49 protein-coding genes and 1 pseudogene (1 of these 50 running past the window's edge) are annotated in these 57325 nt (G+C 65.8%); 19 read left to right on the forward strand and 31 right to left on the reverse strand.

Annotation, left to right across the window (positions count from 1 at the left end; translation table 11 throughout):
• Positions 1-12 precede the first annotated feature (12 nt).
• On the forward strand, positions 13-1992 hold the full coding sequence (thrS, locus tag IEW24_RS25440; RefSeq protein ID WP_188583715.1) for a threonine--tRNA ligase: 1980 nt from the start codon (positions 13-15) through the stop codon (positions 1990-1992).
• A 186-nt stretch (positions 1993-2178) separates the two neighbouring features.
• Complete coding sequence (locus tag IEW24_RS25445) at positions 2179-3060, forward strand: outer membrane protein (RefSeq protein WP_188583716.1); 882 nt, start codon at positions 2179-2181, stop codon at positions 3058-3060.
• A 63-nt stretch (positions 3061-3123) separates the two neighbouring features.
• On the opposite strand, the gene IEW24_RS25450 is transcribed toward IEW24_RS25445, so the two are convergent.
• Positions 3124-3597 (reverse strand): DMT family transporter, encoded by a 474-nt coding sequence (locus tag IEW24_RS25450; protein ID WP_188583717.1) that lies wholly within the window; start codon positions 3595-3597, stop codon positions 3124-3126.
• A 292-nt stretch (positions 3598-3889) separates the two neighbouring features.
• Positions 3890-4981, reverse strand: a complete 1092-nt coding sequence (locus IEW24_RS25455) for an RgsD C-terminal domain-containing protein (protein ID WP_188583718.1) — start codon at positions 4979-4981, stop codon at positions 3890-3892.
• A gap of 219 nt (positions 4982-5200) precedes the next feature.
• Here IEW24_RS25455 and IEW24_RS25460 point away from each other — a divergent pair, with 219 nt between their 5' ends.
• On the forward strand, positions 5201-5764 hold the full coding sequence (locus IEW24_RS25460; RefSeq protein WP_188583719.1) for a nitroreductase family protein: 564 nt from the start codon (positions 5201-5203) through the stop codon (positions 5762-5764).
• Between the two features lie 13 nt (positions 5765-5777).
• Here the strand turns inward: IEW24_RS25460 and IEW24_RS25465 are convergent, their stop codons facing one another.
• From IEW24_RS25465 to IEW24_RS25475, 3 genes are read right to left on the reverse strand one after another with little or no spacing between them, the layout of a single operon-like run.
• The gene (locus IEW24_RS25465) at positions 5778-6899 is read right to left on the reverse strand and encodes an alginate O-acetyltransferase AlgX-related protein (protein ID WP_188583720.1); all 1122 of its coding nucleotides are present in this window, start codon (positions 6897-6899) and stop codon (positions 5778-5780) included.
• A gap of 3 nt (positions 6900-6902) precedes the next feature.
• Entirely contained in the window at positions 6903-8321 is a 1419-nt protein-coding gene (locus tag IEW24_RS25470; RefSeq protein WP_188583721.1) for an MBOAT family O-acyltransferase, read from the reverse strand.
• Between the two features lie 31 nt (positions 8322-8352).
• Positions 8353-9135 carry an NAD kinase gene (locus IEW24_RS25475; RefSeq protein ID WP_188583722.1) on the reverse strand — a complete coding sequence of 261 codons (783 nt, stop codon included), beginning with the start codon at positions 9133-9135 and terminating at the stop codon, positions 8353-8355.
• Positions 9136-9419: 284 nt separating this feature from the next.
• On the opposite strand from IEW24_RS25475, the gene cutA reads away from it, so the two are divergent.
• Positions 9420-9746: a divalent-cation tolerance protein CutA gene (cutA, locus tag IEW24_RS25480; RefSeq protein WP_188583723.1), complete on the forward strand. Its 327-nt coding sequence runs from the start codon at positions 9420-9422 to the stop codon at positions 9744-9746.
• A 4-nt stretch (positions 9747-9750) separates the two neighbouring features.
• Here the strand turns inward: cutA and IEW24_RS25485 are convergent, their stop codons facing one another.
• The 3 genes from IEW24_RS25485 to IEW24_RS25495 all read right to left on the reverse strand — a co-directional run bounded on the left by IEW24_RS25485 (position 9751) and on the right by IEW24_RS25495 (position 12599).
• The gene (locus IEW24_RS25485; RefSeq protein WP_188583724.1) at positions 9751-10635 is read right to left on the reverse strand and encodes an MBL fold metallo-hydrolase; all 885 of its coding nucleotides are present in this window, start codon (positions 10633-10635) and stop codon (positions 9751-9753) included.
• A 192-nt stretch (positions 10636-10827) separates the two neighbouring features.
• Positions 10828-11835, reverse strand: coding sequence for an amino acid ABC transporter substrate-binding protein (locus IEW24_RS25490; RefSeq protein ID WP_188583782.1), 1008 nt, complete (start codon positions 11833-11835; stop codon positions 10828-10830).
• A 71-nt stretch (positions 11836-11906) separates the two neighbouring features.
• The gene (locus tag IEW24_RS25495; protein ID WP_244644663.1) at positions 11907-12599 is read right to left on the reverse strand and encodes a L,D-transpeptidase; all 693 of its coding nucleotides are present in this window, start codon (positions 12597-12599) and stop codon (positions 11907-11909) included.
• A gap of 360 nt (positions 12600-12959) precedes the next feature.
• Between IEW24_RS25495 and IEW24_RS25500 the strand changes: the two genes are divergently transcribed.
• Positions 12960-13778, forward strand: a complete 819-nt coding sequence (locus IEW24_RS25500; protein WP_244644664.1) for an SDR family NAD(P)-dependent oxidoreductase — start codon at positions 12960-12962, stop codon at positions 13776-13778.
• 9 nt (positions 13779-13787) lie between these two features.
• Here IEW24_RS25500 and IEW24_RS25505 read toward each other — a convergent pair whose 3' ends face one another.
• Both IEW24_RS25505 and IEW24_RS25510 read right to left on the reverse strand, forming a co-directional pair.
• Positions 13788-14309: a GNAT family N-acetyltransferase gene (locus tag IEW24_RS25505; protein ID WP_188583725.1), complete on the reverse strand. Its 522-nt coding sequence runs from the start codon at positions 14307-14309 to the stop codon at positions 13788-13790.
• A 155-nt stretch (positions 14310-14464) separates the two neighbouring features.
• Entirely contained in the window at positions 14465-15250 is a 786-nt protein-coding gene (locus tag IEW24_RS25510; RefSeq protein ID WP_188583726.1) for a Bax inhibitor-1/YccA family protein, read from the reverse strand.
• A gap of 206 nt (positions 15251-15456) precedes the next feature.
• Here IEW24_RS25510 and IEW24_RS25515 point away from each other — a divergent pair, with 206 nt between their 5' ends.
• Both IEW24_RS25515 and IEW24_RS25520 read left to right on the forward strand, forming a co-directional pair.
• Complete coding sequence (locus IEW24_RS25515; RefSeq protein WP_188583727.1) at positions 15457-15618, forward strand: hypothetical protein; 162 nt, start codon at positions 15457-15459, stop codon at positions 15616-15618.
• 65 nt (positions 15619-15683) lie between these two features.
• Entirely contained in the window at positions 15684-16466 is a 783-nt protein-coding gene (locus tag IEW24_RS25520; RefSeq protein ID WP_188583728.1) for a hypothetical protein, read from the forward strand.
• Positions 16467-16645: 179 nt separating this feature from the next.
• Here IEW24_RS25520 and IEW24_RS25525 read toward each other — a convergent pair.
• Positions 16646-17416 (reverse strand): annotated as a pseudogene (locus tag IEW24_RS25525) (PAS domain-containing protein); the annotation flags it as partial.
• Between the two features lie 230 nt (positions 17417-17646).
• A complete protein-coding gene (locus tag IEW24_RS25530; RefSeq protein WP_244644665.1) occupies positions 17647-18234 on the reverse strand; it encodes an arylesterase in 588 nt (195 codons plus the stop codon).
• A gap of 178 nt (positions 18235-18412) precedes the next feature.
• On the opposite strand from IEW24_RS25530, the gene IEW24_RS25535 reads away from it, so the two are divergent.
• The gene (locus tag IEW24_RS25535) at positions 18413-19144 is read left to right on the forward strand and encodes an ABC transporter ATP-binding protein (RefSeq protein ID WP_188583731.1); all 732 of its coding nucleotides are present in this window, start codon (positions 18413-18415) and stop codon (positions 19142-19144) included.
• Positions 19141-21690 carry an ABC transporter permease gene (locus IEW24_RS25540; RefSeq protein WP_188583732.1) on the forward strand — a complete coding sequence of 850 codons (2550 nt, stop codon included), beginning with the start codon at positions 19141-19143 and terminating at the stop codon, positions 21688-21690. Before IEW24_RS25535 ends, IEW24_RS25540 begins: the two co-directional genes overlap by 4 nt.
• Before the next feature lie 529 nt (positions 21691-22219).
• Here IEW24_RS25540 and fdxB read toward each other — a convergent pair.
• The 7 genes from fdxB to nifD form a co-directional block, all read right to left on the reverse strand.
• Positions 22220-22507 (reverse strand): ferredoxin III, nif-specific, encoded by a 288-nt coding sequence (fdxB, locus tag IEW24_RS25545; protein WP_188583733.1) that lies wholly within the window; start codon positions 22505-22507, stop codon positions 22220-22222.
• Positions 22508-22778: 271 nt separating this feature from the next.
• Positions 22779-23243, reverse strand: a complete 465-nt coding sequence (locus tag IEW24_RS25550) for a NifX-associated nitrogen fixation protein (protein ID WP_188583734.1) — start codon at positions 23241-23243, stop codon at positions 22779-22781.
• A 66-nt stretch (positions 23244-23309) separates the two neighbouring features.
• A complete protein-coding gene (gene nifX / locus IEW24_RS25555) occupies positions 23310-23705 on the reverse strand; it encodes a nitrogen fixation protein NifX (RefSeq protein WP_188583735.1) in 396 nt (131 codons plus the stop codon).
• 17 nt (positions 23706-23722) lie between these two features.
• Positions 23723-25153 carry a nitrogenase iron-molybdenum cofactor biosynthesis protein NifN gene (gene nifN / locus IEW24_RS25560; RefSeq protein WP_188583736.1) on the reverse strand — a complete coding sequence of 477 codons (1431 nt, stop codon included), beginning with the start codon at positions 25151-25153 and terminating at the stop codon, positions 23723-23725.
• Between the two features lie 4 nt (positions 25154-25157).
• Positions 25158-26840 (reverse strand): nitrogenase iron-molybdenum cofactor biosynthesis protein NifE, encoded by a 1683-nt coding sequence (nifE, locus tag IEW24_RS25565; RefSeq protein WP_188583737.1) that lies wholly within the window; start codon positions 26838-26840, stop codon positions 25158-25160.
• Between the two features lie 168 nt (positions 26841-27008).
• A complete protein-coding gene (nifK, locus tag IEW24_RS25570) occupies positions 27009-28568 on the reverse strand; it encodes a nitrogenase molybdenum-iron protein subunit beta (protein ID WP_188583738.1) in 1560 nt (519 codons plus the stop codon).
• Positions 28569-28747: 179 nt separating this feature from the next.
• A complete protein-coding gene (nifD, locus tag IEW24_RS25575; RefSeq protein WP_188583739.1) occupies positions 28748-30250 on the reverse strand; it encodes a nitrogenase molybdenum-iron protein alpha chain in 1503 nt (500 codons plus the stop codon).
• A 480-nt stretch (positions 30251-30730) separates the two neighbouring features.
• On the opposite strand from nifD, the gene IEW24_RS25580 reads away from it, so the two are divergent.
• The 6 genes from IEW24_RS25580 (at position 30731) to IEW24_RS25605 (ending at position 36557) form a co-directional block, all read left to right on the forward strand.
• Positions 30731-31174, forward strand: a complete 444-nt coding sequence (locus IEW24_RS25580; RefSeq protein ID WP_188583740.1) for a SufE family protein — start codon at positions 30731-30733, stop codon at positions 31172-31174.
• Positions 31175-31357: 183 nt separating this feature from the next.
• Positions 31358-31558, forward strand: a complete 201-nt coding sequence (locus tag IEW24_RS25585) for a 4Fe-4S binding protein (protein WP_188583741.1) — start codon at positions 31358-31360, stop codon at positions 31556-31558.
• 114 nt (positions 31559-31672) lie between these two features.
• Positions 31673-33154 carry a Fe-S cluster assembly protein SufB gene (gene sufB, locus IEW24_RS25590; protein WP_188583742.1) on the forward strand — a complete coding sequence of 494 codons (1482 nt, stop codon included), beginning with the start codon at positions 31673-31675 and terminating at the stop codon, positions 33152-33154.
• A gap of 36 nt (positions 33155-33190) precedes the next feature.
• Positions 33191-33949 (forward strand): Fe-S cluster assembly ATPase SufC, encoded by a 759-nt coding sequence (gene sufC / locus IEW24_RS25595; RefSeq protein ID WP_188583743.1) that lies wholly within the window; start codon positions 33191-33193, stop codon positions 33947-33949.
• The gene (gene sufD, locus IEW24_RS25600) at positions 33949-35280 is read left to right on the forward strand and encodes a Fe-S cluster assembly protein SufD (RefSeq protein ID WP_188583744.1); all 1332 of its coding nucleotides are present in this window, start codon (positions 33949-33951) and stop codon (positions 35278-35280) included. The genes sufC and sufD overlap by 1 nt, the downstream gene beginning before the upstream one ends.
• The gene (locus IEW24_RS25605; RefSeq protein WP_188583745.1) at positions 35277-36557 is read left to right on the forward strand and encodes a cysteine desulfurase; all 1281 of its coding nucleotides are present in this window, start codon (positions 35277-35279) and stop codon (positions 36555-36557) included. Before sufD ends, IEW24_RS25605 begins: the two co-directional genes overlap by 4 nt.
• 260 nt (positions 36558-36817) lie before the next feature.
• On the opposite strand, the gene nifA is transcribed toward IEW24_RS25605, so the two are convergent.
• From nifA to IEW24_RS25620, 3 genes are all read right to left on the reverse strand, one after another.
• Complete coding sequence (gene nifA, locus IEW24_RS25610) at positions 36818-38629, reverse strand: nif-specific transcriptional activator NifA (RefSeq protein WP_188583785.1); 1812 nt, start codon at positions 38627-38629, stop codon at positions 36818-36820.
• A gap of 565 nt (positions 38630-39194) precedes the next feature.
• Complete coding sequence (gene ahpD, locus IEW24_RS25615; protein ID WP_188583746.1) at positions 39195-39740, reverse strand: alkylhydroperoxidase, AhpD family; 546 nt, start codon at positions 39738-39740, stop codon at positions 39195-39197.
• Positions 39741-39744: 4 nt separating this feature from the next.
• Entirely contained in the window at positions 39745-40299 is a 555-nt protein-coding gene (locus IEW24_RS25620) for a peroxiredoxin (protein ID WP_188583747.1), read from the reverse strand.
• Positions 40300-40766: 467 nt separating this feature from the next.
• On the opposite strand from IEW24_RS25620, the gene IEW24_RS25625 reads away from it, so the two are divergent.
• Together IEW24_RS25625 and modD are read left to right on the forward strand one after the other, a co-directional pair.
• Positions 40767-41612 carry a hypothetical protein gene (locus IEW24_RS25625; protein ID WP_188583748.1) on the forward strand — a complete coding sequence of 282 codons (846 nt, stop codon included), beginning with the start codon at positions 40767-40769 and terminating at the stop codon, positions 41610-41612.
• Positions 41613-41742: 130 nt separating this feature from the next.
• Positions 41743-42579: a ModD protein gene (gene modD, locus IEW24_RS25630; RefSeq protein ID WP_188583749.1), complete on the forward strand. Its 837-nt coding sequence runs from the start codon at positions 41743-41745 to the stop codon at positions 42577-42579.
• Positions 42580-42894: 315 nt separating this feature from the next.
• Here modD and IEW24_RS25635 read toward each other — a convergent pair whose 3' ends face one another.
• The 3 genes from IEW24_RS25635 to sppA all read right to left on the reverse strand — a co-directional run bounded on the left by IEW24_RS25635 (position 42895) and on the right by sppA (position 44649).
• Entirely contained in the window at positions 42895-43263 is a 369-nt protein-coding gene (locus IEW24_RS25635) for a LapA family protein (RefSeq protein WP_188583750.1), read from the reverse strand.
• A gap of 8 nt (positions 43264-43271) precedes the next feature.
• Complete coding sequence (locus IEW24_RS25640; RefSeq protein WP_188583751.1) at positions 43272-43556, reverse strand: integration host factor subunit beta; 285 nt, start codon at positions 43554-43556, stop codon at positions 43272-43274.
• A gap of 127 nt (positions 43557-43683) precedes the next feature.
• Positions 43684-44649: a signal peptide peptidase SppA gene (sppA, locus tag IEW24_RS25645; protein WP_188583752.1), complete on the reverse strand. Its 966-nt coding sequence runs from the start codon at positions 44647-44649 to the stop codon at positions 43684-43686.
• A 133-nt stretch (positions 44650-44782) separates the two neighbouring features.
• On the opposite strand from sppA, the gene IEW24_RS25650 reads away from it, so the two are divergent.
• Positions 44783-45043, forward strand: a complete 261-nt coding sequence (locus tag IEW24_RS25650; protein ID WP_188583753.1) for a CopG family ribbon-helix-helix protein — start codon at positions 44783-44785, stop codon at positions 45041-45043.
• Positions 45043-45423, forward strand: coding sequence for a type II toxin-antitoxin system RelE/ParE family toxin (locus IEW24_RS25655; RefSeq protein ID WP_188583754.1), 381 nt, complete (start codon positions 45043-45045; stop codon positions 45421-45423). Before IEW24_RS25650 ends, IEW24_RS25655 begins: the two co-directional genes overlap by 1 nt.
• Before the next feature lie 33 nt (positions 45424-45456).
• Here the strand turns inward: IEW24_RS25655 and IEW24_RS25660 are convergent, their stop codons facing one another.
• From IEW24_RS25660 to IEW24_RS25685, 6 genes are all read right to left on the reverse strand, one after another.
• Positions 45457-47127, reverse strand: coding sequence for a serine hydrolase (locus IEW24_RS25660; protein ID WP_188583755.1), 1671 nt, complete (start codon positions 47125-47127; stop codon positions 45457-45459).
• Positions 47128-47364: 237 nt separating this feature from the next.
• Entirely contained in the window at positions 47365-49056 is a 1692-nt protein-coding gene (gene rpsA / locus IEW24_RS25665) for a 30S ribosomal protein S1 (protein WP_188583756.1), read from the reverse strand.
• 385 nt (positions 49057-49441) lie between these two features.
• Positions 49442-50935: a M48 family metalloprotease gene (locus tag IEW24_RS25670; RefSeq protein ID WP_373870138.1), complete on the reverse strand. Its 1494-nt coding sequence runs from the start codon at positions 50933-50935 to the stop codon at positions 49442-49444.
• A gap of 1461 nt (positions 50936-52396) precedes the next feature.
• Positions 52397-53071 carry a hypothetical protein gene (locus IEW24_RS25675; protein ID WP_188583757.1) on the reverse strand — a complete coding sequence of 225 codons (675 nt, stop codon included), beginning with the start codon at positions 53069-53071 and terminating at the stop codon, positions 52397-52399.
• A 23-nt stretch (positions 53072-53094) separates the two neighbouring features.
• Positions 53095-56106 carry a VPA1269 family protein gene (locus tag IEW24_RS25680; protein ID WP_188583758.1) on the reverse strand — a complete coding sequence of 1004 codons (3012 nt, stop codon included), beginning with the start codon at positions 56104-56106 and terminating at the stop codon, positions 53095-53097.
• Positions 56107-56115: 9 nt separating this feature from the next.
• Positions 56116-57325, reverse strand: partial view of a site-specific integrase gene (locus IEW24_RS25685; protein ID WP_188583759.1) — the 3' portion only. The gene runs 305 nt beyond the window's last position; only the last 1210 of its 1515 coding nucleotides appear in the window; the start codon falls outside the window, past its right edge; the stop codon is at positions 56116-56118.

A 57325-nucleotide genomic window follows, 5' to 3' on the forward strand; every position in this document is an offset into this window, starting at 1 on the left:
AGGAGAAGAAGCATGCCGATTTTGACGTTTCCCGACGGCGCCCAGCGCGAATATCCCGAGGGATCCCGTGGCGCGGATGTCGCCGCCGCCATTTCCAAGTCGCTCCTCAAGAAGGCTGTCGCGATCACCCTCGACGGGACGCTGACGGACCTCTCCGAGCCGATCACCCAGGATGCCCGCATCGAGATCGTCACCCGCGATGATCCGCGCGCGCTCGAACTCATCCGCCACGATGCCGCCCATGTGCTGGCCGAGGCGGTGCAGGAGCTGTTCCCCGGCACGCAGGTGACGATCGGTCCCGTGATCGAGAACGGCTTCTATTACGATTTCGCCCGCAACGAGCCCTTCACCACCGACGATCTGCCGAAGATCGAGGCGAAGATGAAGGAGATCATCGCGCGGGATAAGCCCTTCACCCGCGAGGTGTGGTCGCGCGACGACGCCAAGCGCGTGTTCCGCGACAAGGGCGAGGCTTTCAAGGTCGAACTCGTGGACGCGATCCCCGAGGACCAGACCGTCAAGATCTACAAGCAGGGCGACTGGTTCGACCTCTGCCGTGGCCCGCACATGCCCTCCACGGGCAAGATCGGCACCGCCTTCAAGCTGATGAAGGTGGCCGGCGCCTATTGGCGCGGCGACAGCAACAATCCCATGCTGACCCGCATCTATGGCACGGCGTGGAAGGACCAGTCGGAACTCGACGCCTATCTGCACCGGCTGGAAGAGGCCGAGAAGCGCGACCATCGCCGCCTCGGCCGCGAGATGGACCTCTTCCACTTCCAGGAGGAAGGTCCGGGCGTGGTGTTCTGGCACCCGAAGGGCTGGAGCCTGTTCCAGGGCCTCGTGTCCTACATGCGCCGCCGCCTCAAGGCCGATTATGACGAGGTCAACGCCCCGCAGGTGCTCGACAAGAGCCTGTGGGAGACCTCCGGCCACTGGGGCTGGTACAAGGAGAACATGTTCAAGGTGCAGTCGGCGGGCGAGGAGACCGGCGACGAGCGCGTCTTCGCGCTGAAGCCCATGAACTGCCCCGGCCATGTGCAGATCTTCAAGCACGGCCTGAAGTCCTACCGCGACCTGCCGCTGCGCCTCGCCGAGTTCGGCGCGGTGCATCGCTACGAGCCCTCCGGCGCGCTGCATGGCCTGATGCGCGTGCGCGGCTTCACCCAGGACGACGCCCACGTCTTCTGCACCGAGGAGCAGATGGCGGCCGAGTGTCTGAAGATCAACGATCTGATCCTCTCCACCTATGCCGACTTCGGCTTCGCGGAGATCACGGTGAAGCTCTCCACGCGCCCCGAGAAGCGCGTGGGCTCGGACGAGGTGTGGGATCACGCCGAGGATGTCATGTCCCGCGTGCTCAAGCAGATCGAGGCGGAGTCCGGCGGGCGCATCAAGACCGGCATCCTGCCGGGCGAGGGCGCCTTCTACGGGCCGAAGTTCGAATACACGCTCTCGGACGCCATCGGTCGTGAATGGCAGTGCGGCACCACGCAGGTGGACTTCAACCTGCCGGAGCGCTTCGGCGCCTTCTACGTGGATGCCGACGGCCAGAAGAAGACGCCGGTGATGATCCACCGCGCCATCTGCGGCTCCATGGAGCGCTTCACGGGCATATTGATCGAGCACTTCGCGGGGCACTTCCCGCTGTGGCTCGCGCCCGTGCAGCTTGCGGTCTGCACCATCACCCAGGAAGCGGACGAGTATGCCGCCGAGGTGGTGGCCGCTGCCCGCGCGCTGGACCTGAAGGTGGATCTCGACACGCGCAACGAGAAGATCTCCTACAAGGTCCGCGAGCACTCGCTGGCCAAGATCCCGGTGCAGTTCGCGCTGGGCAAGAAGGAAGCCGCCGAGCGCACCGTCTCCATCCGCCGTCTCGGCAGCCAGGAGCAGAAGGTGCTTCCGCTTGAGGAAGCGCTGAAGCTGCTGGCCGAGGAAGCCGTGCCGCCGGACCAGAAGCGCCGCGCGGGCCTGCTGGCTGCGGCCGAGTAGGCCGGTTTCCGCCCCCGATCCTGACGCCCCGGCGCAACCTGCGCCGGGGCGTTTTTCGTTGTGCTACCGCAAGTTATGCTGGCCATGAGTTATGCCATGGCGAAATGTGACCGCATCACCTCGTGCACCGTACCGGCAAGCTTCGATTGTCTAGCTTGCGTTCGGTGCCTGCGGGCGAGAGGGTCAATGGCGATGATGAGCAAGTGGACGATAAGTGCAGCGGTGGGGGGACTGCTGATGATGTGCGGTGGCGCGATGGCGCAAGCCCTGCCTGCCGGATCGAGCGTGCCCGACCGTGCCTTCTTCGTCGGCGCCGGCGGCAGTCTCAACAGCTCCACCTATCCGAACCAGGACGTGTTCGGGCAGGGGCTCAGCAACATCTACAACAGCGCCGGGCTCTATGCGCAGGGCGAGGCGGGTGGCTCCACCTCGCCGTATCTGCCGGCCCAGACCGACATCTCGCCCATGCTGCAGTTCGGTTATTTCCAGCGCTTCGCCGGCAGCAACTGGCTGTGGGGCGCGAAGTTCTCCTACAATTACCTCGGCGCCTCCTCCACGCAGGACAACTTCCTCATCCCGCAGGCCGGCCGATATGTGGGCGGCGTCACCGGCGATCTGCTCGGCAATGTGTATGCGCATCAGTCGGTGCTGAAGGTGGACAACCAGATCGATCTGGTGCCCTTCCTCGGCTATGCCTTCGACAAGGGCTATGTCTATGGCGGCGCCGGCCCCTCGCTGGCGCGCATGAAGTCCGAGCTGAACGGGCTCATCGGCTTCGCCGACCTGTTCGGCCAGACCTCGGACATTACCGGCGCGCCGGACAGCTTCTCCAGCACCAACTGGGTCTGGGGCGCCACGCTGCTGGCGGGCGCGACCTATTTCATCACGCCGGACTGGTTCATCGACCTGAACTATTCCTACACGATGTACGGCACGAAGGAGAACCACTTCGCCGCGCCGTTCAGCACCGTGCATAACGGCCTGACCTTCAATGGCGTTGCGTTCGGTTACTATTCCGGAACGTCGGACGTGCAGACGCTCTCGCTGACGCTCAACAGGGCCTTCTGAGGAAACGGGCGGGGCCGTGCGCGGCCCCGCCGATCAGGTCCGCCAAGATCACGCCCTTTAGGATCACGCCCGCCAGGCGGCGAGCAGCCGATCACCGAACAGCATCATGACCACGCCGCCGAGGGTCAGCACGGCGCCCGCCACCTTCAGGAGGCTGATCCGGCGCTCCATCAGTCCCAGCAGGCCGAAATGGTCGATGGTGAGCGAGGTGAGGATCTGGCCGGCGATCACCAGTGCCAGCAGGCTGGCCAGCCCGATGCGCGGCACCAGATACACCGCCCCGAACATGTAGGCGACGCCGAGCAGGCCGCCGGAGAATTTCCACAAGGGCTGGTTCGGCACGATGGCGAGCGCGGCCGGCAGGTTGCCGCCGATCAGGGCCAGCACCAGCAGCAGCACCATGCCGACGAAGAACGAGGTCAGCGAGGCCAGCACCACATCGTTGCCGAAGGCGACGGCGAGCTGGTTGTTGACCGGCGCCTGAAAGGCGATGCAGCCGCCGATGATCAGCGCGCTGAGATACTGCAGGAGGTTCATGGGGACTCCAGGGCCATGCCGGCAGGTTTCCGCGCGCGTCGGTGCGGCTCGCGCGACAGGCTCCCTCTCCCGCTTGCGGGGGAAGGAGGGGGAGGGGGAAGGGCGCGCCGAATGGATCTCGGAACGACCTCAGGCGTGTGCATAGAGCATGTCCGGCTTTGATTGCTCCGCAATCCAAGTCGAAAAACATTCTCTATCAATAAGTTGGAGTGTTTCAGTGTTTCCATGAAACAATGAAACGCTCTGGGACGTCATCCCGCCGGGCGGAAGTCGTATGAGCCCCGCAACCGGATCAGCGGGGCGCGGAAGCCTTGCTGGCGGCACCCGCCGCATTGCCCCGGTTGGCGATCACTTCCACCTCGCGGTCCTTGCCCGCCTCCACCTTGAAGTCGCGGCTGACCACGCGGCCATCGTTGCGGGCGATGGCCATGTAGTCCCCCTCCGTCAGGATGAAGGTGGGGAAGGCGCCGATGGATTCCTTGATGGTGTCGCCGCCGGGCGTGATCACCTGCCACTGGGTGTCCGCCTGCGCCTCGCCGCCGGCCTCCTTGACCAGTTTCAGGGTGATCTGCGCCGCGCGGTGGTGGACGGTGGCATCGGTCAGCTTGCCGGCCTGCACGGTCACGTCGGCGCGCACCACGGCATTGGCGTCGCCATAGGTGGACACCACGTGATAGGTGCCCTCGGGCAGCAGGATCACCTCATTGGCCAGCGCGCCCCGGTAGTAAGGCTGGGTGGAGGTGCGGCCCTGCAGGAAGGAGCCTTCGAAGATGTCGAAGGACACCTTCTGGTTGGTGATGGCCTTGTTCTCCACGTCCGCCTGCAGGCGCAGGCCACCGGCCGGCATGACGAAGGCTTCGCGCCGCGAGGTCGCGCCGAGCACGATGCGCTGGGCCTGCGAGGCGTAGCCATAGGTGACGTGGACGATGTAGCCGCCGGGATTGAGGAAGAAGACGGGCGCCGCTTCCGTGCTCTCCGCCACCAGCGGGAAGGCGCCCGACGCCTCGGGCGTGTCGGCGAAGACGCGCCAGTTGAGGGCGCGCGGAATGGGGGCGCCATCGGTGCCGAATCTGGCGAACACGCCGAGCGTCACCTTGCCGGCGGGGGCCTGCGGCAGGACCGCGTGGGGCTCGCGCGGGGCACCCGGTGCCGCCGGGGCCGCGCCGGGGCGACCCTGCTGCTGGGTCGGCGCGATGGGCATGGGCACGGAGAAGCCGCTGGACGGGGGCGCGGTCGCGCCCGCGAAGGGCAAAGCGGAACTCTGCGCGCGCACGTCATCCGCCGTCGCCGGCAGCAGGACCAGGGCGAGCAGGATCTGGGCGAGCAGTGGAAGCAGGGTGAATCGCTTCCACGCGATCGTGAAAGCACGGTCAGGGCGGCGCATGGCGCTGAGGTGCCCTGAAATCCCGGCCGTTTCAAGTCCGCCGTGCGCCGCGTCCGGCTTTGGCCGGTCGCGCGGGCTGTGATAGATGACGCCGACGCCGCCCCTCACCGGGGCGGTCCCATCCCGAGGCGCCCGTCCGGGGGCCTTATCCGGCGCCGTGTCCGGCCATCCCGATCTGGCCCGTTCCGCGCGGCTCCGGCGCATCCAAGGGGTTTGCCCATGCCCGACGCTCTCGATCTTTTGCAGACCCGCCGCTCGTCGCGGGTCGTGGATCTGGTCCTGCCCGGTCCGTCGCCGGAGCAGCTCGACATCATGCTCACCATCGCCTCCCGCGTGCCGGACCACGGCAAGCTGGCGCCCTGGCGCTTCATCGTGTTCGAGGGCGAGGGCCGGGTGCGGGCGGGAATGGCGCTGGCGGACGTCTATGCCGAACTCAATCCCGACGCCTCGGAGAAGCGGCTGAACGAGGAGCGCGGCCGCTTCGCCCGCGTGCCGCTGGTGGTGGCGGTGGTGTCCAGCGCCGCGCCGCACGTGAAGATCCCGGAGTGGGAACAGCTGCTGTCCTCGGCGGCGGCGGCGGAAAACCTCCTGCTCGCCGCCATGGCGCTGGGCTATGGCGCCACCTGGATCACCGAATGGCCGACCTACGAGCCCAAGGCGCGGGCCGCGCTCGGGCTCGCCGAGCACGAGCGGATCACGGGCTTCCTCTATATCGGCACCGCCACGCAGGCGCTGGAGGATCGCCCCCGTCCCGCGCTGGCGGACATCGTCACCCGCTTCTGACGTCCGTTCCGGATCAGGACGCCTTGCCGGCCGCCATGTCCAGATGGGCGGGCGTGCCGGCGCAGGGCATGGAGCGCTCCACCGGAATGTATATCAGCAGGTTCGGCTTGAAGCGCTCCACCGCCGAGAAGTCGAACTTGCAGCTGCGGTGGTGCATCCAGCCGAAGGCGCTGGTGCCATGGGCCAGAAGGCCCGGCCAGAAGTGCTGGGTGAAGCTGTCGCCTACCACCAGCACGCGCGGCCCCGCGTGGCCGGTCTCATAGGCATAGGGCTCGAACGGATCGTTGGGCGGAGACGCGGGCATGACGCCGGTGATCGGCTTCAGCGTGTCCGGCTTGATCATGGCCGGCTTCCACTCATAGTCGGTGTCGCCGGTGGGGTTTGTCTCGCCGAGGAAGCGCGAGAGATCGCCCGTGGCCATCCTGAACACCGGGCCGAGGGCGTCCGCCTCCGGCACTTCCAACTGCGGATAGCCGGCCGCCGCCATCACCGCGTTGAAGCCGATCAGCGCGCCGCGGCGGTTCCAGTGGGTATCGGTGCGGAAATAGACCGCGCCCCCGGACTTGGCGGCGGTCAGCGCCGGGCGCATGTCCACGAAGGGGACGCCGGCCTTCGGCATCGCCTCGGCGATGAAGTCATATTCGGTCGGGCGCCGCCGTTCGCGCTCGGTCCAGTCCGGCAGGTCTTCCCCATAGATGGTCTGGCTGTTGGGCGGGATGGCCACCACCAGCTTGCCGCCCCATTTCGCCACTTCCTCCCGCATACGGGCGGTGACGCTCACCATCTGCTCCAGCTGCGGCTTGCGGAGCACCCGGCCCAGCGTCTGGTCCAGCGTTTGCTCGGCCGTATAGAACATGCGCTCGTGGCGGCCGATCAGCACCGGCCGGTCGCGGGAGACCTGGAACGCCCGGCCATAGGCCGCATGGCCGGTCATCAGCGTGCCGCGCAGGCCGTAATTGTCGTTGATGAAGGGGTCGAGCTTCTCCGCTGCGCGCACCCACCAGCCGTTCGGCACCACATTGTTCATGCGCGCGGGGGCCGGCAGATCGGGCGTGAACAGGCCGATGGTGGGCAGCAGCAGGAGGCCCACGAACACCACGCACCACCAGCGGCGGAAGGAGAGCAGCAGTGCCATGGCTCAGAACCGGAAATAGAGGAAGGGACTGTAGGCGGCCGCGCCCACCGTCATCACGCACAGCAGGAACAGCAGCAGCACCACCACGCTGTCGCTGAAGCCGTAGAGCATGTAGCGCACCCGCTGGGAGAGGGGGCCCTGCTTCATGATCGGCAGGCCGAACATGGCCAGCGGCCAGCCCAGCACCATCATGGCGATGGTCAGCGGCTGCAAGGCGGTCATCATGGCCGCCACCGGCGTGCCGAAGCCGTTGAGGCCGAACAGACCGGCGAACATGGCGCCCGCGTGGTGCACGTCGAGCGCCCGGAACCACACCCAGCCGGTCAGCACCACGAACAGCGTATAGGCATGGGCCACCACCAGCGGCGCGCGCTTCAGCCAGCGGCCGAAGGGCGTGCGCTCCAGCACCAGGAAGGCGCCGTGGTGGGCGCCCCAGATGATGAAGTTCCAGCTCGCCCCGTGCCACAGGCCGCACAGGATGAAGACCGTCCAGAGGTTGATGGCGGTGTGGACGTGGCCGTTCCGGTTGCCGCCCAGCGGGATGTAGACATAGTCGCGGAACCAGCTCGACAGGCTCATGTGCCAGCGGCGCCAGAAATCCGAGATGGAGCGCGCGCCATAGGGCGTGCGGAAGTTGCGCGGGAACTTCAGCCCCATGGCCAGCGCGAGGCCGATGGCCATGTTGGAATAGCCGCCGAAGTCGAAATAGATCTGCAGCGCATAGGCCAGCACGCCCAGCCACGCCTCCGCGAACACCGGCGTGCCCACCTGATCGAAGGCCACATTGGCGAGCGGGGCCACCTCGTCGGCGATCAGCACCTTCCACGAGAGGCCGATGACGAAGATGCGCAGGCCCGCCGAGACGCGCCCGAACGTGGTGCGGCGGTCGCGGATGCGGTTGGCGATGGTGGAGTAGCGGACGATGGGCCCGGCCACCAGCTGCGGGAACATGATGATGTAGACGATGATCTCGTCGAGCCGCGTGTTGGCCTTAACGCGGCGTCGGTACACGTCCACGAGGTAGGAGATGGCGTGGAAGGTGAAGAAGGAGATGCCGAGCGGCAGCGGCAGATGCACCACCGGCAGGGCAAGGCCCGTGGGCTCCAGCAGGATGTTGAAGTTCTCGGCCAGGAAGCCGGAATATTTGAACACCACCAGCCCGGCGATATTGATCGCGATGGCCAGCCCTAGCATGCGCAGCCGCGTCGGCTCCGGCCGGGCGTCGATCACCTGCGCCATGGCGTAGTTGAAGGCGATGGAGACGGCGAGCACCACCACATTGGGCAGGCCGCCCCAGCCGTAGAACACCAGCGAGAAGACGAGAAGAACGATGTTCTTCGCGCGCGTTCCCGGCACCGCGAAATAGCAGATCAGGAATGCGGGCAGGAAATAGAAGAGGAATGTGACGGAGGAGAAGATCATTCTGTATCGTTGGGCTTGGCGTGCCGGGCACTCAATAGATGAACTGTTCGCGCAGGATGCGCTCGTCCAGTCCGTGATCCGGATCGAATAGCATGTCCATGGAGGACGACTGGTCGAGCCGGGCGGTCACTTCTACGATATCGCGCACCTCCTGATGGTCCGCCACCGCGCTCACCGGCCGCTTGTCCGCCTCCAGAACGGTGATCTGGATGGTGGCGCGATCCGGGATCAGCGCCCCGCGCCAGCGGCGCGGGCGGAAGGGCGAGATGGGGGTGAGCGCCAGCAGCGCCGTGCCCAGAGGCAGGATGGGGCCGTGGGCGGAGAGGTTGTAGGCGGTGGAGCCGGCGGGGGTGGCCACCAGCACGCCGTCGCAGATCAGCTCTTCGAGGCGGACCTTGCCGTCGATGGAGATGCGCAGCTTCGCCGCCTGATAGGTCTGGCGCAGCAGCGACACCTCGTTGATGGCCAGCGCCGTACGGCGTTCACCGGCGGCGTCCACCGTCTCCATCAGCAAGGGATGGATGACCACATGGGAGGCCTGCGCGAGGCGCTCGTGCAGGTCGGCCTCGCGGAAGGTGTTCATGAGGAAGCCCACCGAGCCGCGATGCATGCCGTAGATGGGCAGGCTGCGGTCGCGGAAGCGGTGCAGGCTCTGGAGCATCAGGCCGTCGCCGCCCAGCGCCACGATCACGTCCGCATCCTCCACGTCCACGGCGCCATAGCGCTGGATCAGGCGCGCGCGGGCGGCTTCCGCCTCGCTGGTCTGACTGGCGACAAAGGCGATGCGTTCGAAACGTCTTGGGCTTTCATTCATGCGGACGGCGGCCCCCGGAGATGGCCTCACGGCCCTGCTCCATCAAAGTTCCAGAGACGGGAGCAGGGCCCGGATGAAACCGTCCGGGCCCTGCTCCCGTCTCCCGCGGCCCCTCGCACCTGAGGCAGAGGCACTTTAGATTGTCTTTCGTCTATCGGGCGGGGGGCGGGTTGTCGAGGCGCGCCCGGTCGCGGCCCGTGCTTCGCGCCGCCTTGTGGCGCCGGGGGCACGCGGCCTCCCGCCGCGATGCGGACCTCGAAGCCGAGTGGAACAGGAAGAGACCCATGGTGATGCGCGTCGTCTATGCCACCTATCCCAGCCTCGCCCAGGCCGAGGCGGCGGGGCGGCGCATCGTCGGGGCAAGGCTGGCGGCCTGCGCCAATATCCTGCCGTCGATGGTTTCCATCTACCAATGGGAAGGCGCCATGGAGCGGGCGGAAGAGGTGGTTCTGCTGCTGAAGACCACGCCTGAGCTGGCGTCCGGAGTGGTGGAGGCGGTGCGCGCGGACCATCCCTATGAGGTGCCGGCCGTGTTCATCCTGCCGGTGGAGGGCGGGAACCCCGCCTTCCTCGACTGGATCGCGGCGGAGACGGTGGCCCACTCCGCCTGACCCCTCAGGCCTGCACCCAGGGCACCGGCACGTAGCGGAAGCCGTCGCCGTCCTTCTCCAGATGCGCGGCACCGGGGAAAGGGAAGTGGAAGCCGGCCACCAGCATCCGCTCGGCGGCCACCATGCCCAGCATCTTGCGGCGGTTCTGCTCGGCTAGCTGCGGGTCCATGTCGAACATGGCGTGCCAGCCGGGATTGCGCACGAACAGGAAGGGCGTGTTGGTCAGGTCCGACTGGATGAACAGCTTCTGGCCGTCCGATTCCAGCAGGAAGGACGTGTGCCCCGGTGTATGGCCGGGCGTGCCGATGGCGGTGAGGCCCGGCACGATCTCCTTGTCCCACCCGTAACGCGCGGGCTCCCTGCCGAGCGCCCCGAACACCCTGCGGACATTGGCGAAGGCCGCCTTGAGCGGATCGGCGGCGCGGCTCGCCGCGCCTTCATCCATCCAGAAGGCCCATTCGGGCTCGGGTACCAGCACGTGCGCATTGGGGAAGGCGGCCGAGCCGTCCGCCGCCAGCAGGCCGTTGATGTGGTCGCCGTGGAAATGGGAGATCACCACCGTGTCGATGGTGGCCGCCGCGATGCCGACGCTCTCCAGCGTATGGTGCAGGCGGCCGAAGCTGGCGTGTTCTGCCTGCGGCCCATAGCCGGTGTCGATGAGCACGCGCTTGCCGGCGATCTCCAGCAGCAGCGGATTGAAATAGAGGGTCAGCGTGTCATCGGGCAGGAAGGCCTCGCGCAGCGCGGCTTTGACCGCCTCATGCGGCTGGTTGACGACGAAGCCGGCGGGCAGGGGGAAGCTGCGCGCACCATCCGGCACTGCCGTCACTGGGACAGAGCTGACGGTGTAGCGATAGGCGGCGGGAGGAAGCGGACGCAGCGGGGGCATAGGGGTGTCCCATGGGCGGGAAGGGGCGGGGGCATGCGCGGCGGAATACCCCAGGGTTAGGGATTCCAATGGTTTGCGCACCAGTTGGTGCCGTTTAACCGAGACGGTGGCGGATGCGTGTCACAGCCGCGTGAGGGATATGAAAAAGGCCGCCGGCGAAACGCGGGCGGCCTTTCATTTGATTGATGCGGTTCAGCGCACCGGTGGGGCGTACTGGATGCCGCCGAGGCTCCACAACTGGTTCACCCCGCGCGGGATGGCGAGCTTGGAGCCGGTGCCCACGTTGCGCTCGAACACCTCGCCATAATTGCCCACCGCCTTGATGATGCGCACGGCGAAATCATCCGTGAGTCCGAGGGCCGCGCCATAGCCGCCCTCGCGGCCCACGAGACGCTTCACGTCCGGCTTGTCGGACTTCAGGGCCTCGTCCAGCGAGAGCGAGGACACGCCCAGCTCCTCGCCATTGAGCATGGCGTAATGGGTCCACTTCACCACGTTGAACCATTCGTCATCACCCTGCTTCACCACCGGGCCGAGAGGCTCCTTGGTGATGACGTCGGGCAGCACGATGTGATCCACCGGCTTGGCGAAGCCGGTGCGCAGCGCATAGAGCTGCGATACGTCCGTGGTCATGGCGTTGCAGGCGCCGCTCTCATAGGCCTTCACCAGTTCCTGCACGCCGGGCTGTGTGACCAGCTCGATCTTCATGTTGTTGGCGGCGAAATAATCGCGGGCATAGCTGGCGGCCGTGGTGCCGGCCTGCACGCACACCTTCGCGCCGTCCAGCTCCAGCGCCGAGCTGATGTTGCGCGAGGCCGGCACCAGGAAGCCCTGGCCGTCATAATAAGTGACCGGCCCGAACAGCAGCTTGAGCTTGGCTTCGCGCTCCAGCGTCCATGTGGAGTTGCGCGAGAGCAGGTCCACCTTGCCGCCCTGCAGCGCGCTGAAGCGCTCCTCGGCATTGAGCGGCACATAGTTGACCTTCGCCGGATCGTTCAGCACGGCGGTGGCCACCGCCTTGCAGAAATCCACGTCGAAGCCGGTCCACTTGCCGTCCACCTGCGCGGAGAAGCCGGCGATGCCGGTGCTGACGCCGCAATTGAGCGTGCCGCGATCCTTGACCGCCTTCAGCGTCTGCGCGGCGGCGCCGTGCGCGGTGAGCGCCATGGCGGCGCCGGCGGCCAGCGCGGCAAGCGCCATGGTGCGGACAGTCTTCACGGAAAGGCTTCGCGTCATGGGAAATGCCCCGGAACGGAGGAAGGACGGGCCGCTCACAGCGTGACGGCCTGGCGGATGATGACCTTGGTGCCCACGGGCACGCGGCCGTAGAGGTCGATGATGTCGCTGTTCACCAGCCGGAAGCAGCCGGAGGACACCGCATAGCCGATGGTGTCGGGCTGGTTGGTGCCGTGGATGCGGTAGACCGTGCCGCCCAGATAGAGCGCGCGGGCGCCCATGGGATTGCCGGGACCGCCGGCCATGAAGCGCGGCAGATAGGGCTGGCGCTGGATCATCTCGGCGGGCGGGGTCCAGTCCGGCCACTCCGCCTTGCGGCTGATCTTCTCCAGACCCTGCCACTGGAAGCCGTCGCGGCCGACACCGATGCCATAGCGCATGGCGCGGTTGTTGCCCTCCACGAGGTAGAGATAGCGGTCGGAGGTGGAGATGATGATGGTGCCGGGGGCTTCCGTGGTGCGGAAATAGACCGGCTGGCGGCGATAGGCCGGGTCCATCTGTGCGGTATCGTCCTCAGGCGGGACGAGGCCCGGCTGGTCGCCGATATCCATGGTGGCGCCGGGCGCGCCGCGCGGCACGGAGACATTGCCCACCGCGCCGGGTGGCAGGGGGGTGGCGTTGGGGGCGGATCTCGGTCCGAAGGCCTGCGCGTACGCGCCGCCGCACAGAAGCGCCAGCCCCATGTGGCAGGCCATGGCCAGACCGATGGTCTTGAGTGCCGAAGTCATGAACACATCTCCCTCTCCGCGCGACCGGTTCGAAGAAGAAGACTGGCGCAGGAACGTTAACACCGCGCGACGAGGGGCAACCCCGGTGCGGCGACCGTCCGCTCCACCTGATCGCTTCCACCGCGATCGCTTCCCCCACGTCCGGCGCGCCATCCGGTTCAATCCGTGCGCCCCACAACCGGGATAACTGAGCCGTGGGGCGAGGAAAAGCAAAAAGACTGGCCCCGTCCGGCCTTACGTCTTTCGGACAGCTGCCCTTGCGACTGCCCTGATGGCAGGCTGGGAAGCGGAACGTATTCTTGAGCGGGACGTTGGATAGAGAACGGCCACGCTTGCCGTTTCCGCCGGAGAAGGACGCCGATGGTCACTGCCGCTCAGGCCGTTTCGCCGCCCATGCCCCGCTCACGCTTTCTCGAAGGGCAGGTGGCCATCATCACCGGCTCGGATTCCGGCATCGGCCGCGCCATGGCGGAGATGTTCGCGGCCCATGGCGCCGACGTGGCCATCACCTTCCGCACCGATGCGGCGGGGGCCGGCGAGGCTGTGCAGGCGGTGGAGGCGGCCGGCCGGCATGCCATCCGGCAGAAGGTGGATGTGCGCGAGGAGGCCGACGTCGCGGCGCTGTTCGAGGCGGTGACGCGCACGCTCGGCGTGCCCACCATCCTGGTCAACAATGCCGGGCGCAACGCGCCGGTGGCCAGCGTCGCCGACACCACCACGGCGGATTTCGACGACACCATCCGCACCAATCTCTATGGCGCCTTCTTCTGCTGCCGCGAGTTCGTGCGCGCCCGCAAGCGCGCCGGGGGCGGGGGCAAGATTGTGAATGTCACCTCCGTGCATGAGGCCATTCCCAGCCCGGACAATGCCGCCTATGGCGCGGCCAAGGGCGGACTGCTGACCTTCACCCGCTCGCTGGCGCTGGAGGTTGCGCCGCTGCGCATCAATGTGAACGCGCTGGCGCCGGGCCACATCCGCACCCCCATGACCGCGGGACGGACGCGCGATCCGAAAATCTATGCGCAGGAAATGAAGAACATCCCCTGGCACCGCCCCGGCGAGCCCGCCGAGGTGGCGCGCCTCGCCCTCTATCTGGTCTCGCCCGAGGCCGATTACGTCACCGGCCAGAGCTTCACCATAGACGGCGGGCTGAAGATGAACTGGGGGCAGGGGGCCTGAGAGCCCGCCTCAGGCGGCGGGCGTGCGGTCGCCCGTGCCGAGATCTCGCTGCATGAGCACGGTGTCCAGCCAGCGGCCGAACTTCAGGCCGGTGGAGGCCAGGATGCCGATGTCGCGGAAGCCGCAGGCGCGGTGGAGCGCGATGGAGCCGGCATTGGCGCTGTCGCCGATCACCGCGATCATCTGCCGGTAGCCGCGCTGCTCGCATTCGGCGATGAGCGCGGTCATCAGCGCCTTGCCCACGCCCCGCTTGTGCGCGGCGGGGGCGACATAGACCGAATTCTCCACCGTGAAGCGATAGGCGATGCGCGGGCGGAAGGCGGCCACATAGGCATAGCCCAGCAGCGTGCCGTCCTCGTCCACCGCCACGAAATAGGGGTAGCCGCCCGCCACCAGCGCGTCGTAGCGCCGGGTCATCTCGCCGGTGCCGGGCGGGTCCAGCTCGAAGGAGGCGGTGCCGGTGCGCACGGCGTCGTCGTAGATTTCGGCGATGGCGGGAATGTCGGCGAGGGTGGTGGGGCGGATCAGCATGGGCCGGCCTGTCGAGGAACTGTCTGGCCCCTTCTTACGGGGCGCGCCCCGGTTTTTGAAGACTGACGCGACGTCGCTCCGGCTGGTCACGCACCACAAACGAAAAAGGCCCCGGCGGATGCCGGGGCCTCTCTCGTTCAGGGTGATGCGCCTGATCAGTTGCTGTTGCGGTTGCCGAACAGCTGCAGGAGCATCACGAAGAGGTTGATGAAGTCGAGATAGAGCGTCAGGGCGCCCATGATCGCCTTCCTGCCGGCGACCACTTCGCCGTCACCCTCGAAATACATCTCCTTGATGCGCTGGGTGTCGTAGGCGGTGAGGCCCGCGAACACGACCACGCCCACCACGGACACGATCCACTGGAGCATCGACGAGCCGATGAACATGTTCACCAGCGAGGCAATGAGAATGCCGATGAGGCCCATGAACAGGAAGGTGCCCATGGCCGAGAGGTCACGCTTGGTGGTGTAGCCCCACAGGCTCAGCGCACCGAAGGTGGCGGCCGTCATGAAGAACACCCGCATGATGCTCTCGCCGGTGTAGGCCATGAAGATGGTCGAGAGCGACACACCCACCAGACCCGCATAGACCCAGAAAAGGCCCTGCGCCGCCGACACGCTCATGCGGTCCACGCGGAAGCTCAGGAACAGGACTGCGGCCAGAGGCGCGAACATGACCACATACTGGAGCGGGCTGGCGAACAGCGTCGCTCCAAACTGGGTGAGCATGGCTCCATTGCGAAGCGTCGCCACCGCCTGGGCGGGATCCTTCGTTACGGAGAGCATGAAAATGCCAATGGCGGCCGCGCCAGTGATGGCGAGCCCCAGGGTCATGTAGTTGTACACGCGCAGCATGTACGAACGGAGGCCCTGGTCGATCGCGGCCTCCGAGCGCGTCACCGAGCCGTAACGCGCGGCGACGTTGCGATCATAATCGGACATCGTCGGTTCCTTTCCTCATTCCATCGACGCGCAGAGGCACGCCCCGCACCTAGTCGATGCATCCGCCAATATGGGGGGTTCAAAAAATGCGGACAAGAGAGTCGCAGATGAAATTTCCGCAAGGTCACGCATGGTTATGGTGCGTCCAGGCTGCTTAACTCGCCTGGGTTGCGTCATGTGTTCCGCTCGCCTCGCCGCGTGGAGGCGTGGATGTCACCGCCCCGGTGCCGGATGAGCGGCGGCATGCCGGTGGCAGAAAAATCATCAAGACTGTTGTGTGGGCGGATTATATCACAATACATTCGGATATTATTCCGGAATTCTGGTTTCTGTATTTGTTCTTTAATGATTTGAAGCCATATTTTTGAATGGATGACGTCATATGTCGTGGCGTTGCGCGCCGGGGCGGTGTCTTCCGGACATCTTTTGGGCGGTGTTGCTGTGCGTGGCGGCGCTCGGCCCGCAGCGGGATGCCCGTGCCGGTGCCTGGACCTTGCCGCCGGGCCAGTCGGAATTCTGGGCCACCACCTCCATTGCCGCCGCCGGCAGCGCCTTCGGGCCGGGATATGAGCTGAGGGATGGCGCCAGCTACCGCAAGGTGGAGCAGAACGTGCTGTTCGAGCACGGGGCCATGGACGGCCTGACCCTGCTGCTCGGGACCCAGTTTCTGGCGGTGACGATCACCGGCCCGCAGCGCACCCAGTATGCCGGGCCGGGCTATACCGACGTGGGCGGGCGCGTGCGCCTCATGCAGGGGGAGGGATGGGTCGTCGCCGCACAGGTGGTGGCCCGCGCGCCCGGCGTCGGGGATGCGCGCAGCCGCGCGGCGGTGGGCTATCGGGACTGGGAGGCGGACCTGCGCCTGATGGTGGGCGCCGACTTCCCCTTGGGTGGCTGGCCGGCCTTCCTCGACGTGGCGCTGGCGCAGCGCCAGCGCTTCGGCGATCCGCCCGACGAACTGCGCCTCGATGCGACGCTGGGGCTCGGCGTGATGCCCGGACTGCTGCTGCTGCTCCAGTCCTTCAACGTCATGTCGGAGGGGGCGGGCGAGGGGGCCGACTTCGCCGTCTCCTACGAATATTACAAGGCGCAGGCGGCGGTGCTGCTGGAGGTGAACGGCCAGCTCTCGTTGAGCATGGCCGCTTTCGCCACCGTTCTGGCCCGCAATTTCCCGCAGGAGAACGGGCTGGTGCTGGCGGCGCGCTATCGGTTCTAGAGCATGTCCGGCTTTGATTGCTTCGCAATCCAAGCCGCAGGACATTCTCTATCAAAGAGTTGGAGTGTTTCTGTGTTTCCATGAAACACTGAAACGCTCTAGAGCCGGCTTCAGCCCCGCGGCGAGGCATGCCCGTTGGCGGCCGGGCCATGCAGGTCCGGCAGCAGGTCTTCCTCGGCCGACAGGTCGCGGGTGATCTTGGCGAAGCCGGTGATGCGGCCCTCCGTGTCGCGGATGGCGTCGATGACCACATCCGCACGCAACAGGGAGCCATCCTTGCGCACCCGCCAGGCCCGCGCCGCGAAACGGCCGTCGCGGGCGGCGATGGCAAGCGCCTTGGCCGGCTCGCCCGCCGCCTGATCGGCCGGCGTGTAGAAGAGCGCGAAATTCCGCCCCAGCACCTCGGAGGCCGCATAGCCCTTGATGCGGGTGGCGCCCGCATTCCAGGTCAGGATCTCGCCGCTCGGGCTCAGCATATAGACCGCATAGTCGGTGATGCCGTCCACCAGCAGGCGGAAGCGCTCCTCGCTCTGCTTGAGGGCCTCGCGGGCGGCGTGCTGCTCGCTGAAATCGCGGGTGATCTTGGCAAAGCCCATCAGCATGCCTTCCGGCGCGCGGATGGGGTGAATGGTGACATGGGCCCAGAAGCGGCGGCCATCCTTGCGCACCCGCCAGCCCTCGGCGGTGAAGCGCCCGTCGCGCTCGGCGATGGCGAGCGCCTTCTGCGGCAGGCCGGCGTTCCGGTCCTCCAGCGTGTAGTAGCGGGAAAAGTTCTCGCCGACGATCTCGCGGGCCTCATAACCCTTCAGCCGCCGGGCACCGGGATTCCAGCTCACCACCATGCCATCCGTGTTGAGCATGTAGATGGCGCAATCGGTGATGGCGTCGATGAGGATGCGCGAATGGCCGTCCTCGCTCAGCGAGGCGCGATAGCGGTCTTCCGGTTCCATGGCGACCCGTCTTCTGAGGGGGATTCCACGGACAACGATGGTCTCCCCATTTTACGCAGTGCGCAAGGGTGTGACGTATACGATATGCAACTGCGCGCAACCGTCGCGGGCAACCATGACGCCCGGCGGCTGGCGGAACCGCGCAGAAGGTGCCGCGCTCAGCGCGCGATGCCACCACGCAGAAGGGCCCGCGCTCAGCGCGCGATGTCACCACGCAACAGGTGCCGCGCTCAGCGCGCGGCCTGCGCCTGCGTGATCAGCCTTTCCACGTCCGGCAGGATCCCGGCGACGATGATATCCACCCCCGCAGGCACGGGATGGATGCCGTCCTTCTGGTTGAGCGCCCGGTTGCCGGCCACCCCTTCGAGGAAGAACGGATAGAGCGGCACGCCATGCTTGGCCGCCAGCTCCGGATAGATGGCGTCGAATGCCTTCTGATAGTCCGCGCCGAAATTGGGCGCGGCGCGCATGCCGGCGAACAGGATCGCCACCTTGCGGGCCTTCAGCTTGGTGAGGATCTCATCCAGCGTGCGGCGGGTGAGGGCGGGATCGACGCCGCGCAGCATGTCGTTGGCGCCCAGTTCCACGATCACCGCATCCGCATCCTTGGGGATGGACCAGTCGAGGCGGGCAAGGCCGGCGCTGGAGGTGTCCCCCGAGACGCCGGCATTGGTGACGCTGACGTCGTAGCCCTTCGCTTTCAGCGCGGCTTCCAGCTTGGCCGGGAAGGCCTCGTTGCGGGCAAGGCCATAGCCGGCGGACAGGCTGTCGCCGAAGGCCACGATGCGCAGCGTGCGGGCGGCGGCAGGAGATGACATGATCGTGACTGCCAGAAGAAGCGCGAAGAGCCTTCCCGCACGGGCCACCCAGGCTCCATATGTCCGTTGGGGCATGTTCGGCGCGGCCGTGCGGACCGCGCCTTTCGCTTGCCGTCCCCCGCGATCGCGGGCAGGGGGGTATTGAACGGGTTTTTCAACGATGGCGACCGCCTCCGGCATGAATAGTCTTTCCTCTTCCATTTCTTCCGCGTCACCTGCGCCCGCCATCGAGATCGCGGGTGTGGACCTGTCTCTCGGCACCGGCGCGGCGCGAGTGCATGTGCTCAAGACCGTATCGCTTGCCATCGCTCCCGGCGAGACGGTGGGGCTGGTCGGGCCGTCGGGCTCGGGCAAATCGACCCTCCTTATGGTCATGGCAGGTCTCGAACGCGTTGATCGCGGTACGGTTCGGGTGGCTGGCGTGGATGTGACCGCGCTCGACGAGGACCGCCTGGCGCGCTTCCGTGGCGCTCATGTGGGGATCGTCTTCCAGTCCTTCCACCTCATTCCCACCATGACGGCGCTGGAAAACGTCGCCGTGCCGCTGGAGCTGGCCGGGCGGGCGGACGCGTTCGCGCGTGCCACCGCCGAACTGAATGCGGTGGGCCTCGGCCACCGGCTCAACCATTATCCGGCGCAGATGTCCGGCGGCGAGCAGCAGCGCGTGGCCGTGGCCCGCGCGCTCGCTCCCGAGCCGTCCATCCTTGTGGCCGACGAGCCCACCGGCAATCTGGACGAGGCCACCGGCCGCCAGATCATGGATCTCCTGTTCGCTGCCCATGAAGCACGGGGCACCACGCTGGTGCTCGTCACCCATGACGCCACGCTGGCGCGGCGCTGCGGGCGCAACGTACGCCTGCGCTCCGGCGTCATCGAGGGCGAGCCCCAGCCTGCGAAGGTGGAGGCATGAGCGCCGCCCCCGCGCAGCGCCTGAAGACTGCCTTCACCTTTGCCCTGCGCGAGCTGCGCGGGGCGAAGCGCGGCTTCGGCATCTTCCTCGCCTGTCTGGTGCTGGGCGTCATGTCCATTGCCGGCGTCGGCTCCTTTGCCCGCGCGCTGACCGATGGCCTCGCCCGCGAGGGCCGTTCCATCCTCGGCGGCGATGCGGCTTTCACCCTCGTGCAGCGGGAGGCGACCCCGGCGGAGCTGTCCCTGCTCGGCTCCGAAGGCCGGATCGGGCGCGTGGCGCTGACCCGCGCCATGGCGCGCGGCCCCTCCGATGATGCCACGCTGGTGGAACTCAAGGCCGTGGACGGCGCCTATCCTCTGGTGGGCACGGCGGAACTCTCCCCCGCGCAGGATCTCGCCGCCGCCCTCGGCGCGCGCGGCGGCATCTATGGCGCGGTGGCGGACGAGACCCTGTTCTCCCGTCTCACCTTGAAGGTGGGCGATACCATCCGCGTGGGCGAGGCCACCCTGCAATTGCGGGGCGTGCTCAGCACCGAGCCCGACCGCCTCGCCACCGGCGTCGGCTTCGGCCCGCGCCTGCTCATTTCGGATGCAGCCCTGCCCGCCACCGGCCTCGTGCAGCCGGGCAGCCTGATCCGCTGGAGCTACCGCGTCGTCCTCAACGACCAGAGCCCGGCGGCGCTGGAGGCCTTCCTCGCGAAGGTGCGGGACGGCGCGCCGCAGGCCGGCTTCGAGGTGCGCACACGCGATGCCGCGTCCCCGCAGCTGGAACGCAACGTGCGGCGCATTGCGCAGTATCTCACGCTGGTGGGCCTCACGGCTCTGCTGGTGGGCGGCGTCGGGGTCGCCAATGCGGTCTCCGCGCACCTCAGTGAAAAGCGCGAGGTGATCGCCACCCTGAAGGCGCTGGGCGCCACGCGCGGCACCATCTTTGGCACCTATTTCCTCGAAGTGGCGATGATCGCGGTTCTCGGCATCGGCATCGGCCTTGCGCTCGGGGCCATGGTGCCCTTCGCGGCGGCGGCGGTCGTGGCGGCCTATATTCCCTTCCCGCTCTCGCCCCATCTCGATCCCATGGCGCTGGTGCTGGCGGCGCTCTATGGCGCGCTCGTCACCACGGCCTTCACGCTGTGGCCGCTGGCCCGCGCGCAAGAGGCCCCCGTCTCGGCGCTGTTCCGCGACGAGATCGGCGCCAAACGCCGCTGGCCCTCGTGGCGCTATGTGGCGGGCTGCGCGCTGGCCGCCGCCGGGCTGGTGGCGCTCGCCATCGGCACCGCCGAGGACAAGCGCTCGGCCATCATCTTCATCGGCGCGGCCATGGCGGTGTTCGTGCTGCTGCGGCTGGTGGCGTTCGGCATCATGGCGCTGGCCCGCCGCCTGCCGCGTCCGCGCGCCACCATGGCGCGCCTCGCGCTCGCCAACATCCACCGGCCCGGCGCGCTGACACCCACCGTGGTGCTTTCGCTGGGGCTCGGGCTGTCGCTGCTCACCGCCATCGCGCTGATCGACCGCAGCCTCACCGCCGAGATCAACGGCACGCTGGCGGAGAAGGCACCGAGCTTCTTCTTCGTGGACATTCCCTCCAGCGAGGAGGAGGCGTTCGCCGCCTTCATCGCCAAGCATGCGGAGGGGGCCACCTACAAGTCCGTCCCCATGCTGCGCGGGCGCATCACAGCGCTCAACGACACGCCGGCCGAGAAGGTGACGCCTGCGCCGGATGCCGCCTGGGTGTTGCAGAGCGATCGCGGCATCTCCTTCGGCGACACGGTGCCGGACGGCTCTTCCGTGGTGGAGGGACGCTGGTGGTCGCCGGACGAGGCCGAGCCGCAGGTCTCCTTCGACCGCAAGCTGGCGGAAGGGCTGGGGCTGAAGCTCGGCGACACGGTGACGGTGAACGTGCTCGGCCGCGAGCTGAGCGCGAAGCTCACCAATTATCGCGAGGTGCGATGGGAGCGGCTCGGCATCAATTTCGTGATGCAGTTCAACCCCGCCACCTTCGCCGGCGCGCCCTATTCGGTGCTCGCCACGCTGACCTTCCCGGACGGGGCGGGCAGCGCGAAGGAACTGGCCTTCATGCGCGAGGTGGCGCGCGCGTATCCGGCCGTGACCACCGTGCGGGTGAAGGAGGCGCTTGATCAGGCGAACAAGATGATCGGCGATCTGTCCTTCGGCATCCGCATCGCCAGCCTCGTCACCCTGCTCACCTCCATCCTCGTTCTGGCGGGGGCACTGGCGGCGGGGCACCAGCACCGGGTCTATGACGCGGTGGTGCTGAAGACGCTGGGCGCGACGCGGCGCGGTCTGGTGGGCGCCTATGCGCTGGAATATGCCGGCCTCGGCCTTGCCACGGCGGCCTTTTCCATCGCGGCGGGCTCGGTGGCGGCCTATTTCGTGGTGACGCGGGTGATGGACATCTCCTTCACCTTCGCGCCGGGCGCGGCCGTGGGCGGCGTGGTGCTGGCACTGGCCTTCACGGTGGGCTTCGGCCTGCTCGGCACATGGCGCGCGCTCAGCCAACCGCCGGTGCGGGTGCTGCGGCATCTGTGAGGGAAGTGGTTACAGTCCCGCCGGTGAGCATGTGCTGGCGGTCTGCATGTCCCGGTGGTCTGCGCATCCCGGTGGGCCGCTGTCGCCGGGTGCGCCGGAAAAGCCCTCTCCCGATTGCGGGGGAGGGTTGGGAGGGGGCCGCGCGTGAGCGCGAAGATGGCGTTGCCCTTTTACGTTCGTCATGGCCGGACTTGATCCGGCCATCCACGTCCATCCGTTGGAAGGACGTTTCCGGAAGACGCGAACGGGGCAGCTAGGCCCATTCCCCGCAACGGCTACCGTCGGCCCGACGTGGATGGCCGGATCAAGTCCGGCCATGACGAAAGGGAGGGAGCGCGGGGGCGGACTGCTGCCAATCGCCCGACTGTCGTGATCCGTGACTCAGTTTCTGCGGCGATGCCAAACCGCGCCCGGCCGTGCCCCCTCCCTAGCCCTCCCCCGCAGCTAAGAGAGGGGACCTGTCAGGAGAGCGGAGAGGACATTCTCTCAAAAGGGAAAAGGGCCGCCCCCAACCGCGCCGGCCGTCCCCTCACGCCGCCGCGGCGTGGGTCTGGCAATTGGCGGGGCAGACGCGGGCGCAGGCACCGCAGCCGATGCAGGCGCCGGTGTCCGCCATCACCATCACCTTCTTCTCCACCTCATCGTCCTCGTCATCGTCGAGGCTGATGAATTCCCCGTCGCTGGTGAGGCCCTTCAGCGTCATCACCTCGCGGCCGCAGACCTTGTAGCAGCGGCCGCAGCCGATGCATTTCTTCTCGTCGATGGCGATAAGATAGTCCGGCTGCCAGTCGCGGCCGTCGCGGGTGGTCTGTCCCATAGGTTGCCCCTTTCCGGCGCGACGGGCCGCGCACGATCATGCTGCCCCCGCAAGGCGGAACGGCAGGGTTGGGAATGCCGCGCACCATGCGACGGCCGATGACGAGGGCTCCGGCGTCCAGCGCAATCTGGAATCGCTCCAGGAGCTTGTTCCGACAAAAATAGTCCCGCAGAATCGCATCGCGTTCCTGCGGGAACGGCACTTGAAAACGGGCACGCAGCGCGGAGCCATCCCCGCGCCCGCTCCCGCCGGGGCGGGAGAAGGTCTGCGCTCAGTAGCGGGCCACGGCCTCGAACTGGGCGATCATGTCGATGCCTGCCTGCACCTGCTTCTGGCCCTCTTCCGCCAGCTTGGCGAGGCTGTCGAAGCCAAAGCGGTGCACGTCGCGCAGCTGCTTGTTGACCACGATCAGCCGGCCGCCGATCAGCACCATGCGCCCGAAGCCCTCGTGGCTCATCTTCATCATGGGCGTGATCATGACGCCGGTGGCGCGCTCGATGGAAAGGCAGATGGCGTTGTAATACAGCTCCAGCCGCCACAGCGTCTCCGGATCCGGATCGCCGACGATGGGCAATGCCCGGCGCTGTTCCTTGGTGAGGATATACTCATCAAGCAGGGCGAGATCGGCCTTGTTGTCCCACGCCCCGTGGCTGTCCTGGGCGCGCCAGACCTTGATCAGCTCCTTGATGAAAGGCGCTTCGGCGGCATTGGCTTCGAGTTCGACGGCGTCGGACATTGTCTTATCCCCTCTGGAATTCCTGCGGATGCGGGCGAGCGCCCGCGCCGCCATGAAACGGAAGCGTCAGTCCTCGAAATCCAGCGTGCGCTCCTGCCCCTTGGCCAGCGCCTTGCGCAGCCACGGCGGGGGCGCGCCCTTCAGCACGCCTTCCAGCTTCACCAGCAGTTCATCGATGGGTTCGGGCTGGCTCACCTTCATGGGGTGGATGTTGTTCGCCACCACCCGCGCCGCGCCGGAGCCGCCGATGGCGGCCACATAGAGGATGGCGCAATCCTTGATCGCCTCGATCTTGGGGCCGAGCTTGTCCTCGTTGCCATCTTCCTTGAGGTCGCCATCGAACTGGATCGCCTCGAGGAACTGGTGTCCCTCGGGGCCGATCTCGTAGATGGCGATGTTCTTCGCCCAGCCGAAATGGGCATCCACGCGCTTGAGGTCCTGGGTGGCGAAGGCGATCTTCATGGCGGCGGCCTTTCTGGTCAGTGGACGGCGGCGACGTGGGCGAGCGTGTCGGGGGCATGCGCGCCCTTGCCGAGAGGCGCATGCGCGCCATGGGCGCCATCGCCGCGCCAGGTGCCCGGCGTGGCGTCGTGGTTGGCCTCATGGTCGGCGATCAGCAGGTTGGCGATGGTGAACAGCGTGTCGCGGGTGCCGCGATAGCCCACCGTCAGCTGATGGCCCGCGCCGATCCGGTCGAACGTGGGAATGCCGGCGCGATAGAAGGGGATATTCAGCCGCTCAGCGGCCTGCCGCCCATGGGAATGGGTGATCAGCAGATCGCAGCCGCGCTCCTGCGCGAGGCGCTCCAGATCCTCCAGATCGCCGATCAGCACCTCCTCCGTCTCCACACGCTCCAGCACGGGCGAGTGGGTGGTGGTGACGGCGGCCATCACATGGGCGCCCATGTCGTGCAGCAGGCCGGACATGTCGAACAGCAGGTCCGGCTCGGCGCCGATGGCGAGGCGCCGGCCGCCGATGTGGAAGTGCGCGTCCAGCATGGCGTCCACCAGCTGGCCGCGCTGGCGGCGATATTTGCGCGGCACCGGGCGGCCGGAGATCTGGGAGAGGAACATGATGAATTCATCGTTCGCCTCCAGCCCGCTCAGCCGCTCGAACAGGCGGAAAGGCACGCCGGTGCGCGTCTTCATGGCCTCCGCCGCGCGGCGCATCTGCGCACCGATGGCGATGGTCCAGGCGGATTCGCCCATGGTGGCGATCTCGTCCACGCCGATGCCGCCGATGGTGGTGGGCGTGAACTCGTCGGGGATATGCCCGTCCAGCGAGCCGGCGAGGTCCGGCAGGAAGGAGGGCTGGAGGCCGAAATCCTCCATGATGGTGCGGATCTCGTCGAGATCGCCGGGGGTGAGATGGCAACCCGGCAGAACGTTGATCCGCCGCGCATTGCGCTGGATGGGCGCGCCCGCGTCCACGGGGTCCACCAGCGTCTCCACCATGCGCGCCACCGTCTTCTCCCAGCCGTCCTGAAAGGCGTCCTTGAAGTCGGGGGTGGAGACATAGACCATGGGCAGCTGCGCCACCTCCGGATTGCGCGCGCGGATGAGGCGGATGTAGCCCTCCACGTCGTCGCCCTTGGTCTCGGTCACGCCGGTGGAACAGATGCCGATGATCTCCGGCCTGGTGCGCTTGTGGATGTTGAGCACCGCCTGTTCCACATTCTCATAGCCGCCCAGAATGGTCGCCACCTCGCTCATGGCGGTGGTCTGCATGGGGATGGCTTCCTTGAAGTGCCGCACGAACAGCACGAGGCCGAAGGAGGTGCAGCCCTGCGAGCCGTGCAGCAGCGGCATGCAACCGCGCAGGCCCATGAAGGCGAGCGCGCCCCCGATGGGCTGGCTCATCTTCAGCGGATTGACCGTGCAGGCCTTTTTCGCGTGCGTGACGATGGCCATCCGATCACTCCGCCGCCTTGAGCGCCGGGGCCGCCACCTTGGGCGGCAGCGGGGCCTTGAGGATGTCTTCCACGCGCGCGGCGCACGCGCCGCAGCCGCCCGTGGCGTCGGTGGCGAGGCGCACGCCTTCCACGCTGTCGAGATGCCGGGTGGCGATGGCATCCTCGATGGCACCGAGGCTCACGCTCTTGCAATGGCAGATCTTTTGCGCCCGGCGCGCCTTCTCCGTTGCCACCGGATCGGCGGCCAGCGCGGCTGCCTCCGCATCCATCTGCGCCAGCGCTCTTGCCTGCCAGCTTTCGCCGGGGCGATCCCACGGGGCCGGCTTGCGCACCTGCTGCCACATGGGATTGTGGAGCGCCTTGTCGATCTGCGCCACCAGCGTCACCATGCCCACATAGCCCATATAGGCGTGGTGGCGTTCCTGGTTGATATCGAGCCACGGCATGGCGGCTTTCAGCGCCACGAACTGCGAGCGCCCGCCGGACAGCATGATGTCGGCCTTGGCGTCCTTCAGCATCTTGTACATTTCGCGAGGCGTCATGTCCTCGATCATGTGGGCGTCCTGCCCCATGAGTTCCTTGATGCGCTCCTTGTCCTCGCGGGTGGACTTCTTCACCGAGGTGCCCACCAGCTCAAGGCCGGCTTCCTGCAGCGCCGCCACCACCGACCACGACTTCACGCCGCCGGTGATCAGCAGCACCTTCTTGCCCGCAAAGCGCGGGCGATAGGAGGCGATGGCGGCAAAAGCCTTCGCCTCCTCCCGCTCGATCACGGCCTCGGTGCGCGCCATCAGTTCCTCGGGCGCGCCGCGCGAGATGAGCAGGCGCGCAATTTCGCGCAAGGAATCGCTTGAGTCCTGAATGCCGTAGAAGGAGCCCTCGAAATAGGGGATGCCGTAGCGCTCCTCCATCTTGCGGGCCACGTTGATCATGGCCTTGGAGCACACCATCATCGCCGCCTTGGCGCGGTGGGAATAGGCCACTTCTTTGTAGCGCCCGTCGCCCGAGATGGAGGCGAAGATGCGGATGCCCAGCTCGTCCAGCAGCGGTTTGACCTGCCACAGCTCGCCGGCCAGATTGTATTCGCCGATGATGTTGAGGTCGTAGGGGGTCGTATAATCCGGCTCCTGCGTGCCGATCACATGCTCCAGCAGGGCCTCGCCCGCGAGCTTGTTGCCGAGGTTCTTGGGGCCGACGAAGCCGGGCGCGTTGATCGGGATCACCGGCTTGCCGAACTTCTCCTTCGCCGCCTTGCAGACCGCGTTGATGTCGTCGCCGGTCATGGCGGGCACGCAGGTCTGGTAGACGAAGACGGCCGGCGGGTCGTATTTCTCGATGGTCTCGCGGATGGCCTTGTAGAGGCGCTTCTCGCCGCCGAACACCACGTCGGTCTCGTTGATGTCGGTGGTGAAGCTGGTGCGCCACAGGCTGGAGCCGGAGGAGCGCGCGCCGCGATTGTCCCAGCTGTTGCCCTCGCAGGCGATGGGGCCGTGCACCAGATGGGCGACATCGGTGAGCGGCTGCAAAGCGATCTTCGCGCCATCGAAGGCGCAGCCGCCGGCGGCGCCGCCGGGCTGGAGCTGCTTGGTGCAGCCCTTCTTGCGCTCGGCCTCGGACTTGGTGGCATTCTTGCCGCAGCCGGGCTCGTTGAACACGTCCTGAATGGTGGCCGAGAGCGAAGTCATCTCAAAACATCCTCTGAATGTCTGGGGCGGAGCGAGGGCGCGCGTCCGCGCCTTGCCAGAGGAAACGTAGGTCCCACACCCGCCCGCCACCCGCGCCGCCGGGACGGCGTGAGGCGGCAGGGCCGGACGCGGAAAAGGCCGGGGCCTTGTGGGCCCCGGCCTGCGGCATCAGCGGATGATGTCGAAGCTGTAGTCGGTCTTGCCCGGCACGTTGGTGTTCAGGTCGATGGTGTCGAAGATCTTGTCGAGGATGGTGATCAGCACGTTCATGCCGCCCTGATAGCCCCACACCGGACGGCGGTGATGGTGGTGGCGATCGAAGATCGGGAAGCCGATGCGGATCAGCGGCGTGCCGGTGTCGCGGTCCAGATACTTGCCGTAGGTGTTGCCGATCAGGAAATCCACCGGCTCCGTGAACAGCAGCGAGCGCATGTGCCACAGATCCTTGCCGGGATAGACGTGGCAGTTGGCACCGAAGGGCGAGCTGTCGAACAGCTCCTGCATCTTCTGCGCCCACGCCTTGTTGCCGTTGGTGGCCAGCACATGGGTGGGTTCCGCGCCCAGCTCCAGCAGGAAGGCGGCAAGCCCGAGGCACATGTCCGGATCGCCATAGATGGCGAACTTCTTGCCGTGGATGTGGGCGGAACTATCCGCGATGGCATCCACCAGGCGGCCGCGCTCCTTGGTCAGCTCCTCGGGGATCTCCTTGCCCGTGATGCGGGCGACCTCCATCAGGAACCTGTCGGTGCCGGCAACGCCCACCGGATGGTTGAAGGCGACCGTCTCATGGCCGTGGTTGGCGATGAAGGGCAGGGTCTTCTCGGTGCAGAATTCCTGCATGGAGATGGTGGCCTTGGCATGGACGGCGTTGGAGGCCTCTTCCAGCGTGGTGCCGCCGTCATACATGCGGAACTCGCCGTCGGTGGGGGTGTCCCACACGTCGGAATTGTCGCCGAGGATGGTGTATTCCACACCCATCATGTCGAAGATGCGCTTGATCTCGCGCAGGTTGCCCACCGTGTAGCCGTCGAAGCCGCCGAGGAAGTTGATGCTCTCGTTGGGCACGCGCTCAAGGGCGGGAACCGTGCGGGCCTTGCCGTCCCAGAAGTGCTCCAGCACGCCCTTCATGGCGTTGTCATAGCCCGTGATGTGGCTACCGACGAAGGCCGGGGTGTGGGCGAAGGGAACGTCGAACTCCTCCGGAACCGAGCCCTTCTCCTTGGAGGTCTTGATGAAGGCGTTCAGGTCGTCGCCGATCACTTCCGCCATGCAGGTGGTGGAGACGGCGATCATCTTGGGCTTGTACATGGAATAGGTGTTGGCCAGCCCGTCGATCATGTTGTTCAGGCCGCCGAACACCGCTGCGTCTTCCGTCATGGAGGAGGAGACGCAGGACGTGGGCTCCTTGAAATGACGGGAGAAATGCGAGCGATAATAAGCCACGCAGCCCTGCGAGCCGTGCACGAAGGGAATGGTCTTCTCGAAGCCCACCGCCACGAACACCGCGCCGAGCGGCTGGCAGGCCTTGGCCGGATTGACGGTCAGCGCCTCGCGGGCGAAGTTCGCCTCGCGATATTCCGGCGTCTTGGTCCATTCGCGGATGCGTTCCACCTCGGCCGGATCGCGGCGGTTCTCGAACAGCGCCTGCTTGTTGGCCAGCATCTGCTGGTATTCCGGGCCGCGGAAAAGCTCGAAGTGATCGAGCACATTATCGGCATTCTGGGTCATCTTGGCTGTCCTTCGGGTCCAGAGCGCGTTCCGCCCCCGGACGCGCGGCGCCCTCGGCGGAAAAACGGTCTCTATGCGTGAGAGGCGAAGTCACGGTTCGGCCGTGGGCGGCGGAACCGATCCGGCTCCGGCTGTCTTTGACGCTCTCCGGCCGCCCGAGCGGCCGGAGAGCTGATCGTTCACTCAGCGGCGAGCAGGGTGGGCTTGGGCACCACCTTCCAGGGCGCCTGGGCCATCTTCCAGACCGGGGCGTTGATGGCCATGTCCATGTCGCGGGCGAAGATGGCGAAGCCGTCATAGCCGTGATAGGGGCCGGAATAGTCCCAGGAATGCATCTGGCGGAAGGGCACGCCCATCTTCTGGAAGACGTACTTTTCCTTGATGCCCGAGCCCACCAGATCCGGCTGCACTTTCTCCACGAACTTTTCGAATTCGTAGCCGGTCACGTCGTCATAGATGATGGTGCCATCCTTGACGTAATGCTGGGCCGTGCGCTGGTAGTCGTCGTTATGGGCGAACTCGTAGCCCGTGCCGACCACTTCCATGCCCAGATCCTCATAGGCGCCGATGACGTGGCGGGGGCGCAGGCCGCCCACGTACAGCATCACCGTCTTGCCCTCGAGGCGGGGACGATACTTGGCGATCACCGCGTCCATCAGCGGCTGGTACTTGGCGATGACGCGCTCGGCGGCTTCCTTGATCTTGTCGTCGAAGAAGCCGGCGATCTTGCGCAGCGACTCAGCAATCTTGGAGGGGCCGAAGAAGTTGTATTCGCACCACGGGATACCGTACTTCTCTTCCATGTGGCGCGAGATGTAGTTCATCGAGCGGTAGCAGTGCAGCACGTTGAGCTTGGCCTTCGGGGTGGCCTCCAGCTCCGCCAGCGTGCCGTCGCCGGACCACTGGGCGATCACCCGCAGGCCCATCTCCTCCAGCAGGATGCGCGAGGACCACGCGTCGCCGCCGATGTTGTAGTCGCCGATGATGGCCACGTCATAGGGCGTGGACTCGAAGCGCGGGGGCTGATCGGCCGGCAGCTTGTCGAAGATCCAGTCGCGGATGGCGTCGTTGGCGATGTGATGGCCCAGCGACTGCGACACGCCGCGGAAGCCTTCGCAGCGCACCGGCACGATGGTCTTGCCGCCATATTCCTTGGACTTGACCTTGGACACGGCCTCGATGTCGTCGCCGATGAGGCCGATGGGACATTCCGACTGGATCGAGATGCCGTTGTTGAGCGGGAACAGCTCCTGGATCTCGTCGATGATCTTGTGCAGCTTCTTGTCGCCGCCGAACACGATGTCCTTCTCCTGGAAGTCCGACGTGTATTGCAGCGTCACGAAGGTGTCGATGCCGGTGGTGCCGATGTAATAGTTGCGGCGCGCGGCCCAGCTGTACTGGCCGCAACCCACCGGGCCGTGGCTGATGTGGATCATGTCCTTGATCGGGCCCCACACCACGCCCTTCGAGCCGGCATAGGCGCAGCCGCGGATGGTCATCACGCCGGGCACGGACTTGAGGTTGGACTTCACGCCGCAGTCCGACTTGCCGCTCTCATGCACGTTGATGTGCTTGGCGCGGCGCTTGGCGGTCTTCTCGGGATAGATCTCCAGCACTTCGGCGATCAGGGCTTTGTTGCGCGCCTTGATGTCCTCGATGCTCTCTGTCTGCGACACGCTCATGGTCATATCCTCGCTTGTTCTGGGCGCGCCTGTCGGACCTGCGAAGGCGCGTGCCATTTGCCCGGCCCGGACGAACCGTGTGGACGAACCGTCCGGGTGAACCTTTCGCGGCGGGGGCGGCCTGCGACACGTCGGGAAAGGCCCCGCGCATCCCGCAGGCCGTCGGCCCGCCGTCATCCGGGGTGTGTTGTGCAACGGGTGTGCCAGCGGGTTCGGGGCCAAAAATGCCCTGCAAAATCAGGCAATTGAAAAATCGAACGGTTCCAAGTCGGGCGTGTTTCAAACCTGACATCCCTGCGTGGCACGCGACCACGGCGGTGGGAAACGACACATGCTGCGGCAGCCCGTCCCGCCGTGCGACAGGCTGTGTCCGGTCCCGTGCCGCAACGTCCGTTTCCCGCCGCACGCGCCCGGTACGTTGCTTGCTTGTGTCGCCCTCGGGGCTGCGCGACCGCGTGGCATGTCAGGAGGCCGCGGCCGATGGATCAGCTGGAACTCACCCCGTCCCCCTCGCTCGATGACATCTTCGAGAATTTTGCTTTGCTGGACGATTGGGACGACCGCTACCGCTATGTGATCGAACTCGGCCGCGCCCTGCCGGAGCTGCCGGAGGGCGACCGCAGCGTGGTCAACAAGGTGCAGGGCTGCGTCAGCCAGGTGTGGCTCGCCACCACCGTCTCGCCGGGGCCGGTGCTCACCTTTCGCGGCGACAGCGACGCGCAGATCGTGCGCGGGCTGGTGGCGATCCTGTTCGCCATGTTCTCGGGCCGCTCCGCCCGCGACATCCTCGCGCTCGATCCGGTGGCGGCGTTCGAGCGCCTCGGGCTTGGCGCCCATCTCACGCCGCAGCGCTCCAACGGTTTCCGCTCCATGGTGGCGCGCATCCGGGCGGACGCGCGCGTGGCACTGGAAGACCCCATCTGATCAGGCGCCGGACCCGACAGGCCCCATGTCGCACACGCGACACGCTGTCGGGGGCGCGACAGGGACAGTCTTCTTAAGAACTGGAAAAACTCGAATAAATTCAGCAGTCGGAGCAATGGCACAGGGCTTGCGAAGTGGGGAGGGCGGCGAGGAGCCTCGCTCGCGTCTTCAGGAGCAAGTTTGATGGCCTACAAGATCATCGCATCCCAATGCACGGTGTGCGGCGCGTGCGAATTCGAATGCCCCAACGCCGCCATCCGGCTGAAGAACGACATCTATCTCATCGATCCCAAGAAGTGCACGGAGTGCGAGGGCAGCTTCGATGCCCCGCAGTGCGATGCGGTGTGCCCCGTCCCCGGAACCTGCATCCCGGCCGGCAACTGATCGGCCGCTGCCCGTCGCCGGCCCCAGCCCGACGGGCGCCCGGTTATCCGGTCCGGCCAGCTGGCCGACATCTTGCGTTGATCCCCACCCGCTGACCCGCCAGAGGAGCCGCCCATGGCCGCCGTGCAGGAGACCATCGACCAGGTTCGCCGCATCGACGTGGAGCAGTACAAGTACGGCTTCGTCACCGACGTGGAATCCGAGAAGGCCCCGAAGGGCCTCTCCGAAGACATCGTGCGCTACATCTCGGCCCGCAAGAACGAGCCGGAGTGGATGCTGGAATGGCGGCTGGAAGCCTTCCGCCGCTGGCAGACCATGCGCGAGCCGGAGTGGGCGCGGGTGAACTATCCGCCCATCGACTATCAGGACCTCCATTATTATTCCGCGCCCAGGAAGAAGCCCGAGCTGGCCTCGCTGGACGAGGTGGATCCGGAGATCCTCAAGACCTACGAGAAACTCGGCATCCCCCTGCGGGAGCAGGAGATTCTGGCCGGCGTGGTGCGCCCCGAGGGTGAGCGCAGGATCGCCGTGGATGCCGTGTTCGACAGCGTGTCTGTTGCCACCACCTTCCAGGCCGAGCTGAAGGCGGCGGGCGTCATCTTCATGCCCATCTCGGAAGCCCTGCGCGAGCATCCCGAGCTGGTGCGCAAATATCTCGGCTCCGTGGTGCCGGTGTCGGACAATTATTTCGCCACGCTCAACAGCGCGGTCTTCTCCGACGGCTCCTTCGTCTATGTGCCGGAAGGGGTGCGCTGCCCCATGGAGCTTTCCACCTACTTCCGCATCAATGAGAAGAATACCGGCCAGTTCGAGCGCACGCTCATCATCGCCGGCAAGGGCTCTTACGTGAGCTATCTGGAAGGCTGCACCGCCCCCCAGCGCGACGAGAACCAGCTCCACGCCGCCGTGGTGGAACTGGTGGCCATGGACGATGCGGAGATCAAATACTCCACCGTCCAGAACTGGTACCCCGGCAATGCCGAGGGCGTGGGCGGCATCTATAATTTCGTCACCAAGCGCGGCGACTGCCGCGGCGCGCGCTCCAAGATTTCGTGGACGCAGGTGGAGACGGGTTCCGCCATCACCTGGAAATATCCCAGCTGCCTGCTGCGCGGGGAGGGCTCGTCCGGCGAGTTCTACTCCATCGCCATTTCCAACGGCCGCCAGCAGGTGGATAGCGGCACCAAGATGATGCACATCGGCAGGAACACCACCAGCCGCATCGTCTCCAAGGGCATCTCCGCCGGCCGCTCGCAGAACACCTATCGCGGCCTCGTCTCCGCCCACCGCAAGGCCAAGGGCGCGCGCAACTTCACCGCCTGCGACAGCCTGCTGATCGGCGACCAGTGCGGCGCGCACACCGTGCCCTACATGGAGGCGAAGAACCCCACCGCCGTGTTCGAGCACGAGGCCACCACCTCCAAGATCTCCGAGGACGTCCTGTTCTACTGCGTGCAGCGCGGCCTCTCGCAGGAGGAGGCGGTGGGGTTGGTGGTGAACGGCTTCGTCAAGGACGTGCTCCAGCAGCTGCCCATGGAATTCGCCGTGGAGGCGCAGAAGCTGATTTCCATCTCGCTCGAGGGCAGCGTCGGCTGATCTCCTGATCACTACTGCAAGGCTGAGGATTTCATCATGACCGCACTTCTGGAAATCCGTGACCTCAAGGCCGAGGTGGCCGGCCGCCAGATCCTGAACGGCCTCGACCTCACCGTGAACAAGGGCGAGATCCACGCCATCATGGGGCCGAACGGGGCGGGCAAGTCCACGCTCTCCTACGTGCTCTCCGGCAAGCCGGGTTACACCATCACCGGCGGCGAGGTGTATCTGAATGGCGAGGACCTGTTCGCCATGGAGGCGGACGAGCGCGCCGCCAAGGGCCTGTTCCTCGCCTTCCAGTATCCGCTGGAGATCCCCGGGGTCGCGACGCTGACCTTCCTGCGCTCCGCGCTCAATGCCCAGCGCCGCAAGCGCGGCGAGGAGGAACTGTCCTCGCCCGATCTGCTGAAGCGGGTGCGCGAGCTCGCCAAGCAGCTGGGCATCGATCCCGACATGCTGCGCCGGCCGCTCAACGTGGGCTTCTCCGGCGGCGAGAAGAAGCGCAACGAAACCCTCCAGATGGCCCTGCTGGAGCCGAAACTCTGCGTGCTGGACGAGACGGATTCCGGCCTCGACATCGACGCCCTGAAGGTGGTGGCGAACGGCGTCAACCAGCTCCGCGCGCCCGAGCGCGGCATGATCGTCATCACCCATTATCAGCGCCTGCTCGATTACATCGTGCCTGATGTGGTGCATGTGCTGGCCGCCGGCCGCATCGTGGAAACCGGCGGCAAGGAGCTGGCGCTGGAGCTGGAGGCGCGGGGCTACGCGCAATATCAGAGCGAGGCGGCCTGATGAACGCGCCCGTCACCACCATCCGCACCGAGGCCGAGCAAGGCCTCGTGGACGCCTTCACCGCCGCCGCGCCCAGCCTGCCGGGCGGCGTGGCGGTGACGGCGGCGCGGGCCGCCGCCTTCGAGGCCTTCTCGCGCACCGGCCTGCCGCACCGTCGCACCGAGGCGTGGCGCTATACGGATCTGCGGCGCTTCATGCGCGATGCCAAGCCGCTGGCGCCGTTTCCGAACCTCGATCTGGCCGCCACCGCCGCCACGGCGGGCTTCATCGCCGCCGATCTCGATTTCCGCCGGCTGGTGGTGGTGGATGGCATCTTCATGCCCTCGCTCTCCGACCTCTCCGGGCTGGAGGAGGGGCTGACCATCCGCTCCTTCGGGGCCGTGCTGGGCGAGGATGCGCCGCTTCTGCCGGATGTGCTGCGCGATGCGCTGCCGGAGTACGATCCGGCCATGGCGCTCAATGCGGCGCTGGCCCGTGACGGCGTCTGGATCAGCCTTGCCCCCGGCGTGGCGATCGAACGGCCGCTGCATCTGGTGTTCGTCTCCACCGGGGAGAGCCCCACGTCGGTCTTCTCCCGCTCCCGCGTCACGCTCGGCGCCGGCGCCCGGCTGTCGCTGCTGGAGACCCACGAGGCGGCGGACGGCGTCGCCCATCAGGTGAATGCCGCGCTCGGCCTGCTGGTGGGCGACGCGGCGGAGCTGACCCATGTGAAGGTCACGGCGGAAGGCGATGCGGTGCTGCATGTGGGCAGCCTGATCGCCAGCGTGGGCGCGCGGGCGAAGATCTCCACCTGCGGCTTCGCCTTGCGCGGCGCCGTGGTGCGCAACCAGATGTTCGTGCGCCTCGCCGGCGCGGACACGCAGGCCGAGATTTCCGGCGTCAGCCTGCTCGGCGGCAGGCAGCATGTGGACCAGTCGCTGCTGCTCTCCCACGCCGCGCCCGGCGGCACCAGCCGCGAGACCTTCAAGGCGGTGGTGGACGGCACGGCGCACGCCGCTTTCCAGGGCAAGATCGCGGTCGAGCAGGCGGCCCAGCAGACCGACGCCCGCATGATGGCCCGCGCGCTGCTCCTGTCGGAGGAGGCGGAGGCCTATTGCAAGCCGGAGCTGGAGATTTTCGCCGACGACGTGCAGTGCGGCCACGGCGCCACCGTGGGTACGCTGGACGACCAGCTGAAATTCTATCTGATGGCGCGCGGCATTCCCGCCAAGGAGGCCGAGACGCTGCTCATTCAGGCCTTCGTGGGCGAGGTGCTGGACGGCATCGCCCATGAGGGCCTGCGCGAGGCGCTCACGGCCGCGACCGTCAACTGGCTGGAGGCGCGGGCATGAACGTCCATCCCTCCACCACCCGCCCGCTGCCGGAGCTGCATCCGGCGGTCTCCGGTGAGACCTACGACGTGGCGCGCGTGCGCGCGGACTTCCCCATCCTCGGCATGCAGGTCTATGGCAAGCCGCTGGTCTATCTGGACAATGCGGCCTCGGCCCAGAAGCCGCAGGCCGTGCTGGACCGGCTCAATCAGGCCTACACATCCGAATATTCCAACGTGCATCGCGGCCTGCATTATCTCGCCAATGCCGCCACCGAAGGCTATGAGGGCGCGCGGGAGGCGGTGCGGGCCTTCCTGAACGCCGGCAGCACAGACGACATCATCTTCACCAAGGGCGCCACCGAGGCCATCAATCTCGTGGCCCACACCTTCGGCCGTACGCAGATCGGCGAGGGCGACGAGATCGTGCTCTCCATTCTTGAGCATCACGCCAATATCGTGCCCTGGCATTTCCTGCGCGAGCGGCAGGGGGCGGTGCTGAAATGGGCGCCCGTGGACGATGCCGGCAACTTCCTGCTGGACGAGTTCGAGGCGCTTCTGACGGAGCGCACCAAGCTCGTCGCCATCACCCAGATGTCCAATGTTCTGGGCACGGTGGTGCCGGTGAAGGAGGTCATCCGCATCGCCCATGCGCGGGGCATTCCGGTGCTGGTGGATGGCTCGCAGGCCAGCGTCCATATGGACGTGGACGTGCGCGATCTGGATTGCGACTTCTACGTTATCACCGGCCACAAGCTCTATGGCCCCACCGGCATCGGCGCGCTCTACGGCAAGCCGGAGATGCTGGCGCAGCTGCCGCCCTTCAATGGCGGCGGCGAGATGATCAAGGACGTGTTCCGCGACACCGTCACCTATGGCGCGCCGCCTCACCGCTTCGAGGCGGGTACGCCGCCCATCGTGCAGGCCATCGGCCTCGGCGCGGCGCTGGATTACATCTCCTCCATCGGCAAGGCCCGCATCCGCGCGCACGAGATGGACCTGCTGGCTTATGCGCAGGAACGCCTGTCCGCCATCGAAGGACTGCGCATCTATGGCACGGCGGCGGAGAGGGGGGCGCTCGTCTCTTTCTCGCTGGGCACGGCGCATGCGCACGATGTGGCGACCGTGATCGACCGCTCAGGTGTGGCGGTGCGCGCCGGCACCCATTGCGCCATGCCGCTGCTGGAGCGCTTCGGCGTCTCCTCCACCTGCCGGGCGTCCTTCGCCCTCTACAACACGCGTGCGGACGTGGACGCGCTGGCGGATGCGCTGATGCGGGCGAAAACGGTCTTCGCCTGACCCCGGGTGCCCCGCTGCCGCGCAAACCTCGGACGGGCGGCAGTGAGGCGGGGCGGGTGGAGCGTCCGGTGGAACCGGGCCAGCAGCCTGCCGGGCCCCGACCTGGCGGCAGGGCCTGCCGCGAGCGCGGCCCGGTTCCACCGTGACATTCCTGGGAGCGCAGCGTTGAGCATGTGCATGTGAACAGAAAGAAGGCCCCGGCATCGCCGGGGCCTTCTTTCTGTGCCGGGAAGCGTCTCTTGGGAAGCGTCTCTGCCCCCTCAGAACCGCTTGATGTCGATGCCGTGCTTGCGCAGGGCATAGCCGATCTGGCGCGGGGTGAGGTTGAGCAGGCGGGCCGCCTTGGCCTGCACCCAGCCGGAGCGCTCCATGGCCTGGAGCAGTTGTTCCTTCTCGTTCGGCCGGCCGGGAAGGGCCGGGCAGGCTTCCGTACCGGGACAGGTCACGGGAAGGCCCTCCACGGGTCCCGCGGCCGCTGCCGGGAAGGGCGTGAGCGGGACGGGGGAGAGGGGCACCGGCACGACCGGGGCGGGGGCGAGCGGGCCGGATGCCGGCGGGGCCGCCTGCGCCGCCGCCGCATGGGAGGCAGCGGGCGCCGGCGTCACCGGCAGGGTATGCTTGGGCGCCGAGCCCTTCCACAGGACGGCGGAGAGGCACTGGCCGCTGTCGCAGGCGAAATCGTGCGGGGTGATGACGCTGTCATGGGCCAGCGTCGCCGTGCGCCGCACGCAATTCTCCAGCTCGCGCACATTTCCGGGGAAGTAGCAGCGGCGCAGCACCTCGATGGCCGCGGCGGAGAGCACCAGCTCCTGCTTGTTTTCCTTGTTGAAGCGATCAAGCACGCTGCGCGCCAGCTTGGGGATGTCGCCGGGCCGCTCGCGCAAGGGCGGCAGCAGCAGCGGCACCACATGGATGCGGTAATAGAGATCGGCGCGGAACTCGCCCTTGGCCACCGCCTCCTCCAGATTCTTGTTGGTGGCGCAGACGAGGCGCACGTCCACCTTCAGCGTGCGGTTGCCGCCCACGCGCTCGAACTCGCCTTCCTGCAACACGCGCAGCAGCTTGGCCTGGAAGGCGGGCGAGATCTCGCCGATCTCGTCCAGAAAGAGCGTGCCGCCGTGGGCCAGCTCGAAGCGGCCCTGGCGCATGTTGATCGCCCCGGTGAAGGCGCCCTTCTCATGGCCGAACAGTTCCGATTCCAGCACCGCCTCCGGCAAGGCGGCGCAATTCACCTTCACGAAGGGCTTCGCCTTGCGGGGCGAGAGTTCGTGGATGGCGCGGGCGAACAGTTCCTTGCCGGTGCCGCTTTCCCCGCGCAGCAGCACGGTGGTGTTGGAGCGGGCCACCACCTGCGCGGTGGCGATGAGGCGCTTCACCAGCGGACTGTCGCCGATGATGCCGATGGCCGATCCGGCCTCGGTGGTCTTGCGCTCAACAGGCGTCTGTTCTTCCTTCAGCGCCTTTTCCAGCCGGTGGGTCTGGGCGATCAGGCGGTCGCGGTCGCTGGCCACCAGCTCGTGCAGGCGCACGGTCTGGCCCACCAGATTGGCCACCATGGAGAGGAAGCGCACGTCCTCGTCGAAGCGGAACCGGGCGGTGCCGTCCCAGATGCGGTCGATGGAGAGCGTGCCCATCACATGGCCCTCGGCCTTGATCGGCACGCCGATGAAGGAGACGGTCGCCGCGTCGGGCGAGACGAACAGGTCCTCATGGCCCTCGAACAGCGGGTCGGCGGCCACGTCCTGCACCACCAGCGGCGTCTGGGTGGCAACGATCTGGTCGATGGCCTTCTGCGGCACGCGGGCGCGGATCTGGCCGGCCATTTCCGGCGTCCAGCCGGTGGTGGCCACCATGTCCGGCTCGCCCTCCTTGTCGAGGATGACGATCATGCCGTGCCGCATCTGCAGCATGGAGGACAGGATGTTCACCACATTGGCGAGCGTCACCTCCAGGCGGCGGGCTGCCGTGAGGATCTTGGAAATCTCGTACACGCCAATGAGCGCCACCTCGGGCGAGGTGCCGCGCGACATCGGGTGGGGGATCTCGGAATGGGGCATCTCGGGGTGGGTCATCTCCGGGTGGGTCATCGCCTGGAAAACCCCGTGCGGCTGCGCCATCTCGTGGCGCGATGAAACGTCGTGCAGGACTCCGGCCTGAAGCGGGTCGGAGTGAAAGATATCGTCATGGCGGGACTCGCGCGGCGATCCGGCCCGGTCGGCGGTCTCCCGCCGACCGTCCGAACGCCCGCTCTCCTGACGTCCGGCATCGCGCCGCGCGTTCTCGATCTGCACCGCCTCCGGTCGGCCGGTCTCCGTCCGGCGCTGCACCGCGCCACCGTCCGGCCTCGTCTGAACCCTCGGCGCGTCGGGCAATGCCGACGTGGACCGAGGCACACGTACCTGGAAGAAATCGGTCATTGGCGTGCTCCCAGCCGCAGAGCGGCATATGAGGGATCGGCCTCCTGACGGGTGTTCCCTATCGGTATTCCCTGATGCGGTCTCTGGCGGTGGACCGCTGATCTTTTCGAGATGTTCTAATGGAACCCGCGTGGAGATGAGCCGACTTTGATTTGCGTCAACTAATGGAGCTGTTCGACCGCAGAACATCCGCCGCGGCCGCACAAATGTTGTGCTGTCACTACTCGGCTGCGGCTGGCAGCCGATCGCCGGCCGCCTCAAGGGCGACGGCGGTGGAGGCGATGACGGCGGCCACGCGCACCGCTGTCTGGATCTGCGCCTCGCTGAGGCCGGCCTCGCGCAGCACGGCCTCATGGGCATCGATGCAGCGGCCGCAGCCGTTCATGGCGGAGACCGCCAGGGACCACAGCTCGAAATCGGCCTTCTCGACGCCGGGATTGCCGATCACGCTCATGCGCAGCTTGGCGGGCAGGGTCTCATAGGCCTTGTTGGCCGCCAGATGCGTGAAACGGTAATAGACATTGTTCATGGCCATGATGGAGGCGGCCGCCTTCGCCGCGTCCAGCGCCGCCGGGGAGAGATGCGGGGCGGCCTCGCTCTCCAGCGCCTGCGCCACCTCAGCGTTGCGGGTGGTGAGCCCGCAGGCCACCAGCAGCCCATAAAGCTGCTGGGGCGTGAGGCTGTCCTCGCGCGGCAGGGCCGAGAGGTTCAGCTTCACATCCTTGGCGAAACCGGGGAGCAGCGACTTCAGGTCTTCGATGCTCATCTGCTCAGGCCACCTTCAGCACGTCGCCGCCGACTTCGCGGTTGCAGGGGCACAGTTCGTCCGTCTGCAGCGCGTCCAGCACCCGCAGCGTATCCTTCGGATTGCGGCCGACATTGAGGTTGGTGGCATAGACGTGCTGGATCACATTGTCCGGATCCACCACGAAGGTGTAGCGATAGGCCACCCCGTCCGGTGAGCGCACGCCCAGCCCGTCCACCAGCGAGCCGTTGGTGTCGGCGAAGGACCAGATGGGCAGGCGGTTCAGATCCCTGTGGTCGCGCCGCCAGGCGAGCTTCACGAACTCATTGTCGGTGGAGCCGCCGAGCACCACCGCGTCACGGTCGGCGAAGTCGCCGGAGAGGCGGGCGAATTCCGCGATCTCGGTGGGGCACACGAAGGTGAAATCCTTGGGATAGAAAAAAATGATCTTCCACTTACCAGGGAAGCTCTCCGCCGTGAGGGTCTCGAACGCGGGCTGGCCGTTCTCCTCGTGGAAGTTGAAGCCGGGCTTGACGCCGGTGATCGAGAACTCAGGAAGGGTGTTGCCAATGCCGAGCATAAGAATGTCTCCAATGGTCGCGCGGCGAAGCGCGCAGTCATCGTCTGGCGGACATGCTGCAACGCCCGTGCCAGCGGTCCGGGAAGCTCGAAACGCTACTGATTCCAATCAGCGCGTTTGCGACAGGTCCTGAATGTCGGGTTTGCGACACGACAGCCGGGGCGCGCCTGTCGGGAAGCCTGCGCGGCACCCGCCGCCGCTGCGGTGCCAGGGCGGAAAGCGTGCACCCGCGCCTGTTCCTTTGCGGAAGGTTGCAGCTGCGGTTCGCCACGTCAGCGCTTGGCATGAATGTCGCTAGAGGACTGCCGTCCCCGCCTTCAAGCGGCGGCAGGGGGATCCGGTGCGGCACGCCCGCTGTGGCGACGCGTTGGAACGGATGGGCAGGGCGGCCTCTGAGCACCGTGCCGGTCGCGCGCGGCATGCGGGCGGCGGGTGGATCGCGGGTGGGGCCGGCGACGGGAGACACGATGCGCAACGAAACAGACTTCAGGCCGTCGCGTCGTGCGCCGGTGGCCGTGGTGCTCGGCACCAATGATGTGGCGTCCGCGGTGGCCTGCCGGCTGTTTCAGGCGGGCTACGGCGTGGTGGTCTCGCGGGATCCGGCTCAGCCGGTGCTGCGCCGGAGCATGGCTTTCGACGACGCGCTGGTCACAGGCTTCTCCGAACTGATGGGCGTCACCGCCCGCCCCACCCATGCGCTGGTGGAGGTGCTGCGCGGCTTCACGGAGCGCAACGGCGTCATGGTCACGACCATGGAGCTGGGCGACCTGCTCTGCCTCGGCCTGATCGATCTGCTGGTGGATGCGCGCCTGCGCCTGCGCTCGCTGAAGGTGGATATCCGCCCCTTCGCCCGTCTCACCATCGGCCTCGGGCCGGGGTTCACTGCCGGCCGCCATGTGGACGTGGCGGTGGAGACGGCGCCGGAAGCCATCGGCGTGCTGCGCGAAGGCTCCACGCTGGCCGCCCACGGCCGTTCCGCGCCGCTGGCGGGTGCGGGGCGCGAGCGCTTCGCCCGCGCGGTGGGCGGCGGCCTGTGGCTGACGGACTGCGCCATCGGCGACCGCGTGACCCGCGACGCGGTGATCGGCACATGCAATGATGTGCTGGTCACGGCTCCGCTTACGGGACATCTGCGGGGCCTCGTGCGCAGCGGCGTCGATGTGCCGGATGGGCTGAAGCTGCTGGAGGTCGATCCCGGCTCCGAACCGAGCTGGCTCGGCCCCAGCGAGCGGGCGCAGCGCATCGCTGCCGCCACGCTGGATGCGGTGCGCACCATGGAGACCATGGTGGCGGGCGCCGGGGTGTCGCACTGAGACACCGGGGCGGGCGCACCATCGGGCGGCTGGCGCCGGGGCGTGTCGCCCCATGGTGCCAGCGCCCACGGTGCCAGCGCCCGGCCTTCGCACGTGACACCTGCAGCCTGACGTCCCCGGAGTTGAGCGTATGCGTGCGTGGTCGTCGGAGCGGATCGAGTCCCTGTTGGCGGAAGATGTGCCGCATGGGGATCTGACCACCCATCTGCTTGGCATCGGCGACCGGCCGGGGCGCATGCGCTTCCAGATGCGCAGGCCGGGCGTGGTGTGCGGCATCGAGGTCGCCGCGCAACTGGTGACGCAGGCCGGCGGCGCGGCGCAGGTGGTGCGGCCCACGGGCACGCGGGTGGCGGCGGGCGATCTGCTGCTGGAAGCCAGCGGCACGGCGGGCGCGCTGCATCAGGCCTGGAAGGTGGCGCAGACGCTGGTGGAATATCTCTCCGGCATCGCCACCGCCACGGCGGCCATGGTGGATGCGGCCCGCGCGGTGTCCCCGGACATCGCCGTCGTCACCACGCGAAAAACCTTTCCCGGCAACAAGGCGGCGATGATCGAGGCGATCCGGGCCGGCGGCGCCGAGCCGCATCGCCTCGGCCTGTCGGAAACCGTTCTCGTCTTTCCCGAGCATCGCGCCTTCCTGGCCGATCCGCTGGCGGCCATCGCCCGGCTGCGGGCAGCCGCGCCCGAAAAGCGCATCGTGGTGGAGGTGGACACATTGGAGGGCGTGCGGGCCATCCTTCCGGCGGGGCCGGACATCCTCCAGTGCGAGAAGATGACGCCGGCCGAGATCGCCGCCGTGGTGGCGGACGTGGCGGCAGCGGGCAGCCCGGCGCGGGTGGCGGCGGCGGGCGGGGTGAATGCGGGCAATGCGGCGGATTACGCCCGTGCCGGGGCGCACATTCTGGTGTCCTCCGCGCCCTATTGGGCGGCGCCGGCGGACGTGAAGGTGACGCTGGAGGCCGCCTGACGCGGGCTGCGCGGCGATTGACAGGAACACGGGCGGCGCGTGGAAGCGGGCCGTGCGGGTGGCGGGGGATGTCCGGGGGGACACGCCACGGCGGGCCGAAACCGCCGGAAGGGCCTAGAGCATGTCCGGCTTTGATTGCTCCGCAATCCAAGCCGCAAGACATTCTCTATCAAAGAGTTGGAGCGTTTCAGCGTTTCCATGAAACGATGAAACGCTCTGGGCTCATCCGGCGGTTCGGTTTCCGAGGATCAGGCTATCGCTGACGGATCTGCGCAGGGTTCAGGCGGCGGCACACGTGCCGCCGGTCCTGCCGGCTCAGCGGCGGGCGGGCAGGGACGCGCCGCGCGAGGAGCTGCCGAGGGCGAGCGCGCTGCCGGGCAGCGGTCCGGTCACGGTGGGCGCGGCCTCGTTGGCGGCCTTCAGGCGGTTGAGGTCACGCTTGGCCTGCCGCGCCTGCTTGCGATGGCGGCCCTGACGCAGCCACGTATAGAGGCCGCCTATGATCAGGCCCAGAATCACGCCACCGAAGACGATGGAGAACAGCGGCACCGTGACCGAGAGGGCGGGCGAGTCCGGCGAGAAGGGATCCAGCGAGAGCGTGACCGGGCGACGGTTGGCCACCGCCAGTGCCACCAGCAGGATGGAGACCGGCAGGCCGATGAGAACGGAGAGGATGCGACCCACGGTGCTGCTCAGTCCCCGTCGTTGAGACGCTCGCGCATCTCCTTGCCGGTCTTGAAGTAGGGCACGCTCTTGGAGGTGACGTCCACCTGCTTGCCGGTGCGCGGGTTGCGGCCGGTGCGGGCCTCGCGATGCTTGACGGAGAAGGCGCCGAAGCCGCGCAGTTCCACGCGGTCGCCCTTCGCCAGCGCATCCACGATCTGGTCGAGGATGGCGTTGACGATGTTCTCAACGTCACGCTGATAAAGATGCGGATTGGCTTCGGCGATCTTCTGCACCAGTTCGGACTTGATCATTGTCGGCTCAAAATTTCCGGTGCCAGATGGGAATCGCAATAATACGCTGACGCGCCGTGTCGTGACAGCTTGTGCGGTGTCGGCCTGAGGCCCCGGAACGGCAACGCCGCATCCCACCGCGCGTAGTCTAGATCGGAGCCTGCCAGAGGGCCAAAAGCCCGTCAAGTTTCGCCCGTTCCAAAGCGGATTGGGTTGCCTCGGAAAGATAGCCCGCCACGCTCTCGAAGCCGGTTGCGGCGGCGAGCGTCGCAGCCATGCCGCGCAGCCAGGAGAACTCGCTCGACGTCTTCTCCGTGCGCCAGGTGCGCACGCGCAGATCCTCCGACACGCCCTTCTCCCGCGCCAGCCAGGCGCGTGCGGTGCGTTCGTCGCCCACCTCATCCACCAGCTGCAGCGCGAGGCCCTGGTGGCCGGTGAAGACGCGGCCGTCGGTGACTTCCGCGAGGCGGGTGTCGGACACCTTGCGGCGGTCGGAGACGAGGCCCTTGAACCAGCCGTAGCTGTCCACCACCAGACTGTTGATCGCGGCGCGCGCTTCCGGGCTGGTGGGCTGGTAGCCATTGGGCACGGCTTTCAGCGGCGAGGATTTGATATCCTCCACCGTCACGCCGATCTTGCCCAGCAGCTCGGTGACGTTGGGATACTGGAAGATGACGCCGATGGACCCCACCATGCCGTTGCGGCGCGCGACGATATGGTCCGCGCCCATGGCGGCGATGTAGCCGCCGGAGGCGGCCATGCCTTCCACCACCGCCACCACCGGCTTCTTCTCGGCGAGACGCCGCAGGGCGTCATAGAGCTGCTCGGCGCCGGTGACGGTGCCGCCGGGGCTGTCGATGGAGACGATGACGGCCTTGGCATTGGACTTGGCGATGCGGTCCAGCATCTCCACCCGCTCGCGATCGGTGCGGATGATGCCACCCACCACGATGCGCGCCACATGGGGCGAGGAGGGTAGGATATCGCGACCGTATGTCACGTAACCGCCCACCGCCACGGCGGCGACCACCGCGAGCACGCCGACGACGCGCCAGAAGCTGAGCTTGCGGCGCAGGCGGCGGCGGTCAACGATCTGGTCCACGTCGAGCGACATCAGGATCTCCGGTCAGCCCCCGCTGAGCGGCGCACTTAAGCGGGCGGGCGGCGGCTTGGCAAGGGAAGGAGGCGTGCTTGGTCAGCCGGCACGGATGTTGTATTATACGGCGTATTACAGATGAGGGTGCGCCATGGCCAAGCCGGACTTGTCCGATCCCATTCCCGTCCGCCTGCCCCGTGATGTGCTGGCCGATATCGAGGCCATCGCGAAGGTTTCGGATCGGACACGCAGCTGGGTGATGGTGCGTGCGCTGCGCCTCTATCTGGCGGGGGAGGGCGCGGACATCCTCGCTGCGGCCCAGGGGCAGGAGGAGATGGCCGCCGGCAAGGGGCACGCGATGGATGACGTACTGGCCGAGGTCGAGGCGATCATCCGCAAAAACGTCGCCTGATGAAGGTGCGCCTGTCGCCACGGGCGCGAGCCTATCTGCTGGAGGAGGCGGCCTATCTGCGCCGCCACAGCCGTGCGGCCGCCGAGGCTTTCCTTGGCCGCATGCGCAGTGCTCAACAGCTCCTCGCCACCTATCCCGCGAGCGGCGAGGCGCTTCCCATGGCCGGCGTTCGCCGGTTGGTGAGCGGGGACTATGTGTTGGATTATCAAGTGCGTGACGAGGCGTTGGATGTGCTGTCCGTCCGTCATGGGCGACAGCAACCCGCGGGCCTGCCGATCGCCCCTGATTTCGACTACGAGGCTTCACCCGACGTGGCCCCCAAGACCGAAGTGGCCCCGGCCGGACCCGAAGCGGACCCCGAGCCGGACGCCGACGCCTGAGCGCCGCCGTCCGGGTTCGTCACTTCCCCCCGCTCACACGCGCGTCAGCACGTAGCTCTGGCTGTCGTCATAGAGCCAGGTCATGCGGTTCAGCTTGCCGGAGGCGTCGGCGGCAAAGGACATGAAGCCGGTCGGCGCATCCGCCGACATGGCGACTATGGGGGCGAACCGTCCCTCTGCCTTCAGCCGCACCAGATAGAGCGGGCCATCGAAAGGTGTCAGGTTCAGCACCGCGCCGGTCTTGAAGCGGGCGGCGAGCCCCTTGCCGTCGACCTCCACCTTCACCTCGCCCAGCATCTCGCTCTTATAGGTGCCGGCGAGGGCTGCCGGATCGAGCGGCGGCGTGGGGGACTTGGGCGGGGTGTAGCGGGCATCGTCGGCGGCGGCACCGGCCTTCGCCTTCTCGATCTCGCGGGCGAAATAGTCCTGCGCGGGATTCTCCAGCAGCGCGTCATAGATGCTGAGCGCCAGCGCATCCACGAAACCGATGTTCTGCAGGTTGCTGAGCACGATCACGCCCAGCCCCTTGTCCGGCAGGAAGCCGAAATGGGTGCCGAAGCCGTTGGTGCCGCCATTGTGCCAGATCACCCGGCCGTTGGGCGTGGACATGAGCAGCCAGCCCATGGCGTAGGCGATGGTATCGCTCATGCCCACGCGCGGAATACGCGTGACGCCGAGATTGGCGGGCGAGACGATCTCCTTGCCCTCGAACGCGCCGTTGGCGAGGTGCAGGCGCATCCAGCGCGCCATGTCCTCCAGCGTGGAGTTCATGTTGCCCGCCGGCCCCAGCGAATAGGGAAAGGAGGGATCGAACGGGATCTCGATGGAGCCCTTGGGCACCCACGTATGGCCGGTGGCATGGTTGGGAGCGGCCGAGATGGCTTCGGCCGTGAAGCTCGTCTCCTTCATGCCCAGCGGATCGAGGATCTCGGCCTGCGCCACCGCATCCCAGTCTTTGGCGCCGCTGGCCTTCGCCACCACCTCGCCGGCCACCAGATGGGTGATGTTGGTGTAGGCGAAAGCTGAGCGGAAGCTCGATACCGGCTCCACATAGCGCAGCGAGTGCACAAGGTCCGGCGGCGGGTAGCCGAGCGCGGTGAGACCGTCGTTCACATAGGGCATCAGGCCGGAACGCTGGGCGATGATGTCGAACAGGCGGAATTCGCGGCTCGCCCAGTCATCCTTCAGCGCGAAGCCGGGGTGGCGGTCCGAGATGCGATCGTCCCAGGCGAGCCAGCCCTTGTCCACGCCGATGGCCATGGTGGTGGCGAGGAAGGCCTTGGTGGTGGAGCCGATCTGGAACTGGGTGCGGCTGTCCACCGGCCGCTTGTCGCTCTTGGAGCGGGCGCCGAAGCCCTTGGTGTAGACGAGCTTGTCGCCGGAGACGATGCCGAGCATGCAGCCCGGCACGTCGAAGGTCTTCATGGCCTCGACGAGACGCGTCTCGATGCCGGGCATGACCGTGGTCAGGCGGCCGAGCAGGGGAGAGGCGGAGGCCTCAGTGCGTTTGGCCGCCTGCGGGGTCGGCATCTGGGCCGAGGCGGTGGCGGCGAAGGCCGCGGCGCCGGCGGCAGCCAGCGCGCCGGTGGCGAGGCTGCGACGGGAGAGCAGCGGGCCGGAAGGCGCTGCCGGATCGCTCTCGCGGGACGTGGCGGTTTCGGGGGACGCGTGACGCGTCGCTGCGGGGTCGTCGTAGTGCGCCATGAAGGCCTCCTGCAATGCCCACCCCGAGCACGTCCGGCTTTGATTGCTTCGCAATCCAAGCCGCAAGACGTTCTCGATCAAAACGTTGGAGGCGGATTCACGGGTCAGATTTCATCTGATCCGATCCGGCTCCAAAACAGCGGCGAGCATGGCGAAGCTCAAGGCGCAGGGCAACAAAAAAGGCCGGCGCTGGGCGCCGGCCTTCCGATTTTGTTCAAGCCAACTAAGGACTTGAGATCACTCGCCGGTGCGCTGCTTGAGAGCGGCGCCCAGGATGTCACCGAGCGAGGCGCCCGAGTCCTGCGAACCGTACTGCGCCACGGCTTCCTTCTCCTCGGCGATTTCCATCGCCTTGACGGAAACCTGCACCTTGCGCGCCTTGCGGTCGAACAGGGTGACGCGGGCGTCCAGCTTCTCGCCGACCGAGAAGCGCTCGGGGCGCTGGTCGTTGCGCTCGCGGGCCAGTTCCGAACGCTTGATGAAAGCGGACAGATCCGTGCCGGTGAGCTTCACCTCGATGCCGCCGTCCTTCACGTCGGTGACTTCGCAGGTGACGATCGCACCCTTCTTCACTTCGCCGGCGTCGGCGAAGGGGTCGCCGGCAAGCTGCTTGATGCCGAGCGAGATGCGCTCCTTCTCGACGTCCACGTCGAGCACCACCGCCTTCACGGTGTCACCCTTGCGGAATTCGTCGATGACCTGCTCGCCCGGACGGTTCCAGTCGAGGTCGGACAGGTGCACCATGCCGTCCACGTCGCCGTCGAGGCCCAGGAACAGACCGAACTCGGTCTTGTTCTTGACTTCGCCCTCGACCACCGCGCCGGGGGCATACTTCTCGCCGAAGGCTTCCCACGGATTCTGCAGGGTCTGCTTGAGGCCCAGCGAGATGCGGCGCTTGGCGGGATCCACCTCGAGCACCTGAACTTCCACTTCCTGCGAGGTCGAGACGATCTTGCCGGGGTGGACGTTCTTCTTGGTCCAGGACATCTCGGACACGTGGATCAGGCCTTCGATGCCCGGCTCCAGCTCGACGAACGCGCCGTAGTCCGTGATGTTGGTGACGCGACCCTTGAAGCGGGCCTCCACCGGATACTTGGCCTCGATGCCCTCCCACGGATCGCCGAGGAGCTGCTTCATGCCGAGCGAGATGCGGTGCGTCTCGTGGTTGATCTTGATGATCTTCACCTTCACCGTCTGGCCGATGTTCAGCACTTCGGTGGGGTGGTTCACGCGGCGCCATGCGATGTCGGTGACATGCAGCAGGCCGTCGATGCCGCCCAGATCAACGAACGCACCGTAATCGGTGATGTTCTTGACCACGCCCTCGATGGCCTGACCCTCTTCGAGGTTCTGGACCAGTTCGTGACGCTGCTCGGCGCGGGTCTCTTCCAGCACGGTGCGGCGCGACACGACGATGTTGCCGCGGCGGCGATCCATCTTGAGGATCTGGAAGGGCTGCTGATTGTGCATCAGCGGGGCGACGTCGCGGATCGGACGGATGTCCACCTGCGAACGCGGCAGGAAGGCCACGGCGCCGTCGAGATCGACGGTGAAGCCGCCCTTGACCTGGTTGAAGATCACGCCCGTGACCTTCTCATTGGCGGTGAACGCCTTCTCGAGCTTGACCCAGCTCTCCTCGCGGCGCGCCTTGTCGCGCGAGAGGACGGCTTCGCCCATGGCGTTCTCGACGCGCTCGAGATAGACCTCGACCTCGTCGCCCACCTTGATGGGGTTCTCGCGGCCCGGGCCGGCGAACTCGCGCAGCGCAACGCGGCCTTCCGTCTTCAGGCCGATGTCGATGATCGCCAGATCCTTCTCGATGGCGACAACGAGGCCCTTGACGACGGCGCCTTCCTGGAGGTCGGCGCGGCCGAAGCTCTCGTCCAGAAGGGCGGCAAAATCTTCACGTGTGGTTTCTACGGCGGACATCTAGTCTCCGAACGTCTCGGCGCCGGCGTCTCGTGTTGGGACGCCCGTATCGTGCAGGTGGCTCGGGAGACACCCGAACCGCCGCCGGAAAACCGGCGGGCCGGCGCAAAGACTGCGCGATACGAACAAGGGTTGGGATGTTTCCGGCCGCTGCGCGCGAAAACCTCAGGCGGGACAACCTCCGTGTCGCGATCGCGCGTATCCCGCGCCACCGGCCCGCCCAAGCGGCCTCCACGATGGGATGCGCAGCCAGGAACTGCGGGTTACGTAGTGGAAAATCTACGTAACCGCAAGGGTTCGCCGCCGGGAAAACCATGCGGCAGTGCGTTTTTGCGCTGCATTCCCCAGCCGATTGCGGCACCGGGACACCGTGGCGCCGCAGGGCTCAATCGGTGACGATCTTCACCTTGTCGCCATAGTGGAGCTTGGCGTCCTTATCGAGGCCGTTGAGGATGAGGAAGCGTTCCATCGGCCGGTCCGGCACCTGCATGCGCCCGGCCATCTTCTCCACATTGTCCGTCAGCCCCACGGTGGCGATGCGGATGCGCAGCGGCTTCACCGTTTCCGCCTCGTTGGTGGCGACCCGCCGGAAGGTCTCGGCGGCGGCGCGGAACTGCTTGTCCAGATCCGGGGTGAGCGTGCGGGCGGCGAAGATGAGGCGATAGACGTCCGAGCCGAAGCGGATGGCGAACATGCGGAACGACCACTGCTCGCCCCGCGCCACGGCGGTTGCGGCGGAGAAGCCGTTGACGCTGAGCGTCTCCACCGAATTGATCTCCACCCCGTCGATCCAGCCGGAGGAGAGATACTGGCCGAGCGACTGGTCGCCGGGCACGCGCACCGCGTCGAGCCGCAGCGCCTCGGAGCCGGAGGAGGTGGCGCCCAGCACCGCCTGCGAGGTGTTCTCCAGCGAGAAGCCCTCGGGCGCGGTGAAGGTGAAGCCGAGCTTGGGGTGGAAGAAGTTCCGCCCGCGCACGAAGCCTTCCTTCGGATCGTCGCCATAGACCATGCCGTTCAGGGCGGCGAGATAGGCGGCCTTGTCGCGCTCGCCATTGCCGGGGGCGGCATATTCGCGGGCATTGGCGATGGCGATGGAGATTCGCTCCGGGGTCGCCGGGTGCGAGGACAGGAAGTCCATGTCCGGCGTGGCGTTGCCGGCCAGCGCATTCGAGCGGATGCCGGCCTGCTTGCCCATGTCGGTGAGGAAGCGCGAGGCGCCATAGGGATCGAAGCCGGCGCGCGCGGCGATGCCGACGCCGATGGCGTCCGCCTCCAGCTCCTGTCCGCGCGAGAAGGTGGCCAGCGTCTGCCGGCTCTTCTGCATGGCGAGGGCGCCCATGTTCTGGTCGGCCACCACGTCGGAGATGACGCGGCTCACCAGCACCGCCTGCTTCACCTGATCCTCGCGGATGGAGGCGTGGCGGGCGATCACGTGCGCCATCTCGTGCGCCAGCACGGAGGACATTTCCGAGGTGTCGTTGGCCAGCGCCAGCAGGCCGCGGGTCACATAGAGCGAGCCGTCCGGCAGCGCGAAGGCGTTGATGGCCGGCGAGTTCAGCACGGTGACGCGATATTTCAGGTCCGGCCGCTCGGAGGCGGCCACCAGCCGCTCCACCACGGACTGGATCAGAGCCTTGAGTTCGGGATCGTCATAGGCGCCGCCATAGGAGGCGACCAGCCGCTCATGCTCGCGCCGCTGGGCGGGCGACATGCCGGCAGTGTCGGAAGCGGCGAGCGAGGCGCGGGTGAGGGGCACGCTGGCGCGGTCGAGATCGACGCTGCCGCATCCCGTCAGCACGCCTCCGAGGGCCGCGAGCAGAGCCGCGGTGCGCCCGGCGCGGAGCGAGATGGGGGCAAGCGCGCGGATGCGCGCAGCCAAGGACTGACGGGCCGAGGGCTGACGGGCCAATGCCTGCCATGCAGACGGGCGCACGGAAGCGTCCTGCGGAACGGACGGTCCGCTCCACGGCAAATCCCCCAGTCCTGCCTGTCCCCGCGACACGCTCACCTTGTCCCCTCGTCCAACGCCCTGCGTGCGGATGGTTCTCCATCCGCCTGCGGCCCGCGCCAGCGGTCTCCCGCTTTCCCGGTCCGCGCTTTCCTGGTCCGCACCTTTTCGGTCCGTACCTTTCCGGTCCCGGTTGCCACCGGTCCCGTTCCCACCCTGTGTCGTGCCGTCGGTTTCCGTCCGGCTGCTCCTGCATGGCGTTTGTTGCACCATCATGGAGAACGTTTCATGAACCTGACATGACTGGCGCCCAATGCGCTCTTCCCTTTCAGGAGGAACGCCGGATGCCCTGTCCGCCGGTCCCGGTTGCCAGTCCCGTCCGGGTTGCCGGTTCCGGGTGATGGCATCCCGTAAGGTGCTGCGCAACATGGCGGGAGCGAGGCCATAGCGCGAAAACACGGCGGCTGGTTCCCGTCCCGCGCACGCCGTGACGCGAGTGTGATCTTTATGCAGCAGAGCCATGCGCCATCCGCGCGCCTCGCCCGGCTTCCGTTTCCCGCCTTGCGTCCGCAATCCCCGCGCTAATCTCCCGCGTTGATCCGCTCGTTTCCTGCCTGCCAGGCCCGCACGAGGTGCCGCCGGGCCATGGCCAAGCCCCTGTTTATAATGGAAACAAGGACTTGCGCGAGATTAGCCAATGCCGGCGCCGGGCTCCAGAGCGAAGAGGTGGGCAACTCTTCACCCTTTCTTACAGCGTCTTTCCCCGTTCCTCCCGTTCCGGTATGAGGAAGAAGGCGTCCCCGTAGCTCAGCAGGATAGAGCGGAAGTTGGCCCCGGAGCGCTACCATTCTGGTTTAAGTGACTGCGATTGTTGACACTTGAAAGTGGTATGGCTACTGCAATACGGGAGAGGGGTTAAACTACGTCATGGGTCCGTGTAGCTCAGCAGGATAGAGCGAAGGTTTCCTATAAATTGGGGGTTGCGGAAGGAAACGCCGCAATCGATCTGCTCAAAGTCGGGGAACGCTGCGCGGCGTCAGCCGCATGCCAATCCCGAGCCAAGCCCCTCGGTGTCTTCGGACGCAGATGGGAAGGTGTAGAGACTGGACGGGCAGCACCTAATGGATCATTCCGATGGTGAAGGGACAGTCCAGACCACGAACGCCTCGCGGCGGCGGCGAAAGCCGAAGTGGGATGAAACCTTAGGCCGGGGGTTCGAGTCCCTCCACGGACGCCACTCGCATTTTGATAGTTGGACTGCGTGTCGATGGACAGGCGGTGCTTGCTAAATTGGCGCTGGCGGTACAGCGCGGATTGATCCAGTAGGTGAGGTAGGTGCCAGCGGTATGCACCCAGGCGGCGCCAAATTGGCTGCCGTTGGCTCGCTGTTTCTCACTTACGCTTTGCTACCTTTCTCCATTCGTCGATGCATTCCTTCATGCAGGCATATGCGTCGGCGCGCATGATGATCGAGCGAGCGCGAGCGGTTCTCGCTACTCGAAGGCCCAAAGCGTCGAACTCGACATATAAGTTCCTTCCCAGTTCCAGGTCTTCCAGCCATTTCTCGAGTGGCTCGAGATCTAGCACTCTGCGAGACGCGTCGACTTTTGCAGGCACGGTCTTTTCGCCAAGCGGAGTGGGATCCGGCGACGGCAATGGTGCTGTCTCGCGTATGAGTTGCATTGCTGCGTCGAGCTTCCTCTTCTGCTCAATGATGATCTGGATCAGTAGTGCCTCGTTACCAGAGGATGGCCTATTATTTAGGACTTCCTCGGTCGCGGCTCGGACCTTCGGAGAGTTCGCGGTCAGGAGTTTTTCATACGCGAATCGGTACGGGCGCAAGTAGTCTGAATAGATATTCAAGATGGACTGCGGTGCAGGGAATGTGCCGAAACGCATCCTGCCCAGTCGCGAGATCAGCGTTGCCGTCGGCTCCAGAATCGGGCGGGATTCGAGACACTCCTTGCTTAGCGAAGCAATGCGCTCCGCGTTACGCTTGAACTTGCCACGCATTCCCTCCGGAATCGCTTCCAATAGCCGGATCGTAGCTTGTATCGCCTCATCCACGATGGCTACGTCCCGTTTCCGTGTCACCGGGACGAGCCCCTCTTCTTGCCTGCCGGCTTTCGCGCAAGAATGGCGTTAGATTGAGGGCCTGCTTGCAGCTCTATCTGTTCAAATTGGCGTCCTTGGAAGAGCTGACGCATGTCCTCAGCAACGCCGAGTTCGCTCAAGGTGGCAGCGCCGCTCTCCAACGCCATCAAGTGGTCCTTGGACAACTCCGCGATCAACAGGGCAGCTTCGTCATACAGACGCCTCTTCACGTCCTCATTGCGATCGAGGAATGTGATGGGCTTAACGCCGAGATCCCACATGACGCGATCGACGAACTCGTTGCGGCGCTGGAGTGCGTAATCATTGAGGAGATTGGGGTAATATTTTCCGAGCATTGCCACCGCAGCAGTCTGCTCGTACTCGCTTCCTTCCTCGAAGCCCACGATCCGGCCTTCGGGATCCTGTTTTCCTGTTGCGCGCTCAAATTCCGGATCGAGTCTGACCAGCCGCTCGAGGAGCAACATCGTGTGCCAAACTGCGGCACATAACCAATTTGCGTTCTCTGCGAGCTGGTGTTGTGTCTGTCCAAGGACAGCTATTTGCCGCTCGATGCTCAGTCGATTCTCCTTAGGAGTAGACATCAGCTCCTGCTCGAGAGACTCGATCTGATGGGATACTTCCCGATGCCGATCTCTTAACGCATTAGTCTGATGACATAGTCCGATTCCATGAATCACCAATTGCATCCTATACTTTTGTTCGGTGAAAAAATGTCGGCAGAGTACGCATTGACGCCCGCCGGGGACTGGGCCGTGGACCATTCTCCTCCCTTGTTGCACCTTCGGGCCGCCGTCATAACAGCGTTTGGCCTCGAAGGGGCAAATCCCTATCCCGACGTCGATCCACGCGAGCTTGGCGACCACCGACATCTGGGTGGCGCTCGTGAAGGCCTCGTCGTTCACGGCTACGAGGCGGCTTTTGGCGACGGAGGGATCAATTGCACGTAGTTCGTTGCATTCGCGCTCGAATGCTAAGCGGCCCTCGCCGCTTAATATCGACTCCAAGGTTTCATGCATTTTTACCAGACTGACTTTCCAATAATAGATAGTCATTCGATCGTTAGAGTGTCCAGCTAGGAGTCTGGAGACAATTTCAAATGGAACTCCAGCGTCAATCATAAATATTATTCCGCGAGAGCGGAGTCCGTGAACATTAAAATTTGTTCCTGAGGGCGCTCCATTATGTGAATGTCGAACCAATGATACTTGTTCATCGGGATTTAAATGGTTCCATCTTCTTTCTGTTTCTTCTAGAAGTGCGAACCAGAAATCAGAAATCATGCGGCGGGTGACAATCCCTCCGCGAACTCCATTCGTTCCCACTCCGGGTACTCTGAAGAGCGGAAATATTGAAGGTCTTCCGAGCACATCCAAGCGATCGGCATCCTTCCGATCGGCCTCCTCAATGTATTCTGCTGGATGCAGAGGCTTGCTAATGGGGTTATTAGCTTCCTGCCACAGCGCAAGATCGTAAAGTATATTGTGCAGTTCGTCGTGTTGCCACGGGACTTTATACGGGCTAGACCCTTTGTTTGAATTGATGAAGAACCCGGTCAGAGACCTTTCCTCCGTACCGAATTTTACGGCATATCCATGTTGATGATTGTCGCTACGACGTCTTTTCCAGTAACCGGCATGCATGCCGGCATTTTTCTCCCACCGTCTCGTGTGTCCGTTGTAGCGATGAACATCGCCTTCTCCACTGTCTAGTCGTCGCGCCTGAATCGCGCGAAGAGGAAGCTCGAAAAGAAGAATGAAAAATGTTGGTAAAACAGGACAATATTTGTCTCGCTCGTGCCATCCGAACAGAGCATCGGGGCTGTATAAACAAACCGTTCCCGGCCAGCCCTTCTCCCCTTCCTTGCAGATTGAATTGGCCAGTTGAGCTAAGCGCTCCGGCAGCGGGTTCGATGTTGTTTCAGCAGGTGGTTCATAGCCGCTGTTCCTGATGTTATTCCAAAGTATCTGTATATCATCATCGGTGATGAGATGATTGATTGCGTCGTTTCGACGGCCGACGTAATTAAAGAACCTCATTACGGAGTTTGCGATGTTGACATGGTGGGGCGCCAGCTTGCCCGCGTGTTTCTCGGTCAGGAAGTCGACGAAGCGGATAGCAGGATCGTGATGGAGGAGAAGTTCGGAAGGCGTTGGTAGGCGGTCCCAGCTATGGAGGTTCAGCCACCAAAAAATGTGAGGAAGTATGTTGGCCCGTTTTGCACTAACTTTGCGCAGGGTCTTCGACCAATTATCGATTTCACCCTGCCATTCAAGCGCAATAGGGCCATCCGTTATCTGAAGATATCGAGGACTAGAGCTCAAGTCTTTAGGGGTGCGGTGACGTTTGGTTAAGGCGAGTAGTCGCTCGTCTCCCGAAATCCTAGCGTATGCTGCGGTGATTGCACGCAAGCATTGACGATATATTATACGATCACCAGGAGCGAACGCCTCATCGTTCCAATCCTTCGTGGTTGGATTTCGAAAGAAGCCAAACCAGATCGAGAAATGCTGACCATTAAGGTCGTCAACGGTCAGCATTCCGCAGGTGCACAGGCACAGGCAAGCCAGAAGCACCTTTGTGACGCGCTCCAGTACTGCCCGAGCCTGGTATGTTATATTGGCGGGCAGGAGCTCAAATAGGCCCGCCTGCACGAATGCCTCAAGAAGGCTTCTTCCGAATGGATGGCATTTCAGAACTAAGTCGCTCAAGTAATAAGAAAATCGCGGATAGGCTGTCGAGAAGCGGGTCGGGCTCGTAACAACTCGTCCATTAATGTGCGCTTCGATCAACTTGCGGCAATTAGCGTCATGCCTCCAATGGATGTCGGGATTTTTCTCGCGCAACCATTCGACATCGACCATGTGACGCGTGACCTGATCGTGAAACATAATACAATCAAGGGTGTCCTCGATTGCCTCCATCTGAGGATCACCCTCAATGAACAGGTCTTCGGAGCTTACGTTGATGAACTTATGATTATCAGCCATCGCTTGGCCTCATGCAATGGTGGGAATAAGATCGGGGTTTCGCAAGGCGGTCCGCCGAATTGGTCCATCGATCAACGCATGAACTTCCGACCAGCTTGGCTCGGTGTATACGTCTTGGCTGTGTGGCGATTTATGCCTCATGCACACGCGAATGACCTCTCGAGGTGCTCTGAGTGCCTTTAATGTCTTGCCATAAAAATGCCTGGCCCCATGCGCCGTGGTTCCAGCATCCTTGTCATGAATCAGATTTAGGTCGGGATAGCGCGCAGATAGGCGCCACACTGCCTCCTGCCAGGCCTTTCTGAGAGATTTCAGAGAATAAGGATCGCCGGCGGACGAGTCGGTCTCGGTATGGGAGTCGCCTGCGGAGACTAGAAGAAAAGGGTGATCTGACATGCCCCTAGACAGCCGCCGCTCCATTAGTGCAGGGCGAATCTCGGAAAGGTAGATGGTCAGTCGCTCAAGGAACAGTTCCTCAAGCCCGAAGACGGGAAGCCAATGCAGTAGGCATTCGTGCTTCTTGTTCATCAGCATCCCTTTCCACCCAGCATGGAGTGGTCCGGAAATTTTATTGCGTGCGCGCAGGTCCGAGCTATGGCGCCGCAGGTACTCGTCGCGGCTGATGAGATGGCGTCCCTTCCTGATCTCAAAAGTCTGTGGGTGGCGGACGAGCACCTTCACTCTCCCTTGCCCTACCGAGATGTCTTCAACCCAGATGTGCAGAGGCTCAGAAACACGCATTCCTCCTCCGAACATCAGAATTGCCGCGAGTGACGCGGCATGATTTTCAGCGCGCCGCGTCTGGAAGCCTTCCTCAAGAAAAGTTCGGACAACGGGGGCGGGAAAGGATTTTGTTTCCTCGGTTAGTCGTATCGAGGCAGTCGGCGTAATGAGGCGGGCCGAAGGAGAGATGATCTCGGCTTTACGAGGGAGGTAGTATGATAGCGAGTTGTTCTCGCTGGCCTTTCGGGCTGCCGAAGCCAATCTGACCGCATCGATACCCGTCGGCTCGCTTCCTTTGCGCGCTGTCCATGGTCCCCATTGAGGGGGGTGTTGTGGCGCGAAGCCATATTTCTCGGTCTCGATGATGACATCATTCAAGCTTGAGACGATGCTCGAGACCACGCCGCTGCCTGCCGGTGCCCAAAATAGCCCGGTTGGGTCCGTCGACCCGGCAGGCCAGTCGGTAATCGTCCCAAAGATCAGATGATTAACAAAT

The organism is Azorhizobium oxalatiphilum, assembly GCF_014635325.1.
GTDB lineage: Bacteria > Pseudomonadota > Alphaproteobacteria > Rhizobiales > Xanthobacteraceae > Azorhizobium > Azorhizobium oxalatiphilum.

Coding starts and splice junctions, on each gene's coding strand:
- thrS (WP_188583715.1), top strand. CDS start 13: ATGCCGATTTTGACGTTTCCCGACGGCGCCCAGCGCGAATATCCCGAG.
- IEW24_RS25445 (WP_188583716.1), top strand. CDS start 2,179: ATGGCGATGATGAGCAAGTGGACGATAAGTGCAGCGGTGGGGGGACTG.
- IEW24_RS25450 (WP_188583717.1), bottom strand. CDS start 3,597: ATGAACCTCCTGCAGTATCTCAGCGCGCTGATCATCGGCGGCTGCATC.
- IEW24_RS25455 (WP_188583718.1), bottom strand. CDS start 4,981: ATGCGCCGCCCTGACCGTGCTTTCACGATCGCGTGGAAGCGATTCACC.
- IEW24_RS25460 (WP_188583719.1), top strand. CDS start 5,201: ATGCCCGACGCTCTCGATCTTTTGCAGACCCGCCGCTCGTCGCGGGTC.
- IEW24_RS25465 (WP_188583720.1), bottom strand. CDS start 6,899: ATGGCACTGCTGCTCTCCTTCCGCCGCTGGTGGTGCGTGGTGTTCGTG.
- IEW24_RS25470 (WP_188583721.1), bottom strand. CDS start 8,321: ATGATCTTCTCCTCCGTCACATTCCTCTTCTATTTCCTGCCCGCATTC.
- IEW24_RS25475 (WP_188583722.1), bottom strand. CDS start 9,135: ATGAATGAAAGCCCAAGACGTTTCGAACGCATCGCCTTTGTCGCCAGT.
- cutA (WP_188583723.1), top strand. CDS start 9,420: ATGGTGATGCGCGTCGTCTATGCCACCTATCCCAGCCTCGCCCAGGCC.
- IEW24_RS25485 (WP_188583724.1), bottom strand. CDS start 10,635: ATGCCCCCGCTGCGTCCGCTTCCTCCCGCCGCCTATCGCTACACCGTC.
- IEW24_RS25490 (WP_188583782.1), bottom strand. CDS start 11,835: ATGGCGCTTGCCGCGCTGGCCGCCGGCGCCGCCATGGCGCTCACCGCG.
- IEW24_RS25495 (WP_244644663.1), bottom strand. CDS start 12,599: ATGACTTCGGCACTCAAGACCATCGGTCTGGCCATGGCCTGCCACATG.
- IEW24_RS25500 (WP_244644664.1), top strand. CDS start 12,960: ATGGTCACTGCCGCTCAGGCCGTTTCGCCGCCCATGCCCCGCTCACGC.
- IEW24_RS25505 (WP_188583725.1), bottom strand. CDS start 14,309: ATGCTGATCCGCCCCACCACCCTCGCCGACATTCCCGCCATCGCCGAA.
- IEW24_RS25510 (WP_188583726.1), bottom strand. CDS start 15,250: ATGTCCGATTATGATCGCAACGTCGCCGCGCGTTACGGCTCGGTGACG.
- IEW24_RS25530 (WP_244644665.1), bottom strand. CDS start 18,234: ATGTCATCTCCTGCCGCCGCCCGCACGCTGCGCATCGTGGCCTTCGGC.
- IEW24_RS25535 (WP_188583731.1), top strand. CDS start 18,413: ATGAATAGTCTTTCCTCTTCCATTTCTTCCGCGTCACCTGCGCCCGCC.
- IEW24_RS25540 (WP_188583732.1), top strand. CDS start 19,141: ATGAGCGCCGCCCCCGCGCAGCGCCTGAAGACTGCCTTCACCTTTGCC.
- fdxB (WP_188583733.1), bottom strand. CDS start 22,507: ATGGGACAGACCACCCGCGACGGCCGCGACTGGCAGCCGGACTATCTT.
- IEW24_RS25550 (WP_188583734.1), bottom strand. CDS start 23,243: ATGTCCGACGCCGTCGAACTCGAAGCCAATGCCGCCGAAGCGCCTTTC.
- nifX (WP_188583735.1), bottom strand. CDS start 23,705: ATGAAGATCGCCTTCGCCACCCAGGACCTCAAGCGCGTGGATGCCCAT.
- nifN (WP_188583736.1), bottom strand. CDS start 25,153: ATGGCCATCGTCACGCACGCGAAAAAGGCCTGCACGGTCAATCCGCTG.
- nifE (WP_188583737.1), bottom strand. CDS start 26,840: ATGACTTCGCTCTCGGCCACCATTCAGGACGTGTTCAACGAGCCCGGC.
- nifK (WP_188583738.1), bottom strand. CDS start 28,568: ATGACCCAGAATGCCGATAATGTGCTCGATCACTTCGAGCTTTTCCGC.
- nifD (WP_188583739.1), bottom strand. CDS start 30,250: ATGAGCGTGTCGCAGACAGAGAGCATCGAGGACATCAAGGCGCGCAAC.
- IEW24_RS25580 (WP_188583740.1), top strand. CDS start 30,731: ATGGATCAGCTGGAACTCACCCCGTCCCCCTCGCTCGATGACATCTTC.
- IEW24_RS25585 (WP_188583741.1), top strand. CDS start 31,358: ATGGCCTACAAGATCATCGCATCCCAATGCACGGTGTGCGGCGCGTGC.
- sufB (WP_188583742.1), top strand. CDS start 31,673: ATGGCCGCCGTGCAGGAGACCATCGACCAGGTTCGCCGCATCGACGTG.
- sufC (WP_188583743.1), top strand. CDS start 33,191: ATGACCGCACTTCTGGAAATCCGTGACCTCAAGGCCGAGGTGGCCGGC.
- sufD (WP_188583744.1), top strand. CDS start 33,949: ATGAACGCGCCCGTCACCACCATCCGCACCGAGGCCGAGCAAGGCCTC.
- IEW24_RS25605 (WP_188583745.1), top strand. CDS start 35,277: ATGAACGTCCATCCCTCCACCACCCGCCCGCTGCCGGAGCTGCATCCG.
- nifA (WP_188583785.1), bottom strand. CDS start 38,629: ATGACCCACCCCGAGATGCCCCATTCCGAGATCCCCCACCCGATGTCG.
- ahpD (WP_188583746.1), bottom strand. CDS start 39,740: ATGAGCATCGAAGACCTGAAGTCGCTGCTCCCCGGTTTCGCCAAGGAT.
- IEW24_RS25620 (WP_188583747.1), bottom strand. CDS start 40,299: ATGCTCGGCATTGGCAACACCCTTCCTGAGTTCTCGATCACCGGCGTC.
- IEW24_RS25625 (WP_188583748.1), top strand. CDS start 40,767: ATGCGCAACGAAACAGACTTCAGGCCGTCGCGTCGTGCGCCGGTGGCC.
- modD (WP_188583749.1), top strand. CDS start 41,743: ATGCGTGCGTGGTCGTCGGAGCGGATCGAGTCCCTGTTGGCGGAAGAT.
- IEW24_RS25640 (WP_188583751.1), bottom strand. CDS start 43,556: ATGATCAAGTCCGAACTGGTGCAGAAGATCGCCGAAGCCAATCCGCAT.
- sppA (WP_188583752.1), bottom strand. CDS start 44,649: ATGTCGCTCGACGTGGACCAGATCGTTGACCGCCGCCGCCTGCGCCGC.
- IEW24_RS25650 (WP_188583753.1), top strand. CDS start 44,783: ATGGCCAAGCCGGACTTGTCCGATCCCATTCCCGTCCGCCTGCCCCGT.
- IEW24_RS25655 (WP_188583754.1), top strand. CDS start 45,043: ATGAAGGTGCGCCTGTCGCCACGGGCGCGAGCCTATCTGCTGGAGGAG.
- IEW24_RS25660 (WP_188583755.1), bottom strand. CDS start 47,127: ATGGCGCACTACGACGACCCCGCAGCGACGCGTCACGCGTCCCCCGAA.
- rpsA (WP_188583756.1), bottom strand. CDS start 49,056: ATGTCCGCCGTAGAAACCACACGTGAAGATTTTGCCGCCCTTCTGGAC.
- IEW24_RS25680 (WP_188583758.1), bottom strand. CDS start 56,106: ATGGCTGATAATCATAAGTTCATCAACGTAAGCTCCGAAGACCTGTTC.